Source organism: Shewanella sp. DW31, from assembly GCF_015767295.1.
Taxonomy (GTDB): domain Bacteria; phylum Pseudomonadota; class Gammaproteobacteria; order Enterobacterales; family Shewanellaceae; genus Shewanella; species Shewanella oncorhynchi.
The window spans coordinates 1-57671 of record NZ_JADWMP020000001.1 but is presented as its reverse complement, the minus strand read 5'-3'; the positions used below and the strand labels follow the sequence as shown (position 1 = coordinate 57671).

The 57671-nt window shown below is 45.9% G+C and carries 54 protein-coding genes and 1 tRNA gene (1 of these 55 running past the window's edge); 35 read left to right on the top strand and 20 right to left on the bottom strand.

Going from position 1 to position 57671, the window contains the following annotated elements:
• Positions 1-895: the 5' portion of a hypothetical protein gene (locus tag GWI56_RS00275; RefSeq protein ID WP_198571800.1), read on the bottom strand. 152 nt of this gene lie to the left of the window's left edge; the window shows 895 of its 1047 coding nt (coding positions 1-895); its start codon is at positions 893-895; its stop codon lies beyond the left edge, outside the window.
• A 131-nt stretch (positions 896-1026) separates the two neighbouring features.
• A complete protein-coding gene (gene pyrC / locus GWI56_RS00270; protein ID WP_198571799.1) occupies positions 1027-2058 on the bottom strand; it encodes a dihydroorotase in 1032 nt (343 codons plus the stop codon).
• A gap of 375 nt (positions 2059-2433) precedes the next feature.
• Here pyrC and GWI56_RS00265 point away from each other — a divergent pair, with 375 nt between their 5' ends.
• From GWI56_RS00265 to GWI56_RS00220, 10 genes are all read left to right on the top strand, one after another.
• Positions 2434-3696 (top strand): HlyD family efflux transporter periplasmic adaptor subunit, encoded by a 1263-nt coding sequence (locus GWI56_RS00265; protein ID WP_198571798.1) that lies wholly within the window; start codon positions 2434-2436, stop codon positions 3694-3696.
• 109 nt (positions 3697-3805) lie between these two features.
• Positions 3806-4069 (top strand): hypothetical protein, encoded by a 264-nt coding sequence (locus GWI56_RS00260; RefSeq protein WP_028761690.1) that lies wholly within the window; start codon positions 3806-3808, stop codon positions 4067-4069.
• Positions 4070-4168: 99 nt separating this feature from the next.
• The gene (locus tag GWI56_RS00255) at positions 4169-4918 is read left to right on the top strand and encodes an ABC transporter ATP-binding protein (protein WP_028761691.1); all 750 of its coding nucleotides are present in this window, start codon (positions 4169-4171) and stop codon (positions 4916-4918) included.
• Between the two features lie 11 nt (positions 4919-4929).
• Positions 4930-6240: an ABC transporter permease gene (locus GWI56_RS00250; RefSeq protein ID WP_198571797.1), complete on the top strand. Its 1311-nt coding sequence runs from the start codon at positions 4930-4932 to the stop codon at positions 6238-6240.
• Positions 6241-6250: 10 nt separating this feature from the next.
• Positions 6251-7450 (top strand): FtsX-like permease family protein, encoded by a 1200-nt coding sequence (locus GWI56_RS00245; protein WP_028761693.1) that lies wholly within the window; start codon positions 6251-6253, stop codon positions 7448-7450.
• Positions 7451-7573: 123 nt separating this feature from the next.
• Positions 7574-9052, top strand: coding sequence for a sigma-54 dependent transcriptional regulator (locus GWI56_RS00240; RefSeq protein ID WP_198571796.1), 1479 nt, complete (start codon positions 7574-7576; stop codon positions 9050-9052).
• A 46-nt stretch (positions 9053-9098) separates the two neighbouring features.
• Positions 9099-10787, top strand: coding sequence for an ATP-binding protein (locus GWI56_RS00235; RefSeq protein WP_198571795.1), 1689 nt, complete (start codon positions 9099-9101; stop codon positions 10785-10787).
• Positions 10788-11085: 298 nt separating this feature from the next.
• Positions 11086-11496: a curli production assembly/transport protein CsgE gene (locus tag GWI56_RS00230; protein WP_131523186.1), complete on the top strand. Its 411-nt coding sequence runs from the start codon at positions 11086-11088 to the stop codon at positions 11494-11496.
• A gap of 10 nt (positions 11497-11506) precedes the next feature.
• The gene (locus tag GWI56_RS00225) at positions 11507-11902 is read left to right on the top strand and encodes a curli assembly protein CsgF (RefSeq protein WP_106649655.1); all 396 of its coding nucleotides are present in this window, start codon (positions 11507-11509) and stop codon (positions 11900-11902) included.
• A complete protein-coding gene (locus GWI56_RS00220; protein ID WP_105251644.1) occupies positions 11902-12708 on the top strand; it encodes a CsgG/HfaB family protein in 807 nt (268 codons plus the stop codon). Before GWI56_RS00225 ends, GWI56_RS00220 begins: the two co-directional genes overlap by 1 nt.
• A gap of 156 nt (positions 12709-12864) precedes the next feature.
• Here GWI56_RS00220 and GWI56_RS00215 read toward each other — a convergent pair whose 3' ends face one another.
• Positions 12865-13470, bottom strand: a complete 606-nt coding sequence (locus GWI56_RS00215; protein WP_198571794.1) for a TetR/AcrR family transcriptional regulator — start codon at positions 13468-13470, stop codon at positions 12865-12867.
• 17 nt (positions 13471-13487) lie between these two features.
• Positions 13488-14912 carry a coniferyl aldehyde dehydrogenase gene (locus tag GWI56_RS00210; RefSeq protein ID WP_198571793.1) on the bottom strand — a complete coding sequence of 475 codons (1425 nt, stop codon included), beginning with the start codon at positions 14910-14912 and terminating at the stop codon, positions 13488-13490.
• A gap of 226 nt (positions 14913-15138) precedes the next feature.
• On the opposite strand from GWI56_RS00210, the gene GWI56_RS00205 reads away from it, so the two are divergent.
• The 3 genes from GWI56_RS00205 to GWI56_RS00195 all read left to right on the top strand — a co-directional run bounded on the left by GWI56_RS00205 (position 15139) and on the right by GWI56_RS00195 (position 16671).
• Entirely contained in the window at positions 15139-15522 is a 384-nt protein-coding gene (locus tag GWI56_RS00205) for an STAS/SEC14 domain-containing protein (protein WP_028761699.1), read from the top strand.
• Positions 15523-15630: 108 nt separating this feature from the next.
• The gene (locus tag GWI56_RS00200) at positions 15631-16062 is read left to right on the top strand and encodes a universal stress protein (RefSeq protein ID WP_198571792.1); all 432 of its coding nucleotides are present in this window, start codon (positions 15631-15633) and stop codon (positions 16060-16062) included.
• 171 nt (positions 16063-16233) lie between these two features.
• Complete coding sequence (locus tag GWI56_RS00195; protein WP_198571791.1) at positions 16234-16671, top strand: universal stress protein; 438 nt, start codon at positions 16234-16236, stop codon at positions 16669-16671.
• Between the two features lie 15 nt (positions 16672-16686).
• Here GWI56_RS00195 and GWI56_RS00190 read toward each other — a convergent pair whose 3' ends face one another.
• Both GWI56_RS00190 and GWI56_RS00185 read right to left on the bottom strand, forming a co-directional pair.
• On the bottom strand, positions 16687-17544 hold the full coding sequence (locus GWI56_RS00190; RefSeq protein ID WP_173243155.1) for a transporter substrate-binding domain-containing protein: 858 nt from the start codon (positions 17542-17544) through the stop codon (positions 16687-16689).
• Positions 17545-17695: 151 nt separating this feature from the next.
• Positions 17696-18247, bottom strand: a complete 552-nt coding sequence (locus GWI56_RS00185) for a DUF924 family protein (protein ID WP_198571790.1) — start codon at positions 18245-18247, stop codon at positions 17696-17698.
• Between the two features lie 207 nt (positions 18248-18454).
• On the opposite strand from GWI56_RS00185, the gene GWI56_RS00180 reads away from it, so the two are divergent.
• The 5 genes from GWI56_RS00180 to GWI56_RS00160 all read left to right on the top strand — a co-directional run bounded on the left by GWI56_RS00180 (position 18455) and on the right by GWI56_RS00160 (position 23286).
• Positions 18455-18781, top strand: coding sequence for a winged helix-turn-helix domain-containing protein (locus tag GWI56_RS00180; RefSeq protein WP_198571789.1), 327 nt, complete (start codon positions 18455-18457; stop codon positions 18779-18781).
• A gap of 25 nt (positions 18782-18806) precedes the next feature.
• On the top strand, positions 18807-19145 hold the full coding sequence (locus tag GWI56_RS00175) for a carbon starvation protein CstA (RefSeq protein ID WP_198571788.1): 339 nt from the start codon (positions 18807-18809) through the stop codon (positions 19143-19145).
• Positions 19146-19386: 241 nt separating this feature from the next.
• On the top strand, positions 19387-20676 hold the full coding sequence (locus GWI56_RS00170) for an NCS2 family permease (RefSeq protein WP_131523194.1): 1290 nt from the start codon (positions 19387-19389) through the stop codon (positions 20674-20676).
• Between the two features lie 201 nt (positions 20677-20877).
• A complete protein-coding gene (gene proB, locus GWI56_RS00165) occupies positions 20878-21996 on the top strand; it encodes a glutamate 5-kinase (protein WP_105251651.1) in 1119 nt (372 codons plus the stop codon).
• A 12-nt stretch (positions 21997-22008) separates the two neighbouring features.
• The gene (locus GWI56_RS00160; protein WP_198571787.1) at positions 22009-23286 is read left to right on the top strand and encodes a glutamate-5-semialdehyde dehydrogenase; all 1278 of its coding nucleotides are present in this window, start codon (positions 22009-22011) and stop codon (positions 23284-23286) included.
• Positions 23287-23390: 104 nt separating this feature from the next.
• Here GWI56_RS00160 and GWI56_RS00155 read toward each other — a convergent pair whose 3' ends face one another.
• The 3 genes from GWI56_RS00155 to GWI56_RS00145 all read right to left on the bottom strand — a co-directional run bounded on the left by GWI56_RS00155 (position 23391) and on the right by GWI56_RS00145 (position 25430).
• Positions 23391-23699, bottom strand: coding sequence for a hypothetical protein (locus GWI56_RS00155; RefSeq protein WP_198571786.1), 309 nt, complete (start codon positions 23697-23699; stop codon positions 23391-23393).
• 214 nt (positions 23700-23913) lie between these two features.
• Positions 23914-24390, bottom strand: coding sequence for a Cys-tRNA(Pro) deacylase (ybaK, locus tag GWI56_RS00150; RefSeq protein WP_028759489.1), 477 nt, complete (start codon positions 24388-24390; stop codon positions 23914-23916).
• Between the two features lie 119 nt (positions 24391-24509).
• A complete protein-coding gene (locus GWI56_RS00145) occupies positions 24510-25430 on the bottom strand; it encodes a DMT family transporter (protein WP_198571785.1) in 921 nt (306 codons plus the stop codon).
• A 288-nt stretch (positions 25431-25718) separates the two neighbouring features.
• Here GWI56_RS00145 and dnaK point away from each other — a divergent pair, with 288 nt between their 5' ends.
• Positions 25719-27638, top strand: coding sequence for a molecular chaperone DnaK (gene dnaK, locus GWI56_RS00140; protein ID WP_105251655.1), 1920 nt, complete (start codon positions 25719-25721; stop codon positions 27636-27638).
• A 110-nt stretch (positions 27639-27748) separates the two neighbouring features.
• Positions 27749-28885 (top strand): molecular chaperone DnaJ, encoded by a 1137-nt coding sequence (gene dnaJ / locus GWI56_RS00135; protein ID WP_113941183.1) that lies wholly within the window; start codon positions 27749-27751, stop codon positions 28883-28885.
• A 387-nt stretch (positions 28886-29272) separates the two neighbouring features.
• Here the strand turns inward: dnaJ and GWI56_RS00130 are convergent, their stop codons facing one another.
• The 4 genes from GWI56_RS00130 to GWI56_RS00115 all read right to left on the bottom strand — a co-directional run bounded on the left by GWI56_RS00130 (position 29273) and on the right by GWI56_RS00115 (position 32815).
• Positions 29273-29941, bottom strand: coding sequence for a hypothetical protein (locus GWI56_RS00130; protein WP_063884080.1), 669 nt, complete (start codon positions 29939-29941; stop codon positions 29273-29275).
• A gap of 80 nt (positions 29942-30021) precedes the next feature.
• Positions 30022-30945: a RuvA C-terminal domain-containing protein gene (locus tag GWI56_RS00125; RefSeq protein WP_198571784.1), complete on the bottom strand. Its 924-nt coding sequence runs from the start codon at positions 30943-30945 to the stop codon at positions 30022-30024.
• 237 nt (positions 30946-31182) lie between these two features.
• The gene (locus tag GWI56_RS00120) at positions 31183-32193 is read right to left on the bottom strand and encodes a sugar-binding protein (RefSeq protein ID WP_198571783.1); all 1011 of its coding nucleotides are present in this window, start codon (positions 32191-32193) and stop codon (positions 31183-31185) included.
• 343 nt (positions 32194-32536) lie between these two features.
• Positions 32537-32815: a DNA polymerase III subunit epsilon gene (locus tag GWI56_RS00115; protein WP_198571782.1), complete on the bottom strand. Its 279-nt coding sequence runs from the start codon at positions 32813-32815 to the stop codon at positions 32537-32539.
• A gap of 542 nt (positions 32816-33357) precedes the next feature.
• Between GWI56_RS00115 and GWI56_RS00110 the strand changes: the two genes are divergently transcribed.
• From GWI56_RS00110 to GWI56_RS00075, 8 genes are all read left to right on the top strand, one after another.
• Positions 33358-34686 (top strand): DEAD/DEAH box helicase, encoded by a 1329-nt coding sequence (locus GWI56_RS00110; RefSeq protein ID WP_198571781.1) that lies wholly within the window; start codon positions 33358-33360, stop codon positions 34684-34686.
• A gap of 137 nt (positions 34687-34823) precedes the next feature.
• Entirely contained in the window at positions 34824-35408 is a 585-nt protein-coding gene (locus tag GWI56_RS00105) for a GNAT family protein (protein WP_198571780.1), read from the top strand.
• A 149-nt stretch (positions 35409-35557) separates the two neighbouring features.
• The gene (locus GWI56_RS00100) at positions 35558-36367 is read left to right on the top strand and encodes a M48 family metallopeptidase (RefSeq protein ID WP_198571779.1); all 810 of its coding nucleotides are present in this window, start codon (positions 35558-35560) and stop codon (positions 36365-36367) included.
• A gap of 219 nt (positions 36368-36586) precedes the next feature.
• Positions 36587-37204 carry an FKBP-type peptidyl-prolyl cis-trans isomerase gene (locus GWI56_RS00095; RefSeq protein WP_006083907.1) on the top strand — a complete coding sequence of 206 codons (618 nt, stop codon included), beginning with the start codon at positions 36587-36589 and terminating at the stop codon, positions 37202-37204.
• Between the two features lie 71 nt (positions 37205-37275).
• On the top strand, positions 37276-38088 hold the full coding sequence (gene dapB, locus GWI56_RS00090; RefSeq protein WP_198571778.1) for a 4-hydroxy-tetrahydrodipicolinate reductase: 813 nt from the start codon (positions 37276-37278) through the stop codon (positions 38086-38088).
• A gap of 168 nt (positions 38089-38256) precedes the next feature.
• The gene (gene carA / locus GWI56_RS00085) at positions 38257-39417 is read left to right on the top strand and encodes a glutamine-hydrolyzing carbamoyl-phosphate synthase small subunit (RefSeq protein ID WP_198571777.1); all 1161 of its coding nucleotides are present in this window, start codon (positions 38257-38259) and stop codon (positions 39415-39417) included.
• Between the two features lie 27 nt (positions 39418-39444).
• Entirely contained in the window at positions 39445-42669 is a 3225-nt protein-coding gene (gene carB, locus GWI56_RS00080; RefSeq protein WP_105251663.1) for a carbamoyl-phosphate synthase large subunit, read from the top strand.
• 120 nt (positions 42670-42789) lie between these two features.
• Positions 42790-43521, top strand: coding sequence for an RluA family pseudouridine synthase (locus GWI56_RS00075; protein WP_198571776.1), 732 nt, complete (start codon positions 42790-42792; stop codon positions 43519-43521).
• Between the two features lie 73 nt (positions 43522-43594).
• On the opposite strand, the gene GWI56_RS00070 is transcribed toward GWI56_RS00075, so the two are convergent.
• The 4 genes from GWI56_RS00070 to GWI56_RS00055 all read right to left on the bottom strand — a co-directional run bounded on the left by GWI56_RS00070 (position 43595) and on the right by GWI56_RS00055 (position 48032).
• On the bottom strand, positions 43595-44368 hold the full coding sequence (locus GWI56_RS00070) for an ABC transporter substrate-binding protein (protein WP_198571775.1): 774 nt from the start codon (positions 44366-44368) through the stop codon (positions 43595-43597).
• A gap of 216 nt (positions 44369-44584) precedes the next feature.
• Positions 44585-45673 carry a methyl-accepting chemotaxis protein gene (locus GWI56_RS00065; RefSeq protein WP_198571774.1) on the bottom strand — a complete coding sequence of 363 codons (1089 nt, stop codon included), beginning with the start codon at positions 45671-45673 and terminating at the stop codon, positions 44585-44587.
• Positions 45674-45931: 258 nt separating this feature from the next.
• Positions 45932-47305: a magnesium transporter gene (gene mgtE, locus GWI56_RS00060; protein WP_173243187.1), complete on the bottom strand. Its 1374-nt coding sequence runs from the start codon at positions 47303-47305 to the stop codon at positions 45932-45934.
• 19 nt (positions 47306-47324) lie between these two features.
• Positions 47325-48032 (bottom strand): hypothetical protein, encoded by a 708-nt coding sequence (locus tag GWI56_RS00055; RefSeq protein ID WP_198571773.1) that lies wholly within the window; start codon positions 48030-48032, stop codon positions 47325-47327.
• Positions 48033-48805: 773 nt separating this feature from the next.
• On the opposite strand from GWI56_RS00055, the gene GWI56_RS00050 reads away from it, so the two are divergent.
• Both GWI56_RS00050 and GWI56_RS00045 read left to right on the top strand, forming a co-directional pair.
• On the top strand, positions 48806-49996 hold the full coding sequence (locus GWI56_RS00050) for an endonuclease/exonuclease/phosphatase family protein (protein ID WP_198571772.1): 1191 nt from the start codon (positions 48806-48808) through the stop codon (positions 49994-49996).
• 301 nt (positions 49997-50297) lie between these two features.
• On the top strand, positions 50298-51488 hold the full coding sequence (locus tag GWI56_RS00045; RefSeq protein WP_011788387.1) for a class I SAM-dependent methyltransferase: 1191 nt from the start codon (positions 50298-50300) through the stop codon (positions 51486-51488).
• Positions 51489-51672: 184 nt separating this feature from the next.
• Here GWI56_RS00045 and rpiA read toward each other — a convergent pair whose 3' ends face one another.
• Positions 51673-52335 carry a ribose-5-phosphate isomerase RpiA gene (gene rpiA / locus GWI56_RS00040; RefSeq protein ID WP_028761507.1) on the bottom strand — a complete coding sequence of 221 codons (663 nt, stop codon included), beginning with the start codon at positions 52333-52335 and terminating at the stop codon, positions 51673-51675.
• 239 nt (positions 52336-52574) lie between these two features.
• On the opposite strand from rpiA, the gene GWI56_RS00035 reads away from it, so the two are divergent.
• Genes GWI56_RS00035 through GWI56_RS00020 form a run of 4 tightly spaced genes read left to right on the top strand, consistent with a single transcriptional unit; the run spans position 52575 to position 55615 of the window.
• Positions 52575-53507 carry a DUF808 domain-containing protein gene (locus GWI56_RS00035; RefSeq protein ID WP_198571771.1) on the top strand — a complete coding sequence of 311 codons (933 nt, stop codon included), beginning with the start codon at positions 52575-52577 and terminating at the stop codon, positions 53505-53507.
• Positions 53508-53542: 35 nt separating this feature from the next.
• A complete protein-coding gene (locus GWI56_RS00030; protein ID WP_198571770.1) occupies positions 53543-54475 on the top strand; it encodes a 3'-5' exonuclease in 933 nt (310 codons plus the stop codon).
• On the top strand, positions 54472-54630 hold the full coding sequence (locus tag GWI56_RS00025; RefSeq protein WP_168822757.1) for a hypothetical protein: 159 nt from the start codon (positions 54472-54474) through the stop codon (positions 54628-54630). Before GWI56_RS00030 ends, GWI56_RS00025 begins: the two co-directional genes overlap by 4 nt.
• Positions 54631-54670: 40 nt before the next feature.
• Positions 54671-55615: a hypothetical protein gene (locus GWI56_RS00020; RefSeq protein ID WP_198571769.1), complete on the top strand. Its 945-nt coding sequence runs from the start codon at positions 54671-54673 to the stop codon at positions 55613-55615.
• A 106-nt stretch (positions 55616-55721) separates the two neighbouring features.
• On the opposite strand, the gene GWI56_RS00015 is transcribed toward GWI56_RS00020, so the two are convergent.
• Positions 55722-56060 carry a PBPRA1643 family SWIM/SEC-C metal-binding motif protein gene (locus tag GWI56_RS00015; RefSeq protein WP_028761503.1) on the bottom strand — a complete coding sequence of 113 codons (339 nt, stop codon included), beginning with the start codon at positions 56058-56060 and terminating at the stop codon, positions 55722-55724.
• Between the two features lie 381 nt (positions 56061-56441).
• On the opposite strand from GWI56_RS00015, the gene GWI56_RS00010 reads away from it, so the two are divergent.
• Positions 56442-56518: transfer RNA gene (locus GWI56_RS00010), tRNA-Trp, on the top strand.
• Between the two features lie 92 nt (positions 56519-56610).
• Here GWI56_RS00010 and GWI56_RS00005 read toward each other — a convergent pair.
• Positions 56611-57597, bottom strand: a complete 987-nt coding sequence (locus GWI56_RS00005; RefSeq protein ID WP_242068321.1) for a tyrosine-type recombinase/integrase — start codon at positions 57595-57597, stop codon at positions 56611-56613.
• Between the last annotated feature and the right edge of the window lie 74 nt (positions 57598-57671).

Below are 57671 nucleotides of genomic sequence, written 5' to 3'. Positions count from 1 at the left end.
CTGAGCCGTCTGATGTGGGGCATTCTGCGTCCGGTGCTTTGCCAGCAAACAATTTGTCCCTTAATGCAGGGGGTAAAGGATGACTCATACCCACGAGCATACTTTGTGGTTGCGTATCGGCGAGAAACCACTGCCACGGGTGGAAAGGTTTGCCGTCGGTAAGGGAGAAACTCACAAATTCTTGGCTGATACCATTGGCGCCATAACCTGCCGCCCAGCGATATAGGCGCACACTGAGCCAATGCTGATTAATAAAAATCGGTTCGGCAAAGGTTTCGTCAGTTACAAAACTGCCCATTTGTGCCAGCATTCTGCGGCGAGTGTCAAAGGTTTGTGCTAGTTGGACTTCATCGGTGAGCTTATGTTCAAGCCATTGATTAATTGCCAATATACCCGTTTGTGGGCCTTTAAATTCGATACCCACATCTGTGCCAAAAGTCAGCGGGCGATACTCAATATTTTCGTAGCTTTGCCATTTACCTCGGCTGAGTTTTGGCGTGGTTTCTAGCGGTAGATTGTAAGCATCGGCACCACAATCCTCGACCTTATCTGGGCTGATTTCTCGCTCAAGTTGCACTGGTAAAGATTTACTCGCGGTATCTTTAAACCAATGGCCGCTCAGTTTTTGTGGCGTGACACTATCAAACAGCCAATTTCCGGTATTGCCTTCTTCTTTCCACAGTTCATCTTGTTGCTCGAGTCTTATCGGCGTTAAGTAGCGTTGATAGTAATAACTGCCTGTTCCATATTGATTAAAACAAATTCTGACCTTGCTTTTACCTAACTGTCCCTGCCAGATCCCTGTGAGTTCATTGGCCGCAAAGGTCGGCAAAGAGATCGTGGCGGTCAGCAACAGGCTTGAAGATAAAACGGAGAATAACATCCTTGTGGGCATACTGATTTTCTCTTAAAAGGTGATAAGTAAGGGCCGTATTCTAAGCGCAGGATACTGACCGATTGTGGATTAAAAATCAAAATCTGATAAAAAAGTCGCCCGTAGGCGACTTGATGTTAAAGACTTAAGGCTTACTCAACTTGCCAATCAATGGCTTCTCCAGCACGAATTGGCACTACGTTAGTATCGCCAAGCGGGTAAGTTGTAGGGACATCCCATGACTTTTTGACCAGCGTGATGGTATCGGTATTGCGTGGCAGATGGTAAAAGTCTGGGCCGTTAAAGCTTGCGAACGCTTCGAGTTTATCCAGCGCATTGACCGACTCAAATGCTTCGGCGTACAGCTCAATGGCGGCATGAGCCGTGTAGGAACCCGCGCAGCCACAGGCCGCTTCTTTCTTATCCTTGGCGTGTGGCGCTGAATCTGTACCGAGGAAAAACTTCTTGCTGCCGCTTGCCGCTGCACCTAACAACGCCTGCTGGTGGGTGTTGCGTTTTAAAATCGGCAGGCAGTAAAAATGCGGACGAATACCGCCAGCCAGCATGTGGTTACGGTTATACAGCAAATGGTGGGCCGTGATAGTCGCGGCCACATTGTCTGAGGCTTGAGTGACAAAATCGACTGCATCTTTGGTGGTGATATGCTCAAGCACGATTTTAAGCGCTGGGAAATCGGCGACAATTTTACTGAGGATATTTTCAATAAAGACACGCTCGCGGTCGAAAATATCAATAGCTGAATCTGTGACTTCACCGTGGACTAAAAACAGCATACCGACTTCTTGCATGGCTTGGAGTACGGGATAGATGTTTTTAACATCGGTCACGCCGGAATCTGAGTTAGTCGTCGCGCCCGCTGGATAGAGTTTAGCGGCGACAATTTTACCCGAGGCTTTGGCCTTGCGGATTTCATCTGGGCTGGTTTTGTCGGTTAAATACAACACCATCAAAGGTTCGAATTGTGAGCCCGCGGGCACTTGCGCTTTAATGCGATCGTAATAGGCCAGTGCGGTTTCGGTATCGATAGCGGGGGGCACTAAGTTTGGCATCACGATGGCGCGGCCCATATAGCGGCTGATGTCGCGCACTGTATCTTTCAGCTGGGCGCCGTCTCTTAAATGAATATGCCAGTCGTCTGGGCGAGTGATTGTTATTGTAGTCATAGGGTTTGGTCTTTTGATCGTTTTTGCTGCGAGGGTGGCGGGATCTTATGTGGCAAGGATTTTACTGTAAAGGGAAACTCGGCTGTTTCGGCCAATAAATCTGTTAGGACATGTAATTGAAGCGCTTAGCCGCATGGCCCGTACTATGTCACTGTTTTTAGCATCGGACACTTTTGATTAATCTGCTGCGGACACTTTTCGATTTAAACTCCAGTGTCCGCGGACACTTTCATCTGCGATTTTTTGTTAAGGTTATGAAAGTAAATAATTTTACTTGTTTGGCATAGGCTTTGCTAACTCTAGGGTAGAGATTTCCAATAGTGTCCGTTGATACGTTCCGGCACTGATGATTCCAACAGGGAAGCGAGTAAAGCCATGATTAAAGATACTAGCGGCCAAGATACAGTACTTGTGCCATCGACCTCTAAACGTCTTAAGTTACCGCTGATCATTGGCGGTTGCGCCTTATTAGTCAGCGCCTTAGTGTGGGCAAGTTTAGGCTCTGATAGTGTTAGCAAATCCTTAAGCCGCAGCGACATCACTACCGCAAAACTCTTCGTTGGAACGTTAACCCGCGATGTGGCGACCACAGGTAAAATCGTGGCGGCCAATGCGCCTATTTTGTATAGCACTGAGGAAGGCACTGTGACCCTGCTCAGCAATCCTGGCGATACTGTTAATAAGGGCGATGTGGTCGCCAAACTCGATAGTCCAAGACTCACTAATCAGCTAGCGCAAGCCAAGTCCCTATTAGCGGGCATGGAGAGTGCATTAGAGCGCGCTAAGTTGGATGCAAGACGCGATCAATTACAAGCTTATCAAACCTTAGATATCGCAACGGTCGATCTTGAAGCGGCGGATAGGGAAAGCCGACGCGGAGAGGAGCTGATTCAAAGTCAGCTTATTGGCCAGATTGATTATGAAAAGGGCAAAGATGATTTACACAAAGCCAAGCTGAAGTTTAAGCATGCAGAGCAAGAAGTGGCGTTAACGAAAGATACGTTAACCTTTGAAATTAAAAATAAAGCCCTAGAAGTTGAGCGTCAAACTCTCGCGGTGCGTGAATTAGAACGTCAAGTCGATGCCTTGAATATTGTTGCACCTGTTAACGGCATTATCGGTAACTGGATTACCGAGCAGAAAACCCGTCTTAGCGCTAACCAACCGATTTTAACCGTCGTGGATTTAAGCGCCTATGAGGCTGAGTTAGCCGTGCCTGAGTCCTATGCGGACGATCTGGGTTTAGGCATGGAAGTCGAGTTGAGTTTTGGCAGTATTAAGTTAATGGGCAAGTTATCGTCAATTTCCCCTGAAGTGCGTAACCGTGAAGTGACCGCTAGGGTGCAATTTGACCAAAGCGACAGCCTAACACTGCGCCAGAATCAACGCATCTCGGCCCGAGTGTTATTAGAGCACAGACCCAATGTTCTTATGGTAAAACGCGGCGCCTTTATGACCAGCGGTGGAGGTAATGTGGCTTATCAAATCGAGGGCGATTTAGCCAGTCGTCGTGAGGTTAAGCTCGGCAGTACTAGCCTGAGCCAAGTCGAAGTGCTTGATGGTGGCAAAGCCGGAGATGAGTGGGTTATTTCAAGTGTCGACCCCTTTAATCACGCCGAACAGGTCAGAATTCATTGATGACCGATATTCGTAAATTATTAAACAACCAATCTGATGAATTTAACAGCGCAGTGATCAAGGTGAATGACGAAACCTGCTGCGACATGGATAAGAATAGGAGCCGGATATGCGTGATAAACAATTTGATATCAGCGTGTTGATGTCATCCAAAATGTTTGGAGTACTAGCCTTATTATTACTGGTGGTTGCGGTGGAACTAAGTATCGGTGAGGCCAATAGCTGGTTTTTCCTCGGACTCAATTTGTTGGAATGGAGCAATCCTTTGGATGAGTTTCGCCAAGTGGGTGAGGTTTCTACCGAAACTGCCAACCTTATGCTGGGCGCTTTTATGTGGTTTTTAGAGTGTGTCGTTGAGCCATTCTTTGGCTGATAAAGGTGTGCTGATTACGGTCGTATATGAGTCGATGCCTAAGGTGTAGACGCAGAGTCTAGGCGCAAAAATAGATTTGATTATTTAAAGGAAATTAACATGTTATCAATGAAGAATGTGAGCAAGGTTTTTAAAACGGATTTAGTAGAAACCCACGCCCTGCGCGATTTTAACCTCGAGGTGAACGAAGGCGAATTTGTCGCAGTCACTGGTCCTTCTGGCTCGGGTAAAACCACCTTTTTAAATATTGCAGGTTTACTCGAAGGTTTTACTCACGGCGACTATTTTCTCGATGGGATTAACGTGTCTAACTTGAGCGATAACAAGAGCGCCACTATCCGAAATGAGAAAATTGGCTTTATTTTCCAAGGTTTTAACTTAATTCCCGATCTTAACTTAGCTGAGAATATTGAAGTGCCGCTGCGCTATCGTGGTTTTAATGCCAAGGAGCGTCAACGTCGTGTACAAGAGGCATTAGAGCAAGTGGGCTTAGCTTCACGGCTTAAACATTTACCTACTCAGTTGTCGGGTGGACAACAACAAAGGGTGGCGATTGCTCGTGCTTTGGCGGGGGAGCCACGCTTCCTACTCGCCGACGAACCTACGGGAAACCTCGACAGCCTAATGGCACGTCAAGTGATGGAACTACTCGAAAATATCAATCAAGCGGGCACAACCATTATCATGGTGACGCACGATCCTGAACTCGCTCGCCGCGCCCAACGCAACATTCAAATTGTTGATGGTCAAGTGTGTGACTTTACTATGTATCATCAAGGTCATCGCCATGTCAGTGACATCACTGCTGCGACTGATATCGACAAACTTGTCGCCAACGCCGACCGTTAAGGATATGCATTATGTTCTTTTATTATGTTGATTTAGCTTGGCGCAGCATTAAGAAAACCCCAGTGCTGTCGCTGTTGATGGTGTTGGCGATTTCGATTGGTATTGGTATCACGATTACTACGTTAAACGTGTACAAGATGATGTCATTTAATCCTGCGGGTGAACGCTCTGATGAGTTAAATGCGGTACAGCTTTGGAGCCAAGGCCCTGATTCTTGGGATGAGTTAAACTCGTTAGTGACTTATCAAGACGCGATGAATCTGCGCAACAATACCTTACCTAAACGCCAAGCTGCGATGTTTCGCACTGGGATGGCAGTGCAAACGGAGGATGCCAATTTTGCGCCTATTTTAGAAAGCATTCGGGTGACGGACAGTGACTTTTTTAAGCTGTTTGACGTGCCATTTTTGTACGGTAATGCGTGGGATAAATCCGTCGACACTGAACCTGCTTATCAAGTGGTGATTAACGATAAACTCAATCAAAAATTGTTTGCGGGTCAAAACAGTGTTGGCAAGGTTATCTATCTTAATCGTAAACCTTATCAAGTGGTTGGGGTGATTGATGCTTGGGATCCTAAGCCTAAATATTATGATCCCACTAACGGTGCCTTTAACGACACGGAACAAATTTTTGTGCCGTTTTCGCTGACGCCTATCGAAGAGTTTGATATATGGGGTAACACGTCAGGTTGGAAGTTTGAGACGATGAATAGTTACAGCGATCGCCTTAACTCTGAAAAAGTGTGGTTGCTGTATTGGGTTGAGTTGCCAAATAAAGACGCAGTAGCCAGTTACCGTTCTTGGCTCAGCAATTATGTGGCGGAGCAAAAAGCCCTGGGCCGTTTTACGGATAATAAATCAGCCGCTGACTCAGTCAAAGTATCCGATGTGGCAACTTGGCTTGAATACAATCATGTGGTGCCCGAAGACAATAAAATCTTGGTTGGCTTGAGTGCGCTGTTTTTAAGTGTTTGTTTAGTCAATATATTAGGTTTAATGCTGACAAAGTTCCTCAAGCGAGCCCCCGAGGTGGGTGTACGCCGCGCTATTGGTGCTAGCCGTGGTCAAATCTTCGCTCAATATATGGTGGAAGTGGGCATGATTGGCTTATTCGGTGGTTTGCTTGGACTGGCTTGGGCCTACGCTTCGCTTTATGGGTTATCGGCCCAGTTTGAGGTCGCGAAGGGCTTAACCCATTTATCGGCGAGTATGTGGATTATCACCCCAAGTATTGCGGTAGGCACAGCCTTGTTGGCTGGCTTGTATCCCGCATGGGTGGTGTGTCGCACTAAACCTAGCGTTTATCTTAAAAGCCAGTAAGGGACTCATTATGTTGCATATTAAACCTATTCTCAGCAGTTTATTGCGCAGTAAAAGCGGTCCAGTCTTACTGCTTATTCAGATTATCTTGTCTGTGGCGATTGTGGCGAATGCGAGCTTTATTATTCAAGAGCGTTTAGCCCTGATGCAGCGTGATTCGGGGATTAAAGAGTCAGAAGTCTTGACCTTTAGCTTGTTCAACTTCGATCCATTGATTGATAAAACCGCGCAAAACAAAATTGATCAGCAAATTTTGCGGGGGCTGCCCAATGTGATTGATGCGACCTCAACCAATATGTTGCCGTTAAGCGGTGGCGGCTGGTCGAGCACGTTAAATCTGGGCCCCGACCCAGATAGCGCTAAATCGACACCGCAATTTGCCATGTATTTAGGGACAGATCACACCATTGAGACCTTAGGAATTAAGCTGATTGAGGGGCGTAACTTTTACCCCCATGAACTTAAGGATAACCTCGATAGCCCTAGCCGATTAGCGATCATCTCCAGTGTGTTAGCCAAAGCCATTTGGCCTGATGAATCAGCACTTGGCAAAGTGTTGTACGAGGGCAAGGATGCACAGATCACTGTGATTGGCGTAGTCGAAAAACTACAAGGCGCGTGGATCGACAGTTCTAGCCTTGAAAATAGTGTGATTCAAAATGTGGATTATGGCAGCAGTTCTTACATGGTACGGGCCAAACCTGAGTTTCACGCCGAGCTTAAAGACGCGATAAAAAAAGCGCTGCTGGCCGAGAATCCAAACCGAGTGCTCGATGGCTTTAAGTCAATCGAGGCCTTAAAAGATAGTTCATATCGCGATCATAAATTGATGATTACTGTGTTAACTATGATGGTGGTGTTGTTATTGCTTATCACCTCGCTCGGTTTAACGGGCATGGTGATGTTTAATATCCAGCGCCGCACTAAGCAGATAGGTACCCGCCGCGCATTGGGTGCTAAAAAGCGCGATATTATCAGTTACTTCCTCGTGGAGAATTATTTGATTTGCTTAGCGGGAGGCGTGCTTGGCGGCTTGTTAGCGATACAGTTAGGCCAACAGTTAATGAAAATCTATAGCTTGCCTATGTTGGACTTAAGCTACCCACTAATTACTGTGGCAGGTTTGTTTATTGTCACCACGTTAGCGGTTTACTTACCAGCGCGTAAGGCGGCAAATATTTCGCCAGCAACCGCAACTCGCAGCGTATAGCGGAATATTTGATGTCACTCAAGGTACGATAAAAGCTCGACAAAAGTGCGATAACAATAGGATGTTATTGCACTTTTTGTTACTTTACGGTTAACAGTTTTACTTAGGACAACACTCACACTTATGGATACTATCCTTATCGTCGATGACAATCATGCCATCTGCCAAGCCCTAGGTTTGATGCTAGAACTCAATGATTATCGGGTGCTGATTTGTCACAGCCCAGAGGACGCCCTTGGGTTATTGACGACGCAAGATGTGGATTTAGTGATTCAAGATATGAACTTTACTCGGGATACCACGTCGGGCGAGGAAGGCAAGCAGCTGTTTTACGCCCTGCGTGAATGCCAAGGCGATCTGCCGATTATTTTGATGACGGCATGGACCCAACTCGAAACCGCAGTTGAATTAGTCAAAGCGGGCGCTGCCGATTATATGGGCAAACCTTGGGATGACGCTAAGCTACTCAATAGCATCACTAATCTGATTGCGCTTTATAAACTCTCCCGTGCTAACCACCGCTTGGAGCGGGTGAATCATCAACGCCAAGTGGCGATCGCCGATGCGGATCTCTGCGGTATTGTCTTTGGTAGCGGTGCTATGCAGCGTTGTATTGACTTAGCCTTGCAACTGGCGCGCTCCGATGTGTCGGTCTTGATCACTGGCCCCAATGGCGCTGGTAAAGACAAGCTTGCCGATATTCTCCACGCCAATTCACCCTTAAAAAACAAACCTTTTATTAAGGTTAATGTCGGCGCCTTGCCGATGGATTTATTAGAGGCCGAGCTGTTTGGTGCCGAGGCGGGCGCTTTTACTGGCGCGACTAAAGCGCGTATTGGCCGTTTCGAAGCGGCAGACGGCGGCACGCTGTTTTTAGATGAAATTGGCAATTTACCTTTGTCTGGGCAAGTGAAATTATTGCGGGTGCTACAAACCGGCGAATTTGAACGCTTAGGTAGCCATAAAACCCAGAAAGTAAAAGTGCGGGTGATCAGTGCGACCAATGCGGATCTGGCCCAAGATATCGCTGAAGGGCGATTCCGTGAGGATTTGTTTTACCGCTTAAACGTGATTGAACTGGCATTGCCACCGCTCAATCAACGCATCGATGATATTTTACCTTTAGTACAGCATTTTATCGGCAGCGATTTTAGCTTGAGTAAACCCGCGTTGCAGGCGTTATTACAGCACCGCTGGCCGGGAAATGTGCGCGAGCTTGAAAATGCCTGTAAGCGAGCGGTATTGTTGGCGCAAAGCCATGTGCTGGCTGAGGCTGACTTTGGTTTGGCACCTGTTGCGAGTGTCATCAAATCTGCTTCCAGTGTTTCGGCTGTATCTGAGTCGCGGCTATCTGGCTTGAGACACTCTGATCCTCTACCTGTTTATTCGCCCGCTTCCATCCCCGTAAATACCGCATTTTATCATGAGTCTGTTCGTGCCCAAGTGTCAGATACCAATGAGGCGATAGACGTGAGCCGAGAAGATATCGAAGCGGCGCTAAAACAGCATCATGGCGTAATTGCTCGGGTGGCAAAAGCGCTTGGACTCAGTCGCCAAGCGCTGTATCGGCGGATGGACAAGTTTGGTTTAGATAAGTCATAGGCTAAGTGCAGATGCTAGGGTAAAGGCTATCGATTAAGGAATCTGAGTGTTAATTCGAACTAAAATTATCATTTTTTCAATGGCTTGCTGCGCCTTTGGCGTCTTGCTGAGTTTTGCTTTGGTGAAGTATATCTCGCCCTATGCCTCGTCTGTTGCCACGTCTAACACGATTGAAATCCCTGATGTGAATGTGCAACTGGATTTTGCGGAGCTTGAGAAAACGGTCGCCTCCATCGAACTCGCCCTTAACAATAGTGAGCAATTGCAGGAGGCTGCGGCGATGCAAGCGCACCAGAGGGCCGAGCAGATTAAAGCCGAGCTGCAAAAGCTTGAACAACTTAAACAAGAGCAGTTACAAATAAAACTCTTCAAGTTAGAACAACTTAAAGAAGGGCTGTTTAATTCTATTCCTCATGTGGTTGAGCCTTTACGTATAGAACCGCTATCCATTTTACCGCCCAAAGCACCTGTATCTCCTGCGATATCCGCTGATATAGCTAAGGGAGAGCGTGTCTCGAGTTTGACCTTAGGTGAAGGTTTGATCGTGTTGCTTCTCGCTTGTGCTGTCTGTGGTTTAGGTATTGCTTGGTTGACTCGACATCTCGGCCGCAGTTTAGATTCCCTTGAAGTCGGCTTGCTAAATTTTAGTGATAATGACTTTAGTGTGAGTATTCCTGAACATGGCGAAGGTCAGCTCAAAACCTTAGCGCAGTTATTTAACCATTCGGCGGCAAAATTGCGCCAAGAAAGGCAGTACATTTACCAGCGGGAGTTATTACTGGATAAGGTGATTCAAAGTTCTCCCAATGTGATGTTGTTACTGGACGATCATCAGCGGCTCATTTACGCCAATGATGCGGCGCGTCACCTATTCCATAAAAAGGGCAGAATGGAAGGCTTGAGCTTAGATGAATTGCTGGTGGATTTGCCCGAAGTATTGGCCTTAGCGCTTAAACATGAAAAGAACGGACTCTTCGCCATGGGTGAAGATGATGTGGAAACTTGGTATTTAAGTCGTGGTCATTTTTTATTGAATAACCAACAGCATAACTTGATTTTGCTCAAGCAGATGACCCGCGAGCTCAATCGTCAAGAGGTGGCAGTATGGAAAAAAGTCATCCGCATTATTAGCCATGAACTCAATAACTCAGTCGCGCCCATCGCCTCTATGGTGAACTCCGGCCGACTGCTCACCAAAGATATTGATAATCCGAAGTTAACTTTGATTTTCGATACTATCGAGAATCGCACCAGTCATCTAAGCCAGTTTATCTTCAACTATGCCCGTTTTGCTAAGTTGCCGCTCCCGCAACGGCGTCAGGTGAATTGGACGCAATTTACTGCCCAGTTAACTCAGCATTATCCCTTTAAACTTACTCATGAGTTACCTGAGGTCGATGGCTATTTCGACCAAGGACAGATGGAGCAAGTGCTCCTCAATTTACTTAAAAACGCCCATGAATCTGGCTCAAACCCCGAGGATGTCACTCTATCGATTCGGTATCAAACCTTAGTGGATGGTGGAGGTTTTAGTATTGTGATTGAGGATCGCGGCGCAGGTATGTCTGGTGAAGTATTAGAGCAGGCGCTACTGCCGTTTTACTCAACAAAACAATCGGGTACAGGCTTAGGTTTACCTTTGTGCCGTGAAATTATCGAAGCCCATGATGGCAGTATTAGCATGCATAATCGCAGTGACGGTGGCCTGTTGGTTCGACTATGGTTGCCACAATAATGCTAGCGTTTTGAATCAACACCGTAATGCGACTCTTAAGTCGCATTTTTATTGCTTATCTTATCCGCTTGTTTAAAGCATAACTCCTATCCTCAACTGCCTCTTGGCGTATTAGCCAAATGGGCTATTTTTGCCTTTTTACCTTAGCTCTTCGGGCTAATTTGCCCCCCAGCGTAATGACGGGAGATCTTTAACCCTGTTAACCTGTTTTATCGAAAATTTGCGTTAAAACTCACCTTGTTCTAACAGAGGTTAGCGCGGTTTTTAAGGTTCGATTAAAAAGGTTAAGGAGGGATAAGTGAAACAGTTAAAACAGCGTCTGCTTACTTACGTTTTATGTCCATTCCTGCTGCTGGCTTCCCCTATCACTATTGCCGATAACGACATTGAAATTAGTGGCTTAGTAATAGATAGAACCTTGACTCGGTTTGGTAAGGACTTTGGCTTTTACTACTCAAGCTATTGGCGCGAACTGCCCTTTACCCAAGGCTTTAACGTCACTCTGTATGAGACAGTGTTTCCACAGGCTGGAACCGTTTTAACCTTAGAGGTAAACGGGACTCGGATTTACACCACCCATTTTGGTCGTCGTGCAAATCCGATTAAAGAGAGCGCAGAGCAGGCGATTTTGCTTACGATTGATTATTTAGCGCAAGTCAGAGCCAATGCAATAACAGGTGATTTTTCAGGAACATCGGACGACTTTTAGGATAATAATAATGACATACAGGACGTTACTTGCTCTTGTCACGCTATGTGTGGCAAGCAGTGGCCAAGCCACTGAATTGATTTATACGCCAGTGAATCCCAGTTTTGGCGGCAATCCACAAAATGGGGCTTTTCTATTAAATAAAGCCCAAGCCCAGAATGACAATAAATCTACCTCGACCGAGAAGGACTTTGTCACCCGTTTTAAAGAATCCCTAGAACGTAATATCATTAACTCAATCACCCGCGGTGTTGCTGATGGTGAAATTACCGATGGTGTTTACGATACCGGTGATTTTCGGATTGAAGTGGCTTCTACGGGAAATGGCGTGATGCTAACTATTACTAATACTGAAACCGGTGAAGTCACTGTGATTGAAATGCCGACATTCGGAGGAGTCAACTAATGGCCCGTCTAGTGTTAGTGAGTTTATTACTGCTAAGTGTGTCGGCCTGTAGCCTGATCTCCAAACCCGATTTAAATATCACGGCTGCCGAGGTGAACCCCTTGAGTGAGGTGATGCGTGGGCTGCAAACTCAACCAGGACCTAAGTTTCCTATCCCTGTGGCCGTGTATTCCTTTCGAGATCAAACTGGCCAATATAAGCCGCAGGCTAACGTGAGTTCGTTTTCGACCGCGGTAACTCAGGGCGCAACATCGATGTTGATGCAGACTTTGCTCGACTCTAAATGGTTTACACCCGTTGAGCGTGAAGGGCTACAAAATTTGCTTACCGAGCGTAAGATCAGCAACAAGCAGAGCGGTACTAAGGGCGATGAAGTGCCCGTATTATCCACCGCCAGATTGTTACTCGAAGGTGGGGTGATTAGTTATGAGACCAACACTAGCACAGGCGGTAGCGGTGTCGAATACTACGGCATTGGCGCCTCTGAAATGTACCGTGAAGATCTGGTGACCATTTATCTACGCGCCGTGGATGTACACACAGGTAAGGTCATGATGTCGGTCTCAACCAGCAAACGTGTTTTATCCCAAGAAATGCGTGCGGGCTTATTCCGTTACACGAGTTTAAATCGACTCGCTGAGGCTGAAGTCGGTTTTACTACCAATGAGCCAGTGCAATTTTGCGTATTACAAGCCATTGAATTGGCGGTCGCTGAGCTGATTGATAAGGGTATCAAACAAGGTTACTGGAGCCCAACTCAAGTGGCGCAGCCAGCAGAAAAAGCCCAGGAGTTGAGTCAGGGCTAGGTGCCTGAAAGCCGGTATTAGATGCTAGAGCAAAGCAGACTTCTGCTTTAGCACTTAGTCGCGATAGCAAAAAAGAAAACCGAGCCAGTTAAGCTGACTCGGTTTTTTATTGCAGTTATTGCAGTTATTGCAGCAGTCAGTTGATATTTGGCTATTTTAGTCCGCTTGCATGGCCTTCCAAAACAGTTCAAAACTGGCATCGCGGTATGTTCTATCAGTCCCCAAGTGCGGATTATCGATAAAGAATCGGGTTGCTGCTAGATATTGGCCGTGGCAGTTTTCTAGCATCAATTCCACTGGATAATGGGCGATTAGCCCCATCATTTGTCCCTGCTTAATGAGTTCGCTAATAAAGCCTAAGATGCTATTCATGGCTTGATCGCGCACCTTAGCAGCAATCATGGGCGACATTGAATATTGCTGAAAAAACAGTTGTTTGACAGGGTTATCCAGCGACCAATCTATCGCACTTTGCCATAGTTGTAGGGCATTGTGTTTAAGATCGCTGCCCTTATGGGTGTTTAATAGTAAGGCATCGGCAAATTCTTGTTTTATGGTAAGAAACAAAGATTCCATCAAGGCTTCCTTAGAAGGAAAGTGATGGAACAAGGTGCCCGTTGCTACGCCTGCTTGTTTTGCAATCGAGGCGGTAGACGTGCCATGAAATCCTTGGCTGACAAAGAGCGCTAAGGCAGTATCGAGAATAGCTTGGCGTTTATCTGTCATGGTTTTAATGGGTTGTGTTGTTGATGGTTTATTCAAGATTTATCCCCCAATGACTAGCGCAAAAATAGCTTCATTAAGATGCGCTGGATAAAAGTGCCGTAGGGCGGGTGAACAAATTTGCCTGTGTTGAATCGGCCACGGCTGAGTACCGTTTTAGCGTGGCTGAAGGTCAAAAAGCCTTCCTTGCCATGGTAATGCCCCATGCCCGACGGGCCTATTCCGCCAAAGGGCGCATCGTCGGCGGCGACATGAAACACGGTTTCATTGATACAAACACCGCCAGAATGGGTCTGCTGGAGGATCTTTTGCTGAGTTGGCTCATCGAAACTCATCATATAAAGCGCTAAGGGTCTGGCTCTGTGGTTGATGTACTGAATCGCTTCATCTAAGGTGTCGTAGCTAATAATCGGTAACAATGGGCCAAAAATCTCCTCTTGCATCAATAGCATGTCTTCACTGGTGTGAGTTATCAACTGAGTTGCGAGTTTACGATGTTGGCTATCTATGGCTTCGTCAGTTGCTGAAATAACACGGGCACCTTTTGCTTTGGCGTCTTCGAGCACTGTCATCAAGCGGTCAAACTGACGTGTATTAATGATGCTGCCATAGTCCTTATTGTGGTTAATGGTGCCGTACATGGCCTTAAACTTAGCTTGGTAGGCGGCGATAAAGTCATCCACCTTGGCTTTAGGGCAAAGCACATAATCAGGTGCGACGCAGATTTGTCCGGCATTCAAACACTTACCGTAAATCATTCGTTCTACTGCTATCTCAAGCGGCATATCGGGGGCGATAATCACAGGCGATTTCCCGCCTAATTCGAGTGTTACTGGGGTGAGATTATTCGCTGCGGCGCGCATCACATGGCGGCCGACTGTGGTCGAGCCTGTAAAGAGTAAATGATCGAATGGCAGGGCAGAAAATTGGGCAGCAATGTCCGCTTCACCTTCAACAACCGCCACGTGGGATTCATCGAAGACTTGTGCCAATAACCGTTTGATCACTTGGTTGGTCGCTGGGGTAAATTCAGACATTTTGAGCATGGCATGATTACCCGCGGCAATGGCAGTCACTAGCGGGCCAATTGACAGCATGATGGGGAAATTCCACGGCACGATAATGCCGATCACCCCCAAAGGTTGATAATGCACTGTGACTTTGGCGGGTGCGAGTAAGATGCCCGCATGGCGAGCGCTGGGCTTGAGCCATTTTTTGAGGTTTTTCAAGCTGTAATTGATGTTGTTGATGACAGGCATAATGTCTGAGATCAGGCTGTCATCAATCGATCTATGGCCGTAGTCTTGGCTTAGGGCTTCGACTAAGGGTGTTTGAAATTGCAGTATGGCCGCCTTAAGTCGAGTTAATTGCTCCACTCGCGTAGCGTAATTAGGATTCGGCGCCGCTAGATAACTGCTGCGTTGGCGTTGGAGCAACTGAGTCAGTGGCGAAGTATTAAGGTATTCGGTGGCCATATTCATAGTGGTTGCTCCAAGGGAAATGGTAGGCTGAGTCTTATTCGGTACTTTATTTAAGTAATCGTCTCGATTGAGTCTTTTATTAAATCAGTACCGACTGATTAGTCGGTTTATCCTAGCTTGCTTAGTGAGATGGTGCAAGGTATCTGGTGTATTTTTGAGCAAGATCACGGCTTGTTGTGGCGTTAGCTTTTACACTAAATCAAGGGTTGTTACATAAGGAGTATGTATGGCATTGTTAAAGCACGGAATTTCGATTGGTATTGAGCGTTATGGTGATGATGATTTTTTCGTTACCTTTAAAGCTATCGGTACCTTAACTCATCAAGACTACGAAATGATGGTGCCTGTGTTGGAGTCTGCATTAGCTGGGGTGAAAGATCCTGATATATTCGCCTTGGTAGATGTCACCGAGTTGGAAGGCTTGGAACTACAGGCTGCTTGGGACGATCTCAAACTTGGGGTGAAGCATATTCGTCATTTCGAGAAAATAGCCATCGTCGGTAAGACGACTTTGCAGGAAGTATTGGCTAAATTGGCAAACTGGTTTACGCCTGCTGAGGTAAGGTTTTTTGTTGATAATGGCGATGCTGTTGCTTGGCTGAGAGACTAAGGTTGTGAGATGAAGTTTGTGGTCTGCCAATGCGCTAAATCGGGCGTTATAGCAGCACAGTAAAGATTCACCCAGCAATCCATTCGCGCCATAGAAGGAGTACAAATTATGCGTACAGGTCAAATACTCTGGCCCACAGATTTTTCGGAAACTGCGGCCCATGCACTGAGTTATGCCATTGAAATGGCTAATCTATACCATGTAGGGCTAAAAATCTTACATGTGGTTGAACAGCCGAACGGTGATGAAAACTTTATGATTCTATCTATTACCCCTGAAGAGCTTGCTAAAAGCATGGAGGAAGCGGCGGCAACTAAAATGCGAGCACTATTGGATGGATTGAATACTGAGCTTCCTATTACTACCTTGATCCGCCGTGGCGATCCTGTCTATCAAATTTTAGAAGAGGCCAACAGTAAAGACATTGGCATGGTAGTAATTGCTAGCCATGGCCGAACTGGGATTTCGCATTTTTTACACACCAATGTCTCAGAAGCGGTGGCGAATGGTGCAGCTTGTCCTGTGCTTGTGGTTAAGTAACTGGCTTTGACTCTATAAATCCAAAGGGCGCTTATAGCGTCCTTTCTTTTTGATTGATAAAGAATAATTAATTGAAATGGGTACGCAAGAAGCATAGCAAACTGCTATAAAATAGTGGTATTTTGGCCTTAATAATTAGCTTAATTAAAAACTCAAATGATGGATAAGCTTATGCGTACTCAAGAAGTGTTATGCCCTACGGATTTTTCATCCACTGCGGCCCATGCGTTAAAATATGCGGTTGAAATGGCAAATGTTTATCAAGTCGATATTCGGTTGTTGCATGTGACTAGCCCTGCCCGTGGCGCCCATTGTTATGGTATTGCGGTCGATATTCCCGCTACATTGGAAAATGAACTTAAAGCTTTCGTTGATGCAAAAATGTACAGTTTGCAGCAGGAAATGCAGCAGAACCTTACCGAAGGGCTCAATATTAAGTTAGTCGTGCGCCATGGTGATGCTATTGATGAGATTTTAGCGGAAGCCGTCGATGTGGGCATGGTGGTTATCGCTAGTCATGGTAGCAGCGGTTTAGCTGACTTTTTAAAACCCCACGTTACACAGGATATTGTTAAGTATGCTAAGTGCCCTGTGTTGGTGGTGAAATAACACTATGGGATAAGTTTAGTAGGAATCATTTTTGATCATTTTAGGTTCTGTTAACTTAGTCGACGCCTCGGCTTCATTGTCAAATGACATCAGGCGTCGATACTTTTCCTGCAGAGCCACTAAGCTACCATCTTGGGTAATTTGTTTGAGTCCCGCATTAAAATCATCCCGAATTTGTTCACTGAGAAACGCGAACTTGTATTCTGTAGGTGGGAATATTTGGTGGCAAATCGCCTGTTGTTTTAAGTCTTTCTCAGTGAGTTTGCCCTCAAGATAGGCCTGCTTTAAGTAGTATTTGAAAATATTTTTATCCATCACAACGACATCGGCCCTGCGTTTCATCAGCATATAAACCTGCTGCACTTGCCTCGCTTGTTCTTGGTAGCCACTATTGGTCTTAACCATGTTGGCAAACTCTTCCCCCAGTAACGATGATGCACGTTGAAAGGCGACGACTTGTTTGTTGTTTAAATCGTTTATGCTATTGATGTTAAATTGATTACTCTCGAGGCTGATGGCGCAGTTTTGGTAGGTTATCGCAACGTTGGAATAAAAAACGTTGTTAATCATTCCTTCTTTGATGTTGATGATGCCATCGAGTTTACCCTCCCTGAGTTCATGGAAAGTGCGCGCCAGTGGTAAGTAGTGGATAGAAGCTGTATGGCCTTTAACGGCGAGGGCTTGGTTAAGTAATTCGAGTTCGATCCCGCTATTGGTTGCTTGGATGACATAGGGCGGGATAGACAGGCTGACGCCTATCTTAATTTCAGCCGCTTGGCCGAGCTGAGCGCCGCATAGGATGAGTAACCCCATTAATTTATAGCGGTTACGACGAGCCACTGAGCTATTTGGCTTATTGAGTTTATGCGCCATAAGTTACCAACACCTCCGCGGTATACACTTGCAACTGTGTTTGATACTCGCCAAGTCATTCCATGACTTTCTTGAGTAAGTGTAGTGTGTCTGTGAACTCAGCACGGCTTTATTTATCAAATACACATTAACGCTTTAACCTATGACAGGCTCAAAAGGATGAGCCCGGCTCAGTCAGAAAAGCAATTTCTTCCGCCGTAGACTCCCTACCTAAGATAATATTTCTATGTGGATAGCGGCCAAACCTGTCGATAATCGCTTTATGGCGCAGTTCAAACGTTAGGTTTGTTATCGCAGCTTCGCGATTAAACAGTTTTACTGCTACTTGGTGAATGGTTGCCGATTCGCTGTGCATATAGGGCATAAATAGAAAAGGGACTTGTTTGGATTTTAGTGCTGTATCTACCCGTTGGGCAACTGCCTCTTGGGCGAGCACTAGGGCTATCGCATCGGCTTCGAATGCGGCAGGCGTATCGCGGTAAATATTACGGGAGAATTGATCGAGCACTATGATTTCAGCCAATCGACCTTGAGGCGTGATTCGCCAATGTGAAAGTTCTCCCCGTTTAGCTTGAAGTAGTACACCTTCGAAGCGCTGTTTGATCTGGGTATCAAATTCAACATCTTTAATCCACCAGAGCTTTGGGTCAATATCTTCAAACCAAAATGTCAGTATTTGGTCTGCTGTGATTGTCTGGCTCATTTTAGCCTTTCTTCATAGGTGCTGAGTGATATTAGAAATAACAGTTGTTGGGGGAGGATGACAAGTCGTTTTGTTTGATTTAAGTGCAGATTTGTTATCTGATGATCTTGTCGCGAACCGTAAGTATTTAGTATTGGCTATTGCCTTATTGACTGAATATAAAGTAGTTTTGATGATAATTACTTTTGTTTCCAGACAGGTCATCCTATGTCACTTTCAATGCCAGCATCCCAACAGGTTTCAAAGCAAAATAAGGCGTTTCTGCGTAAGTTATATTTGGCGCATTTAATGGATGATGACCGCCATAATCTATTATCACTCAATAAGTTAACCGGAATGCCTCGCCGAACTTTACAGGATGCTATCGCAGCTTTTGAGGATATAGGTATTCGAGTCGAGTTTATGCAGGAAGGCAGCCGTAACAATTCAGGTTATTACCGCATAGTCACCTGGGGGCCGATTAGCAGCGCTTGGGTCGATACCCATCTAAGCGAAATCGCTGAGCTGATAGGATTTTACGATAAGTCAATTTAAACGCTGTTTGTTACCAAGGACGAATTTGAGAACTCTTCAACTGTTAGGTTTTATTCTTGCCATCGCAGGCGTCATTTTGGGATATATAACGCTAGCATCTATTGACGGTCAAACATCTGAAGCTTCTGCTGGGGCTGCGGGTTTAGGCATGATTTTTATGGTATTACCAACCTTTGGCTGTTCTGCGTTAATGTTGGTACCTTCTTCTTTAACATTATGCAAATCAGAAGTCAGGCTACGTACCTATTTTAAAGGGAGTTTTTGGTTGAGTCTGTGGAAATTGAATTTAGTTATTTCTGCTGTATATATTCTTGTTACTCTTTATGTAGGCTGTTTATGGCTACAAATCAGCATTGGTCGCTAACGAGAGAATCATCTTGTTCATAATATGTTCATTTTTTAGGCTTAACCTTCAACGCGAATCTCACCCGAGGATATTGCATTCGTTTGCATAGATATTTGAGCATTTTCTCTTCGTTACTCCTTTGCCAATTTTCTGGCCTGACCAGCCTAAACTCCCTATAATCGGCTGCAAATGTCATCACGTTACATAGTGTTCACATCTAAATACCCTACATACTTAAAATAAAAAGGAACCTTGTTCCATGTTAGAAAAACTGTTCAAACTGAAACAAAATCAAACGAGCCTCAAGCAGGAAGCGGTCGCAGGTTTGACAACATTTATGACGATGGCCTACATCATTTTTGTGAACCCAATGATGTTAGCCGATGCGGGCATGGACCATGGAGCTGTATTTGTGGCGACCTGTTTGGCGGCGGCTGTCGGCTGTTTGGTTATGGGGTTGATGGCGAATTATCCCATTGCGCTTGCTCCAGGTATGGGACTTAATGCCTTTTTTACCTACACAGTCGTGGGTGAAATGGGTTACAGCTGGGAGACTGCGTTAGGCGCGGTATTCCTGTCGGGAATTTGCTTTTTAATCTTGTCCTTAGTGCGTATTCGAGAATGGATTGTAAATAGTATTCCCATGTCGTTACGTATCGGTATTGCTGCAGGTATTGGTTTGTTCCTTGCTCTGATTGGCCTTAAGAGTGCCGGTATTGTGGTGGCAAGTCCTGCTACGCTAGTGACTCTGGGCGATATCACGGCATTTCCGGCGGTTATGGCTGTGCTGGGCTTTTTCCTCATTATTGCTATGGTGCAGCGGGGAATGAAGTCGGCGGTGATTGCCAGCATTCTGATTATCACTGGCCTAGGATTAGTGTTTGGTGATGTGCAGTATCAGGGCATTGTATCAATGCCCCCTTCAATCGCACCTACATTTATGAAGATGGATTTATCTCAAGTATTTGAAGTAACTATGCTATCAGTCGTTTTTGCCTTCTTATTTGTGGATCTCTTCGATACCTCTGGCACCTTAGTGGCGGTTGCACAGCGCGGTGGTTTTCTCGATGATAAAGGCCGTTTACCACGTCTGAATCGTGCCTTGACCGCTGACAGTTTAGCAACGATTGCGGGGGCGGCTTTTGGCACTTCCACCACGACAAGTTATATCGAAAGCACCGCGGGTGTGAGCGCAGGTGGTCGTACTGGTTTAACGGCCGTTGTGGTGGGATTACTCTTCATTGCTGCGTTATTTTTATCGCCATTGGCGGGGATGATCCCGGCTTATGCGACTGCGGGTACACTGTTTTATGTAGCGATTTTGATGATGTCGGGACTGGTGCATGTTGAATGGGAAGATTTGACTGAAGCCGCGCCTGTGGTGGTTGTGTGTATATTAATGCCGCTAACGTTTTCTATTGCGACGGGCATTGCCTTTGGGATCATCTCATATGCAGCAATCAAATTACTCACAGGTCGCTTTAGCGATCTTAATGTGGGCATTTTAGTATTAGCCGCATTGTTTGTAGCTAAGTTTGTCTATGGTTGATGCTGTCGATTAATTCACCTGCACAGTAAAAACTCGCAACGTAGATTGTTTACATTTTTGAGGGCCATCTAATCGATGGCCCTTTTTAATGCGCGATTCTAAGCAAAAACGAAAATTTATCTCGAGTTAATAACTCCTTGCTACCAATTACTCAGCGGATTAGGTATAAGGATTGTTCGGTTATTTTGTTACAAATGAATAATGAACTTAAGTGAGATTGCGTATCGCCGCGTGGTAGTGAAGTTAGGGACGAGTGTGCTGACCTCTGGCAGTAAACAGCTAGATAAAGCCCACATGGTTGAGCTTGCTCGTCAAATGGCCGCACTGATGAAGTCAGGGGTCGAAGTCGTATTATGCACCTCAGGGGCAATTGCCGCTGGGCGTGAACATCTCCAATACCCGACGCTGCCCGACACTATGGCCAATAAGCAATTGTTAGCCGCTGTCGGGCAAAGTCAGTTGATCCTCGCTTGGGCACAACTCTTTAGTATTTATGGGCTGCATGTGGGCCAATTGCTGCTGACCCGTGCCGACTTGCAGGATAGGGAGCGTTACCTTAACGCCCGCGACACGCTCAATGCCTTGTTGGCGAATAATATTGTGCCGATCATCAATGAAAACGATGCCGTTGCCACCAATGAGATCAAAGTGGGCGATAACGACAATTTATCGGCGCGCGCAGCACTCTTATGCGATGCTGACTTATTGATTTTACTGACGGATCAAAAGGGCTTATTCGATGCTGATCCGCGCACTAACCCGAACGCTAAGTTGATTTCACAGGTGGTGAAGATTGACGATAGTCTGCGTATGCTGGCGGGCGGTTCTGTATCGGGTTTAGGCACAGGTGGTATGTCGACTAAATTGGAAGCGGCGGATATTGCTCGCCGTGCTGGCATCGAAGTGGTTATCGCCTCTGGTCATCACCCTGATGTGATCAAAAAAGTGGTCGCCAAAGAGTCCGTCGGTACTCACTTTAGTGCCATCGAAAACCCGCTTGAAAGCCGCAAACAGTGGATTCTAGCAGGACCTGCGACTCAAGGTTCTTTAGTGCTTGATGCGGGCGCGGTCAAAGCCGTGACTGACAAGGGCCGCAGTCTATTGTCTAAAGGTATCGTAGGTGTTAAAGGTCAGTTTGAACGTGGTGCAACGCTACAATTAGTTGATCAACAGGGTAAAGTGATTGCTAAAGGGATGACACGATACTGTGGCCAAGCCCTGAGTTTGATTGCGGGTAAGCATTCCGACGAGATCGAGTCTGTACTCGGTTACGATTATGGTGACGCAATAGTGCACCGCAACGACATGGTTGTCTTATAAGCGAGGTCTGTTTTGAGTCAAATGAATCAAGATCAGTATTTACAGCAACTTGGCCAAAATGCCAAACAGGCCAGTTATGCTTTAGCCAACTTAACGGCGAGCCAAAAGGTTGACTTACTCGAAGCTATTGCCGATGCGCTGACGGCAAACTCCGCCGCCATTTTAGCGGCTAATGCTAAAGACGTTGCCGCCGCTAAGAACGATGGATTAACTGAGGCGATGATCGACAGACTGTTGCTCGATGATGCGCGTTTAGCGGGCATTATCGGTGATATCAGCGATGTGATCCGCCTTGCCGATCCCGTGGGCGAAGAGTTTGGCAGCAAGTTATTAGATAACGGTTTAAGGCTGACTCGTCGCCGCGTACCGCTGGGCGTGATTGGGGTTATCTACGAGGCGCGCCCGAATGTGACTGTCGATATCGCGGTACTTGCCCTTAAAACGGGTAATGCGGTGATCCTCCGTGGCGGAAAAGAAACCCTTGAATCGAATAAGCTTATCAGCGAAGTGATCCGCGGCGCGATTGTCGCCCAAGGTTTGCCCATAGATGTGGTGCAATTTATTGATTCTTCAGACAGAGCCCTAGTGACAGGTTTACTTAAGCTCGATCAATATGTCGACATGATAGTGCCGCGTGGCGGTCAAGCATTGCAGCGCTTATGTGCCGAGCAAGCGACGATTCCAGTGATTTTAGGCGGCATTGGTATTTGCCACTTGTATGTCGATAAAAATGCCGACCTACAACGTGCCCTTGCTGTCATTGCTAATGCCAAAGTGCAGCGTCCAACTGTGTGCAATGCCCTTGATACCTTGCTGGTGGATGAGCGCGTGGCGAGCACCTTTGTACCGCAAATTGCCGAATATCTGCATCGTCTAGGCGTGCGCTTTTCAGTTTGTGACACAAGTTTTAGTCTGCTGGATGGTTTAGGGTTCGATGTGACGCTTGCTAAGTCTGAGGATTTTGGCATTGAATGGCTGTCATTAACTTTAGGCATTAAAGTTGTGAGCGATATCGATGCCGCCGTTAGCCATATTCGCCAGTATTCTAGCGGCCATTCGGAGGCCATTTTGACCGATGATATTCATGCAGCGGCACACTTTATGAATGAAGTGAACTCAGCAGCCGTGTATGTGAATGCCAGTACTCGTTTTACCGATGGCGGTCAGTTTGGTCTTGGCGCTGAAGTGGCGGTGAGCACGCAAAAACTGCACGCCCGCGGTCCAATGGGGCTTGAGGCATTAACCACATATAAGTGGTTAGCTTGGGGTGATTACACTAGTCGTGTTTAGCGGTAAATACCGATAAACCCAAAGCCGTTAACTTACTGCGTTGACGGTTTTTTTGTTTGCGGTATCTAACTGAATAGCGACATCAATGTATTTGGCTAACGAGTTTAGCTGCTTATGGTGAGCGGGGTATAAGTAGCAAGTAACCAGATACAGAAAAATATCGTCGACATAACGACAGTGAATTTACGAAAGGCCTTGATGTATTCCAAGGTATAAATAAAGTACTTTTCTTGTACTCTGCGAGTGAGTAAAACCGAAGGCAGCATAAAACTGCAATAGAGCATGACTACCATAGTGGTAAAACTGTTTCCCCAGAAATGCTCATAAATAAATAAGGCGATGCAGAGTAGCATGGCGCACCAACTGATAGGGCTGATGCTATTTTCTGGATCCCATTGGGTTGATTTTTCCATCTGACTATCCTTAGTCGATTTGTACCTCAGTACAATTTATAGACGGATATCTCGGCTTTATCAAACGCTTTCCACCGTTAGACTCAGTACGCTGGCAGTTTGTTGCCGTTTGAGCCTTGTTTACCATTTATCCAACATGAGCGCGTACAACTTAAAGTGGAGTGAATTGCTTACTTAACGTCGAATGACTTGTGCTTAATGTGGCCTGGATAGCTTAAAGTGTCTTGATATCGGCAAATTCGCCTTTGCAAAGCAGGGCTAAGTCTGTGGCCGCTAAGCTTATCTCTAAACCGCGTCTGCCCGCGCTGACATAAATCCTGTCGAAGCCTTGAGCGCTTGCATCAATCAAGGTTGGTAATTGTTTTTTTTGCGCTAAGGGACTAATTCCGCCAACCAGATAGCCTGAGGATTTTTGTGCTAGGTCGGCATCGGCCATTTGTAGTTTCTTTTGTCTTAAGCATTTAGCTACGGCTTTTAGATTAAGCTGATGATCGACGGGCACGAGCGCAACGGCAATCGGCGCATGGGCTTTGTCGATGGCAACTAAAAGGGTTTTAAATACTTGCGCGGGTTCAAGCCCTAAGGTGTTAGCGGCTTCTTCGCCGTAGGCGGCGCAGTGTGGATCGTGGCTGTACTCTAAGATATCAAACGCGATCTTGGCTTTTTTCGCCAATCGGACGGCCGGGGTCATTTTATACTCCTTCACAAAATGGGAGATATTAGCGCTTAATCTTGGCTTAAAATGTTAGCCAGCTCTTTTAATTGGCTCATTGCCGTGAGCTAACATTATTTAAGGCTGCTATCCAACGATTATTCCGCTAGCTTTGTGCTTATCTTGTTTTTACGCTCTAAATAACGGGGCAGAAGTTGCTGTAACATCATCCCCGATAAAATAAAGGCTAGGCCGAGATAGGTTGCCATCGCAATCGTTTCCTGCAAAATCCACGCAATAAAACCAATCGACATCACAGGGGATAAAAACACCATAGTGCTGATGTTCGCGGTGCGAGTGGCGGTTTTCAGCGCCATTAACCAGAGCACAAAGGTAATGCCCATCTCAAACAAGCCCACATACATACCTGCAAATATCGCCTTAATACTAAAACTGGGCAGGGTATCTGTCAGCACTAAGGTGACGGCAATAAAAGGTAAGCCGATAAGAAAACTCAATAATAAACTTACCACAGGATCGCCTTGATCTTTAGTGTTGACGATCCAATATAGGCACCAGAGTAAGGTGCTGGTCAGCGCCAATCCGATACCGAGCGGGCTATCAAAACTAAAGCCGCTGATATCGCCGCCGGTAGCAATGATAAACACGCCTGTATAGGCAATCAGCGCGGCAGCAATGTCGCTCTTACGTAAATGTTGCTTTAACAAAGGCGCGGCCAGTAACGGCAGTAATACCGCCCAAGTGTAATTAAGTGACAACGCTTGCTGCGCTGGCAGTAAGGAATACGCTTTAAATAGCACGACATAGTAGAGGAAGGGATTGATGAGTCCAGTCACCAGATAAAACATGGGGCGGCGTAAAAACTGTTGCTTGAGTAAGGAAAGCTTTTTTTGCCAAGCTAGGATACCGCCAAGGGCAACAATCGACGTGAGCACGGCAACAAACACCAGTTGCAGCGGTGTGTAGTAACTTAAGGCAATCTTAAAGGCAGTGGCCACTGTCGACCAGAGAAAGACCGCCGCCATGCCATACACGTACGCTAAATTCGAAGACTTCACTCTGCTACCTTACGAGGATAAACATCCGCCAAATGTGGGCAGATTGAATAACAGCTTTGGTTGATAAGCAAGACTATTTTATGTGATTGGATATTTTATCCCGCTGTAGATGCGAGAAAGATAAATCAGAAAATTTTTTTGTTCGCCCTTGTAATTAAATTCCCTGTCCCAATATAGGTATCAAGGCAGAGAAGGTGGCCAACGATGGACTTGATATTTAAACCGTCTAGCCCCATATCAAAACCAACTAAACAAATTTAGATTGAATGAAATTTTTCGGAGGACCTCATGGGTAAAATTATTGGTATCGACTTAGGCACAACAAACTCTTGTGTAGCTGTCCTCGATGGTGGCAAAGCACGTGTGTTAGAAAACGCTGAAGGCGATCGCACAACCCCGTCAATCATCGCTTATACAGATGATGAAACCATTGTCGGTTCGCCAGCAAAACGTCAAGCTGTGACTAACCCGACTAACACATTCTTCGCGATTAAGCGTTTGATTGGTCGTCGCTTTAAAGATGACGAAGTCCAACGTGACGTGAACATCATGCCATTTAAAATCATTGCAGCCGACAACGGTGATGCATGGGTTGAATCGCGTGGCAACAAGATGGCTCCACCACAAGTTTCTGCAGAAATCTTGAAAAAGATGAAGAAAACCGCAGAAGACTTTTTAGGTGAAGAAGTAACAGAAGCGGTTATTACTGTTCCTGCTTACTTTAACGATTCACAACGTCAAGCGACTAAAGATGCGGGTCGTATCGCAGGTCTTGATGTTAAACGTATTATCAACGAACCAACGGCTGCAGCATTAGCCTACGGTATCGATAAGAAACAAGGCGACAACATTGTTGCAGTATACGATTTAGGTGGTGGTACATTCGATATCTCTATCATCGAAATCGACAGCAACGATGGCGACCAAACATTTGAAGTGTTGGCAACCAACGGTGACACCCACTTAGGTGGTGAAGACTTTGACAACCGTTTGATCAACTACTTAGCTGACGAATTCAAGAAAGAGCAAGGCTTAGATCTGCGTAAAGATCCATTAGCAATGCAACGTCTGAAAGAAGCAGCAGAAAAAGCGAAAATTGAACTTTCAAGCACCAACCACACTGAAGTGAACCTGCCATACATCACGGCAGACGCAACAGGTCCTAAGCATTTAGTGATTAAAATCACTCGTGCTAAATTGGAATCACTGGTTGAAGACTTGATTATCCGTACATTAGAGCCACTAAAAGTTGCCCTGGCTGATGCAGATTTATCTGTAACAGACATCAACGAAGTGATTCTAGTGGGTGGTCAAACACGTATGCCTAAGGTTCAAGAAGCAGTGACAAACTTCTTCGGCAAAGAACCTCGTAAAGACGTGAACCCAGACGAAGCGGTAGCCGTAGGTGCTGCAATTCAAGCGGGCGTACTGTCAGGCGACGTGAAAGACGTATTACTGTTAGACGTAACACCACTGTCTCTGGGTATCGAAACCATGGGCAGCGTGATGACTAAGTTGATTGAAAAGAACACTACTATTCCTACTAAGGCGCAGCAAGTGTTCTCAACAGCCGATGATAATCAAAACGCAGTGACGATTCACGTACTGCAAGGTGAGCGTAAGCAAGCGAGCGCGAACAAGTCATTAGGCCAGTTCAACTTAGACGGTATTGAGCCAGCTCCACGTGGCCAGCCACAAATTGAAGTGATGTTCGACATCGATGCCGACGGTATTCTGCATGTGTCTGCGACAGACAAGAAAACCGGCAAGAAACAAAACATCACCATCAAAGCCTCTTCTGGCTTAAGCGAAGAAGAAGTGGCACAAATGGTACGTGATGCCGAAGCTCACGCAGATGAAGACAAGAAGTTTGAAGAGTTAGTGCAAGCACGCAACCAAGCTGACGGCTTAGTCCACGCGACTAAGAAACAAGTGGAAGAAGCGGGTGATGCATTGCCAAGCGAAGATAAAGAGAAAATCCAAGCTGCTATGGCCGCTGTTGACACTGCCAGCAAAGGCAATGACAAAGAAGCCATTGAAAAGGCAACTCAAAACTTGATCGAAGCATCTGCTAAGCTGATGGAAATCGCTCAAGCTAAGTCTCAAGCTCAAGGCGGCGACAATGCCGACGCGGGCAAACAGGCTAACGCTGCTGCCGATGACGTTGTCGATGCTGAATTCGAAGAAGTGAAAGACGACAAGAAATAATGACTTGTTTTCAATCAAATAGATTGATTTCAAAGCGTTAATTTCTAGGCGGGCGTTACGGGGCAACCCTAACGCCCGTTTGTTCAACACCAGCTGAGAAGCATGAGATTATGTCAAAGCGAGATTATTACGAAGTATTAGGTGTCAGTCGTGACACCAGCGAACGTGAAATTAAAAAGGCCTACAAACGTCTGGCCATGAAATTTCACCCAGATCGCAACCCAGGCGACAAAACCGCAGAAGCTAACTTTAAAGAAATTAAAGAAGCCTACGAGATCCTAACCGACGCCGACAAAAAAGCGGCCTATGACCAATTTGGTCATGCGGGTGTGGATCCTAATCGCGGTGGCGGTGGTTACGGTGGTGGTCAAGGCGATTTCGGTGATATTTTCGGTGATGTCTTTGGCGATATTTTCGGCGGTGGACGTCGTGGTGGTGGTCAACGCCAAGCGGCCCGCGGCTCAGATTTACGTTACAACCTAGAGTTATCACTGGAAGAAGCCGTTAAAGGCTTAACCAAAGAACTGCGTATTCCAACGCTGGCGACTTGCGATCTATGTGAAGGCAGCGGCGCTAAAAAAGGCACCTCTGCAACCACTTGTGGCACCTGTCATGGTCAAGGCCAAGTCCAAATGCGCCAAGGTTTCTTTGCGGTGCAACAGCCTTGTCCAACCTGTCATGGCCGCGGCAAGATCATCAAAGATCCTTGCACTAAGTGTCATGGCGATGGCCGTGTTGAAAAGAGCAAAACCTTATCGGTTAAGATCCCAGCCGGCGTTGATACGGGCGACCGTATTCGTTTAGCGGGTGAAGGCGAAGCGGGTGAGTTTGGCGCGCCTCCAGGGGATTTATACGTTCAGGTCAGCGTGCGTGAGCATGCGATTTTCGTCCGTGATGGCAACAACCTTTACTGCGAAGTGCCGATATCCTTCAGTAAAGCGGCCCTAGGCGGTGAGATTGAAGTGCCAACACTGGATGGTAAAGTCAGCCTGAAGATCCCTGCCGAAACGCAAACGGGCCGTATGTTCCGTTTACGTGGCAAAGGCGTCAAGTCGGTTCGCAGCCATGCGGTAGGCGACTTGCTCTGCAAAGTGGTTATGGAAACACCAGTTAACTTAAACGATCGTCAAAAAGAACTGTTACGCGAATTTGAAGCCACCTTAACTGGTGAGTCGAAAAAACACAGCCCAAAGGCTGAGGGCTTTTTCGATGGCGTGAAAAAGTTCTTTCAAGATCTGAATAGCTAACTTGGTTTCGCTGCTAATGATATTAGTAGCGCGCTAGATGAATAAAGCCCTGCAATGGTTAACCTTGCAGGGCTTTTTTATATTCGAATTTTGAATTTTTAAAATCTAAATCAAAGTCGTGGGGCTTCACCCCACACCCGACCAAGGAGGACTGCTCGTCCTATCCTCCTTGGATGCTCCATGACGCCCCTAACGGAGTTGAAAGCTCCTTGTGCTCATTGCCAAATTTGCTATCGCTTCCGAAGGATGCGTCCCTGCACCTGCGAAAGCTAGCTTGCCATCCATGGCAAGACTCACGCAATTTGCCTATTCGCCCTGCGGCAACTCCGAGGGGATGGTGTATTCCTTAGATTCTGGTGTTATTGGTAAATCATTAAGGCATAAAAGTTATAGATTTTTAATTTTTTCGGTATTGCTCCCTATTCGTTGTTGATACTCTGTATCAGCATCCACTTTATCTTGTTCTGCTTGCTGTAAACGTTTAACTGCACTCTTACTGCCATAATACGAGCGGTCTTTATATTGTTTTTTTGCGATAGTCCTAGCATCTTTGTCTTGTTGCAAATCGCAAGAAAAGTGACTCTCATCAAGCCAATATAAAGCTTGCCTCTTACCGTTATATTCACTTTGCTCTGAGTGTATAAACCAGTACTGGTAACACTCTCCTGTTAGTTTTTGTAGATAGCCTCTAAAGCCACCACCAAGCAAATTACAAAGATGATCTCTAGCATGCTTGTTGCCATCAGATAGAATTAAAAGTAATTCATAAACCGGACTTCCGGTATTTGGTAGTGCGGCTTCAGGAGCGGTAAATAGTAAATTATTCATACTATTACCGAGAGGGAGTGAGCAGAGTAACATGCTGTTTGATTCGTTTTGTTGTTTTAGGAACTCAGATTCAAATTCACGATCTGCACAGGTATCCGTGTGCTGCTTAATTGAATTTTGAGAGTAAAGCTGCCTACTTTTTCTTCCTATCTTGAGAGTGGACTCAGATCTGGTTATTGAGGTCGGATGCATTGTTTTGCGTGTTATTGGGTGTTTTTTATTAGCCATGTCAGTTCCTCTTTGGTTCACTGACCTCTTATTATTCACATATAGCTTTTTTGTTCAAAAACAAATAAACGGCTTATTTGTTATTCTAATAAAGAAATAATGGCTTTTTTTATGATTTCTTCTGCAGTGAGCCTTTGGTTAGATTGCTTTAAAACGACCTCCTTAGCTTTTGAGCTGGGGTATCCAAGTGAGATTAGGGCATGAATGGCATCATTTTGAGTTTCTTTAAAATCGATTATCGATTTTGACTCATTTAAGTATTGCTTCTTCCACCTATAATAAGAGGTAATAAAGCTTTCTATATTAGCTTCAGTAAAATCAACTATCGGGCAGTCAGTTTCATTTTGTTCACATTTTCGTAGATAATCCAGAGCAAAATCCTGAAGATTAAATGAGGTACTAGATTTTATTGCGAACTGTTTATTGTGCTCTACTTGATAGTGAAACTCTTTAAAGTTTGAGCTACGGGCTTTTCTCATCGAATAATTACCCGCTCTTTTAACATGTCGCCCAAAAAACACCTCCTCTAACGATAATTTTCCCTCAGCTATCAAGTATAAGCTAAAGCATTTTGCTAGCATCATCATTACTTCTGGAGGAGGGTAGTTGCCATAGCTAATATCTTGAAGAAATATTTCTAAAGGATTGTATTGTCTAAAGTGTTTTTTATATGGAATTCTCCATTCTTCACGTTCTGCTATTTTATTGTATTGTTTTTCAAGAGTTTCAATTTCATTTAGCCCGATGGTTCTATCACTAGTATCAAAATCTTTCCCTCTATATTCTGGAGTAACTGCTGATAAATTAGCTAGTTTTTCGGAAAGTAACTCTGTAGTTGGCTCTTGAATTCTTTCATACATATTATTTAACCAATCAAATGTATTGAATAAATTAGGCTTAACTTCTGAATCATTTATCAATTGGAGTATTGTCGATTCTTCAATTAAATTTTCACTTTCAGCCCAATCTAAGTCTTCATAACGTGAATTATCTATATCATTCATTATTTAACCTATATGCTTTTGATTGTATAAAATCAACCTACTTAATGGTATGGCTAAGATAGAACGCCTGTTGTGAATATTAAGTGGAAATTTTAAAAATAAATTTCGGACACAGAAATACTTTAAATATTTATAGTCATAGACTCTGTTTATAAAGATAGATAATTGAGCGTGAGCCATCAATTATGAGCAATGGCTCTTTTGATAGGTGTACTGGCCTAATCCATCATTTTTGCGTCACATTCCGGTACGCTTGTCACAGGTGTCAACGTTTTGAGGAGTACAAAACGTAACAGGTGTGTAGATTGTTTCTTCATACTTTTGTTTTGTGACAATTTTATAAAGCGTCAAAATTGCCTGTCTTCCCATTTCATATGGATTTTGACCCACATTGACATGAGCAAGACCATCTTTCAGCATAGTTAACTGCTCTGGAGATGTATCGGTAATAATAATGACGATTTCTTTGTTATTAATTTTTTCTTGGTATGGAGCAATCATTTCACGATAGAGCGCATCATTATTTTGCGCCCAACCACCCACTGCGATAAAAGAGTCTGCCTTCACAGGCTTACCTTTCATTACTGACTCCATTTGTTTAACGGCTTGACTAAGTTGATCAAAATTAAACAAAGGTTCTCTAACTTCTGTCCAGCCTAAATCGCCATTAAGTAATTCACCAGGAGGAGCATCGTATTTTTTTCCTGATAAGGCGGAGCGTACACCCATAAGTCTTAAATTCAGATTGGGAGAATCTGGCCGCCCAGAATGCATTATTAACGTTCCGCCATTTGGCCGTAGTTTTTTTAACTGTTCACCCAATGACTTACCCAGTTCAAAATTGTCTGTGCCTATATAAGCTAGGCGTAAATTCTTAGGTTCTTCTTTGATAGAAGCATCAAAATCAGAGTCATAGGTAACAACCGGAATTCCGGCTTCTTTGGCTCTTTTTAGGCTATTTTCAACGAGGTATTTAGATTGTGTAACAGCGACAGCGATACCATCGATGCCTTCATCAATCAGTTGATTTATTACCTGATCTTGCAATCTAACACTGCTAATTTCAGGTCCTCGATATACACATTCTACGCCTTCTATTTGTGCAGCAGCATCTATACAGCCCGTTTTGCTTTGATCAAAAAAAACACTATAAAATTTTGGCACTACGGCAAATTTCAGTTCTTTTCCATAGACTGATGTTATTAGTAATTGGCTTAATGCAATGAACAACAAAAATAATCTGATCACACTTCCTCCTAAAAAATAATCAGACAGCAACTTAACGCTTTACAATCGAATGTAGCAAAGGAATAGATTTAAAGATATGAGATACCCCTGTGTTATTGAACATTATTGTTCTGAATCAATAATTCACAATACAATGGCGAACAGGCAGTTAGACATGAACGTTGTTCGGCAAGTGAGATCCAAGAAAGATATAATGAGCAGTCCTCCTTGGTCGATTTCTTAATAAAAAATCAGGGGAGAAGTCCCACGACGTTGATTTTGATTTGGATTTAAAAATCCAAACGAAGTTTGGAGATAGGGTATGCGTGAGCCATCAATTGTGATCAATGGCTCTTTTGAGAGGTTACTCTTTAGTATCAGTAAATGCGGCTTCGACTTTCTCTAACTCTTGCTCGGTTTTAAGCTGAAACGCTTGCTGCTTTTTAAGCCTAGCTTCTTCTTCAAGTGCGGCTTCTCTTTGTTTAAATTCGTGTCTTTCTGGTTTAGTCAGAAACTTAAACGCGAGCTTGTTGCCTAGTACGTAGGCGACGACGTCTTCACCTTTTGTGCGGCGTTCATCGACGCGTTGTGAAAAACGGGCGTTATCGCGGGCTTTACGTTCTTCGGCATTTAACTTACTCATAATCTGTTCTCCTCATTTAGTTAATCACGGTAGTGTTCCACTACGCTCAGTTAAACAAATGAGTTGTGTTGCACATTCATAAAGCTGATTGGGCGGGATTCTACCATAAGCGCTCACGAAAGCTGTGGGATTAAAATCTACCATCCCATCACCTGCGTTAACTTTGCGCACATAAGAAAGATGCGGCTAGAGTCTCTTTTAAGATAAACCATGAACACCGAAGTGACAGGCATTCACCTATTCCTGCGAACTGGCCGTTAGACATGAACCTTGTCGGCAGGGGAGATCCAAGAGGAGATTGCAGTTGATTCTCTTTAGGTCGGCTATTGATTTGACCTTTGGTTTAGAAATTCAAACGAAGTTTCAAACTAGACTTTCTTAGTGGCGTAACGCAAATGCCGTAACTGTATTGTTGCAAACCGTACCGTTACAAACCGTACCGTTGCAAACTGGTCAAGGCTTGCGTAAAAGCCGAAACAACATTGGTATTCAAAGGCAACTCTCAGTAAACTTTCGCTCCCATGTTTTGATCCGGTGCTGTGATGACCTTTCCCGAGCTTTCTTCTTCCCCTGAGTCGTTAACTTTTGCTGAGCTTGGCTTAAATTCGGCGTTACTTAAGGCCTTGCCTGCAAGTCTTAAACATCCGACAAAGGTGCAGCAACTCACGATTCCGGCCATTCTTGCAGGACGGGATTTGTTAGCCTTAGCACAAACTGGTAGCGGGAAAACCTTAGCTTTTGGTTTGCCACTCCTACAACAACTGTTGCAACAGCAAACACAGTTGCAGGGCACTAAGTCTGTGCAGGCCCCAAATGCGCAAGCCTTAGTGCTGGTGCCTACACGGGAATTAGCGCTGCAAGTGACTGAAGCGTTGCAAGCGGTGGCGAGTCAGTTATCGACTTCGTTGAACATTCAGCTTCTGTGTGGTGGGGTCGCGCTGGAAGACCAATTAGCCGAACTTGCAGCCAAGCCGCAGGTTTTAGTGGCAACCCCTGGACGTTTACTGGATTTATGCAAACAGGCCCACGTCAGCCTCGATTCGATAAAACATCTTGTGCTGGATGAAGCTGACCGCCTGCTGGAAATGGGGTTTTGGCCCGATGTGCAAAAGCTGATGGCGTTTATGCCTAAGCTTAAGCAAACCTCGTTGTTTTCTGCCACGCTGCCCGAGGCTTTGGATACATTGGCGGGCAAGCTGCTGGTGAATCAGCCGCTACGGGTCGAAGCTCACAAGGTGAATTCAGTGGCTGGTGAAATCGAAGAGCAGCTCTATTTAGTCAACAAGGGCAGCAAAGCACAGGCATTGATTGCGCTGTTAAAACAGTATCAATGGCCGCAGGTGTTGGTGTTTATCAGCGCCCGCGATGATGCCGATGCCGTCGCTAAACGGCTCGCTAAAGCGGGGATGAAAGTTGCCGCGCTGCACGGTGAAAAAGAGCAAACCGTTCGCAGCCAAACCTTGGCCGACTTTAAAGCCAATCGTATCCAAGTATTAGTGGCGACAGATTTGATGGCGCGTGGCATTCATGTTGATGCCTTGCCTGTCGTCATCAATTTGGATTTGCCCATGAGTGCGCCTGTATACGTGCACCGCATTGGCCGCACCGCGCGCGCTGGCGAAAAAGGGCTGGCGATTTCCCTCGTGTGCCACGGTGAAATGGCAACTTTAACGGCGATCCGCACTTTAACCGCGCGGGAGTTACCGCTGGCATTATTGGCTGAGTTTCCGGTAACGGATAAGCCGAGTGAAAAAATCACTGATGGCGCCACTGAGATCAAAGTTGAGCGTAAGCGACCACCGCGTGATAAACAGGCGAATCGCCGTAGCATCAATAAGCACAGCGCCAAAGAGTTTAAAGGTAAGCGCTGAGTTTGAAGCTATTCATAGCGTTCAAGCTTGGCGTGCCTCAATCACTAAACTGATAACAGAATAAAGCGCATTGGCCGCTGTTATCACTTTCGCTCTGGGTGTAACTTAGTGACTTATTTACATTAAGGAACTAAGTCATGGGATCGACATTGGCGTTAAGCAAAGCACTTCATAAAGTGGTGAATAACGGTTTAACGACCGAGCACTTTGTACTTAGGCCATTCCAGCGAGCGGATCTTGAGGCTTTTACCGCCTATCGAGCCGACCCTAAGGTCGCTAAATATCAAAGCTGGACGGATTACAGCTATAGCGATGCAGTCGCGCTGTTCGACAATATGGATTACGCACAATTTGGTGCGGCGGATACGTGGTTTCAACTTGCGATTGTCAGTGGCGCTTCGGGAACTACACCAACCCAATTAGTTGGCGATCTGGCGCTGCACTTTATTGATGAGCAGCAGGTGGAAATTGGCTTTACGATTGCGCCTGAACATCAAGGTAAACATGTGGCTTTTGAGGCCGTCAGCGCATTGCTGGATTACCTCTTTATTGAATTGCATCAGCATAGAGTCATTGCTATCACCGATGCACAAAATCTTGCCTGCTGTCGCTTACTCGAAAAACTCCGCTTTAGGTGCGAAGCCCATTATGTGAAAAACATCTTCTTTAAAGGCGCGTGGGGCGATGAGTTCCTTTATGCCTTGTTAAAGGAGGAGTATTAATTCCCTTTAGGTGCAAAGTATCGCTAACGCGCGCCGCCAGTGTTTCTCTATTTGGCTTATCTTGTCTATCTCAGTAAAATCTTTCCATTAGTTGAGCCCGTGTTGGCTCAAAGATCTTCACGCCCGTCATGGGATTTAAGGAGTGCCACATGAAATCAATGCGTTTAGGCTTAGTGGGGATGGCGGTCGTGCTCGGATTATCGGCCTGTGCGACCACGCAATCGCCAACGGGGCGAGGGCAGACCTTGTTGTATTCAGCGGCGCAAATGCAGCAGATGGGCGATTCCTCCTTCGAGGAAATGAAAAAACAGCAAAAAGTGAGTAGTGATAAAAAGCTGACACAATACGTCAATTGTGTCGCTAATCGTATTACTGCAGTGCTGCCGGACCAAACCCTGCGCTGGGATGTGGTTTTGTTTGACTCTGAACAAGTTAACGCTTTTGCTCTGCCGGGTGGGCATATTGGGGTTTATACCGGATTGCTTAAGGTCGCTAAGGGACCTGATCAGCTTGCTACTGTGCTCGGTCACGAAGTCGCGCATGTGTTGGCGCAACATGGTAACGAGCAGGTTTCCCGTGGACAGTTAACGGGCGTTGGAATGCAGATTGCCGATGCAGCGCTAGGGGCGAGTGGTGTGTCGAATCGCGACTTATATATGTCGGCATTGGGACTCGGTGCTCAGGTGGGGGTTATTCTGCCTTTTGGTCGCGCCCAAGAGAGCGAAGCCGATATTATGGGCGTAGAGCTAATGGCTCGAGCGGGTTTCAATCCGGCTCAGAGTGTTGAGTTATGGCAGAATATGTCGAAGGTGGGCGGTAGCCAAGGGCCGGAGTTATTATCGACCCATCCATCGAACAGTAATCGCATTGCTCAGCTACAACAATTGCAAGCACAGATGCAGCCACTTTATGCCAGTGCTAAAGCGCAGGTGAAGAATCAATGTGTGGCGCCGAAATAAGCTGAAATCTATTTAAGATCTAAGTGCCCGTTTGGTGAGTGTTCGCTGTCGTTTGCGCAGAGATACGTGTCCTTACCCTATTTATGCTTTTGGATAAATACGCAATAAGTGTGTAAAAAAGCCTCCTTAGTTAAATAAGCAGTCAGTTTATCAGCATAGCTCGCTGAACTATGGTAAACTGGCGCGCAAAATTCCACTGATAATTGAGAGTCGTTAATTATGTCTGATAAATTCAGTACTGTTGAACAGCAAGCAAGCTACGGTGTAGGCCGTCAAATGGGTGAGCAACTGGCCGCCAATTCTTTTGATGGTGTGGATATTCCAGCCGTTCAAGCGGGTTTAGCCGATGCGTTTGCCGGTTTAGAAAGTGCTGTGTCTATGCAAGATCTGCAAGTTGCTTTCACTGAAATTAGCGGTCGTATTCAAGCTGCTCAAGAGCAAGCTGCTGCTGCTGCGTCTGCTGAAGGCGATGCTTTCTTAGCTGAAAATGCTAAGCGTGATGGCGTGACTGTGACTGACTCTGGTCTGCAGTTCGAAGTATTAGTCCAAGGTGACGGTGCTACTCCAACTTACGAAGATACTGTTCGTACTCACTACCATGGTTCTTTCATCAATGGTGATGTGTTTGACAGCTCTGTAGTTCGTGGCCAACCTGCTGAGTTCCCAGTTTCTGGCGTTATCGCTGGCTGGACTGAAGCACTGCAACTGATGCCAGTAGGCACTAAGTTGAAATTATTTGTGCCACATCACTTAGCTTACGGTGAGCGCGGCGCGGGGGCATCGATTCCTCCTTATTCAACTTTGGTATTCGAAGTTGAATTATTAGATATCATCTAATATTGAAAAAACGCCTAAGCCTGTCTTAGGCGTTTTCTTATGGAATACAAAGAAAGATTGAGGAGATTGAAATGAGTGGACAAGTGAGAGTGGCAATCGTCGGTGCCGGTGGTCGTATGGGACGCACTCTTATTGAAGCGGCCTACAATCACGACCATATTTTACTGGGTGCCGCCATTGAGCGTGCAGGCTCAAGTTTAGTGGGTGTGGATGCGGGTGAGTTAGCTGGTGTGGGTAAATTAAGCGTCATGATCATGGATTCGCTCGATTATGCGACCGATGATTTTGATGTGTTGATAGATTTCACCGCGCCAGACGCCAGTATTGTCCATTTAGATTGGTGTGTTCGCCATAAGAAAGCCATGGTGATTGGCACAACGGGTTTCAATCATGCTCAAAAAGAACAGATCAATGCCTTTGCCGAGCAAACGCCGGTCGTGATGGCGCCGAATATGTCTGTGGGTGTCAATTTGATGTGGAAATTACTCGAACTGGCTGCCGAAGTCATGGGTGATTACACGGATATCGAAATTATCGAAGGTCACCACAGACACAAAAAAGATGCGCCGTCGGGCACAGCCCTGAAAATGGGTGAAGTGATTGCTAAGACTTTAGGTCGCGATCTTGAGAAATGTGCCGTATATGGCCGCGAAGGGATCACGGGTGAACGTGACCGTGAAACTATCGGTTTTGCGACTATTCGTGCCGGTGATTTAGTTGGTGAACATACGGCTATGTTTGCCGATATCGGTGAGCGTTTAGAGATCACCCATAAAGCTTCGAGTCGTATGACCTTTGCTAATGGTGCTATGCGTGCCGCGCACTGGCTCGTGGAGCAAAAGCCGGGCTTGTATGATATGCAGCAGGTTTTAGGTTTGCATTAATATTAAAAACGCCGATATGGCGTTTTTTTTTGCACCCAGTTACCAGTGGGTGGACGGTTTCGCGTTTTTACTGTAAACTCGCTGGAATTTGTCAAAATTTCGTAAATTAGCGGAAATTGGTATCTTAACATAACATAAAAACATTATATTTCAGTGGCTTGGCTCTTTATGGAGGTCGCGTTGACAAAGTCTGCCTTACTCGTACTCGAAGATGGAACTGTATTCTCTGGCACAGCAATTGGTGCCGATGGTCTCTCTGTTGGTGAAGTTGTTTTTAACACTTCCATGACAGGATACCAAGAAATTTTAACTGATCCATCCTACTCACGCCAGATTGTAACATTAACCTACCCACACATAGGCAACACTGGTACCAATGATGAAGATATTGAATCCGATGGGGTTCACGCTTGTGGTCTTATCATTCGTGATCTTCCGCTCATCGCAAGTAGTTTCCGTAATCAACAAAGCTTAAGTGATTATCTCAAAGCGAACAATGTCGTTGGCATAGCAGATATCGATACCCGCAAGTTAACTCGTATTCTCCGTGAAAAAGGTGCTCAAGCCGGTTGTATTATGGCAGGTGCAGACTTAGACGAAACAAAAGCGCTCGCCGCTGCCAAAGCTTTCCCCGGTTTAAAAGGCATGGATCTCGCTAAAGAAGTCACGACTAAAACTGCCTATCCATGGCGTAAAGGTAGCTGGCGTTTAGTGGGCGGCTTACCAGAAGATACGCCAGCAAATGAGCTTAAATACAAAGTAGTAGCCTACGACTACGGCGTTAAGCAAAACATTCTGCGTATGTTAGTGGACCGCGGTTGCGACGTCACAGTTGTGCCAGCTAAAACTTCGGCCGCCGAAGTGTTAGCGATGAATCCCGATGGTGTGTTCCTTTCGAACGGCCCTGGGGATCCAGAGCCATGCGATTACGCGATTGAAGCGATTCAACAAATTCTGAAAACCAACACGCCGATTTTCGGTATTTGTTTAGGTCATCAGCTACTCGCGCTGGCCTCAGGTGCAAAAACCTTGAAGATGAAGTTTGGTCACCACGGTGCAAACCACCCAGTGAGCAATATCGAGAAAGGTAACGTGATGATCACCAGCCAAAACCACGGTTTTGCTGCCGATGAAACGACCTTACCCGCCAACATTAAAGTGACGCATAAGTCGCTGTTTGATGGTTCACTCCAAGGTATCCATCTCACGGACAAGCCCGCGTTCAGCTTCCAAGGTCACCCTGAAGCGAGCCCTGGCCCGAACGATGCCGCCCCGCTGTTCGATCACTTTATCGAGCTAATCGACATATACCGTCAGAACGCCAAGTAGTACGCTAGCTAGGAGAAGAGAGAAGCAATGCCAAAACGTACAGATATAAAGAGTATTCTTATCCTAGGCGCCGGCCCAATCGTGATTGGTCAGGCATGTGAATTTGACTATTCTGGCGCACAAGCGTGTAAAGCGCTGCGTGAAGAAGGCTACCGTGTCATTCTGGTGAACTCTAACCCTGCCACCATTATGACTGATCCAGAAATGGCCGATGCCACTTATATCGAGCCGATTCACTGGGAAGTGGTCCGTAACATTATTGCTAAAGAACGCCCAGATGCGATTCTGCCAACCATGGGCGGCCAAACCGCACTGAACTGCGCATTAGAACTTGAAGCCAAAGGCGTACTGAAAGAATTTAACGTCGAGATGATTGGCGCGACTGCCGATGCTATCGATAAAGCTGAAGACCGTAGCCGCTTTGATAAAGCGATGAAAAGTATTGGTCTTGATTGTCCACGCGCGGGCATTGCCCACAATATGGACGAAGCTTATGGCGTACTTGATCAAGTGGGTTTCCCTTGCATTATCCGCCCATCCTTTACTATGGGTGGCTCAGGCGGCGGTATCGCTTACAACAGGGAAGAGTTCGAAGAGATCTGTTCACAGGGCTTAGAGTTATCGCCAACGAGTGAACTGCTGATCGACGAATCACTGATCGGTTGGAAAGAATACGAGATGGAAGTGGTCCGCGATCGCAACGATAACTGCATTATCGTCTGCGCCATCGAAAACTTCGATCCTATGGGCGTGCACACGGGCGACTCTATCACAGTTGCGCCAGCACAAACCCTGACTGATAAAGAATACCAAATCATGCGTAACGCCTCTATGGCCGTACTGCGTGAGATTGGTGTTGAGACCGGCGGTTCGAACGTACAGTTTGGTATCAACCCGAAAGATGGCCGTATGGTTATCATCGAGATGAACCCACGTGTATCGCGCTCTTCAGCATTAGCATCAAAAGCAACGGGTTTCCCGATTGCCAAAATCGCTGCTAAGTTAGCGGTTGGTTTCACCCTTGATGAGCTGATGAACGACATCACTGGAGGTCGCACGCCTGCGTCATTCGAGCCTGCTATCGATTACGTTGTGACTAAAGTGCCACGCTTTAACTTTGAAAAGTTTGCTGGCGCCAATGATCGCTTAACTACACAGATGAAGTCTGTGGGTGAAGTGATGGCGATTGGCCGTACTTTCCAAGAGTCACTGCAAAAAGCCTTACGTGGTTTAGAGGTTAGCCGTAACGGTCTAGATCCTGTCACAGATATGTCTAAACCTGAGGCGATGTCACGAATTCGCCACGAGCTGAAAGAGCCTGGTTGCGACCGTATTTGGTACATAGCCGATGCGATGCGTGCGGGGCTGAGCTTAGATGAAATCTTTAAACTGACCAATATCGACCCTTGGTTCCTCGTGCAAATCGAAGAGCTGGTTCAGCTCGAAGGTGTTGTTGCTGAAGCGGGTCTGGCGGGTCTGGATATCGACTTACTGCGTAAGCTGAAACGTAAAGGCTTTGCCGATGCGCGTCTGGCCGATGTATTAGGCGTGAACGAAGCCGAAGTGCGTAAGCTGCGTGATAAGTTCGACCTGCACCCAGTCTATAAGCGTGTGGATACCTGTGCGGCTGAGTTTGCAACAGACACGGCTTACATGTACTCAACGTATGAAGAAGAATGTGAAGCTAACCCATCGACCCGTGACAAAATCATGGTGTTAGGTGGCGGGCCAAACCGTATCGGTCAAGGTATTGAGTTCGATTATTGCTGTGTGCACGCGGCGTTAGCGCTACGTGAAGACGGCTATGAAACCATCATGGTGAACTGTAACCCTGAAACCGTTTCAACCGACTACGACACTTCAGACCGTCTGTACTTCGAACCCGTCACACTGGAAGACGTATTAGAAATCGTCCGTATCGAGAAGCCAAAGGGCGTTATCGTGCAGTACGGTGGTCAAACGCCATTGAAATTGGCCCGTGCCTTAGAAGCCGCTGGCGTACCTGTAATTGGTACTAGCCCAGATGCCATCGACCGCGCCGAAGACCGTGAGCGTTTCCAGCAAGCTATTCAACGCTTAGAGATGAAGCAGCCTGAAAATGATACTGTGACTACGGTTGAAGGTGCTGTGATTGCCGCTGAGCGTATCGGTTATCCGCTAGTTGTGCGCCCATCCTATGTACTGGGCGGCCGCGCGATGGAAATCGTTTACGACAAGCAAGATTTGCTGCGTTACTTCAACGAAGCCGTGAGCGTATCGAACGCGTCGCCAGTACTGCTCGATCGCTTCTTAGATGATGCGATTGAAGTGGATATCGACGCAGTATGTGACGGTGAAATCGTGGTGATTGGCGCGATTATGGAGCATATCGAACAAGCGGGTGTTCACTCAGGTGACTCAGGTTGTTCGCTGCCGCCATACACGCTAAGCCAAGAAATCCAAGATCGTATGCGCGTTCAAGTCGGCAAGTTGGCGATGGAACTCGGTGTTGTCGGCCTGATGAACGTACAGTTCGCCGTGAAAGATAACGAAATCTATATGATTGAAGTTAACCCACGTGCTGCCCGTACTGTGCCATTCGTGTCCAAAGCGACCGGTGTGCCTTTAGCTAAGATCGCCGCGCGTGTGATGGCGGGCCAAAGCTTAACGTCGCAAAACTTCACTAAAGAAGTGATCCCACCTTTCTACTCAGTGAAAGAAGTGGTGTTGCCCTTTAATAAGTTCCCAGGTGTTGACCCACTGTTAGGCCCTGAAATGCGCTCTACCGGTGAAGTCATGGGCGTGGGCGATACGTTCGCCGAAGCCTATGCTAAGGCGCAGTTAGGTGCGACTTCTGAGGTGCCTAAGTCGGGTCGTGCATTATTGTCTGTGCGTAACAGCGATAAGAAACGCGTTGCCGATTTAGCGGCTAAGTTAATTGAGCTCGGTTACCAAATCGATGCGACTCATGGTACTGCGGTTATCCTAGGCGAAGCGGGTATCAACCCACGTTTAGTGAACAAGGTACACGAAGGACGTCCACACATTCTCGATCGCATCAAGAATGGTGAATACACTTATATCGTGAACACTACCGAAGGTCGCCAAGCGATTGAAGATTCTCGTCAATTGCGCCGCGGTGCACTGCGTTACAAAGTTAACTACACGACGACCATGAATGCTGCATTCGCCACTTGTATGGCCCATGCCGCCGATGACCGTACTAACGTGACGTCAGTACAAGAACTGCATCTGCGCGTACTGGCTAAATAAGCTATAGCGTTAATGTTGTTAATTAGAGGGCCGCATAACTTAGGTTATGCGGCCTTATTATTTCGTCAATTTTGAGCGCTTCGTTCATTTTATCTTCTACTTATGTTGCCTGAGAAAATTATGTCAGCGCCAGCCGATAGCCTTGCCAAAGTCGATACTTTTATTGCGCCGCCTTGCCTCGGGCAAATACGCGTGCTCTATCAAGATAGCGATATTCTACTGATTGATAAGCCGAGCGGATTATTGAGTTTGTCGGGAAAGAATCCGCTGAATCTCGACTCGGTGCATTATCGTTTAGTGCAGGATTTTCCGACGGCCACTTTGCTGCACAGGCTCGATTTTGGCACTTCCGGTATCATGCTGGTGGCGCTGAATAAAAGCGTGAATGGTTTGCTGACAAAACAGTTTCAGGCGCGCACGGTTGAAAAGTGTTATACCGCCTTGCTGCACGGGCATTTAGCCGCTGACAGCGGGGTGATTAATCTGCCGATCGCTAAAGATGTTGAGCATTTCCCACTGCAGAAGATCTGCCATAGCACAGGCAAAGTTGCGATCAGTGAATATCAGGTGCTGGAACGATTAACCGAACCTTTCGCCACGCGGGTCGAATTTATCCCTGTTTCTGGCCGAACCCATCAACTGCGGATCCACAGTCAGCAATTGGGTCACTCAATACTGGGGTGCGATCTCTACGGCGGCGTGGGTGAGTGCGTGACTGATAAGGCTGATGCAGATGAAGCTGATATCACTAATACGATGAGCAGCAGATTAATGCTGCATGCGACCCGCTTAGCGTTTAATCATCCTATCACGGGTGAGCGTATCGACTGGGTTTGTGAGTGTCCTTTTTAAGCGCTTTTAAAAGAGCAATAGAGTTTAGCTCTCAGCATTCAGCACTTAGCACGTAGAATTTAGAGCAATGGGTTTAGTTGCTAAACCCGATACGTTCGGTTTGCATGGGCGGCGCATCGTTGGGGAGCCAAGTACGGTAAATCGTTGCGAAGGTGCCATCTGCTTTTATCGCTTCTAGGCTGTTTTTCCACTGTTCGATCACATCATTGGGCGTGCCTTGTGAGAAGGCAATGTAAAGATGATTAGCACTAATCGTGAAGAGCGACTCTACATCATCAATGCTCGCGCCCGCATCCGACAGAATACTCGGCGCGGTGAGATTGGCATTACACCAAAGATCGACACGTTGCTTCATTAATTGTTTGGCACTCAATAAGGGCTCGGATGAGGCCGCAACATTCGTAAATCCCAGTTCGAGCAATAGGCGTTCTTCCACCGAGGCACGATAGACACCAATTGCCTTAGCCGTCTTTGCATCATTTATAGTGGTTATTTTTATACCGCTATTTTTTAAGGCATAAAAATTAGTCGTGCCGACAGCAACAGGCCCAATCATAGTAAACATTTGCTCCCTTTCTGCTGTGCGCGTCATAGTAAACAACACAGTATTTGGTTGCTCGGTCAGCATTTTCCAGCCGCGAGCCCAAGGTACGACCTTGATTGGATCTGGGTTGTTTATGCGCTTTTGAATTTCTTGTACTACCTGTACAGCTAAACCATCGGGTTTGCCATCGACAGAAAAGCTGATTGGTGACCATTCTTCGGTATAGATGTTGAGCGGCTGCGCGCGAAGAGAAACTGCGCTGCTAAGGGTGAGTGATAACAATAAACTTGTGACTAATTTCATTAATAACCCTAAAAATTAGAATGTTATAATTGAGTCTCACTGCTTGCTCTTGAAACGATTAAAGATGAAGGCTGTGCTTAAATCAAGTATAGCTAGGGGTTCATTTTCTAAGATTAAATTTACTATACCGTTTTGAACGATAAAAAAAGAGCGCTTGTATGGCGCTCTTAGGTAGGCTTATTTATGGGTGATAGCTTATCTTTCTGTGCTTATATATCACGCTCGATATACATCTCGCATAAGGTTATCAATGCAATGTACAACACGCATACTGGCGTCTTCCATTGAGTGCAGTTGTTTGACCATCTCAGGCAAATTACCTTTTTGTCTCGCATTGAGCGCCGCTTTTCCTGCCTCGTGTACCGCTTTATGTGGTGCATCTAATGCTTTGAAGTTACTTAAATGCTGATAATTCTCGGCACCAAATCCTTTGAAATACCATTGCCCTAGGCGGCACTCAGTGTGTGAGTTCACATTGTGGTTATGCTGTGGTTTTTCAATTAATTGATAAACGCTACTTTTCCAGACTGCGTGGTCGAGCTTAGTGGTATTCAAGAATGACGCTGTGGCTGCGTTATGGATAACGTGCTGCATTTGTTTTGAGCGTTGCAGGACATCTTCAACGACTTGGCCAATTTGGGTTGAGGAGGTGGCTACATCAACGGCACTACTTTGATTATTATGAACAATTTCTTTAATCTCAGCCGCTTGCGCGACGATTTGTTTTACGAGTTTTTCAATATGGCTACTGGCTTCATGGGCTTTGCTTGCAAGCTGGCGCACTTCATCGGCCACCACGGCAAACCCCCGTCCCGCTTCGCCTGCACGGGCGGCTTCAATGGCGGCGTTCAATGCCAGCAAGTTTGTTTGTTCTGAAATTCCTTGAATTGCCGCAACAAATTGATTGATTGAAGAGGTCGTAGCATCGAGTTCTGTGACAGCTTTCATGCTGTTCGATGCTTGATCATTAATATAAGTTGCTCTAGTGCCTAAATTGGCAATGGCCACACGGGTTTGATCAAAAACGTGATTGAGTTCAGACAGTGATTCTTTTTCTGCTGAGAGTAATTCGGCACTGCTGGCTAAGCCTTCGCGTACGGCATTAAGCATATCTCCGCCTTGGTTTTGGCAGGCGATCACTTCAGTGTAGTGGTCTGCATTTTGGCGCGACTGTTGCTGCATGGTCTCATTTTCACGGATCATGCCACGCAGTTCATCTATTTCATTTTGGTGTTGGCGTTCTAGTTGGATGAGTCGCTCTTTAAGCGCCTGATTTTCAGCTTTGAGCTGGGAATTAAACCACATATAAAACCTCTCAAGTCGCTAGGACTATCACTATTGCTTATCGACTTACTGTGACTGGGCTCAGCGGTAAATACTGCAATGTTAATAAAAAGTAAAACGATTCAGGTATGGAAATATTAACTGATCTTTAAGCTTTATTCTTAATTTTTTTAAGGTTATTGAAGCTTTTATGCTTTGCCATAAATGGGTTAGCACTATCGAATGATAAGTGAACCACGCTAAGGTTAACTTAGCTTGGTTCACTTTGAGGTCTTAGGTTTATGGCATAGGTAAGTCGAGCACCACAGTGGCTATGCTGAAATACACGAGCACACCTATGATATCGGCGATGGAGGTGATGAGTGGCGCACTAGCGGCCGCAGGGTCCATCTTTAACTTGCTCAGTAAGAAAGGCAGAGACATACCAATCAAGCTGCCAATAATCACCACAATTTGCATTGTGAGTGCCACAACCAGCGCGATTTCAGGTCCGCCGCGCCAAAATCCGAGCAGGGACACTGCCGCTGCCATGCTGGCTCCTAATAATCCGGCGACAAATAACTCGCGCCCTAGCATAGATAACCAATCTTTGAGAACCACTTCCCCTGTGGCTAAGCCGCGTACCATTAAGGTCGACGATTGTGAGCCCGCATTGCCGCCGCTATCGATCAGCAGAGGTAGGAAGAAGACTAAAGAGACATAACTGGCAATAGTGTCTTCGAAGAAGGCGATCCCCGCTCCCGAGAAAATATTACCAAAAACCAAGATTACCAGCCAAACCACGCGCTTACGGTAAAGTAAGCCTATGCTGGCAGTCTTGAGGTTATGGTCAATATTGCCGATGGCCGCGGTTTTTGTGAACTCAAGATCCGCCTGTGAGCTGGCGATATCCATAGCATCATCATAGGTGACAATACCGACAAGCTGGCCTTTGCCATTGACTACAGGCAGCGCCATCAAGTCGTAATGGGCGATCATCTGCACCGCTTCTTCGCGAAAGGCATTGGCATCGAGCGCGACGGGATCGGGCTTCATAAAATCGACCACTCGCTCGTGCGGTTGCGCCAGCAATAGCTGTCTTAAAGACACAGTACCAATCAAGCGACCTAACATGTCCACCACATAGGTTTGATAAATGGTTTCCTTATCAGCGGCCTCAGTGCGTAGGGTATCAATGGCTTCTGCCGCCGTATGGCGGCTATTGAGCAAGGTGTAATCCGAGGTCATGACTGCGCCGACTTTAGCTTTATCATAGGCGGCGAGGGTGCGCATATCTTCCCGTTTGGCCAATGCTAGCGCAGGTAAAATCGCCGCTTGCTGGGTTTCATCGAGCAGATTATAGAGGTCGGCACGTTCATCTGCTGCCATGTGAACCAGCAGCGCAGATAGCGTAGTTTTATCTAATTGCTGTACTAAGCTGGCTTGCAATTCATCGGTCAGATAGCGAAACAAATTGGCGCAAACCTTAGGTGAGGCCAGTTGCAATAATAGGACTTGTTGAGCTTGATTAAAGACGTTAAATACGGCTGCAATATCGGCAGGGTGGCGTTTTTCGGCTAATTCAGCCATGGCGCTGGCACTGCGTTGCTCGATAATCATTTGCAGGTTATGGATGATTTTTTTAGTGTTGTTTGTGCTGTTATTCATGTTCATAGTTCATTCTCTCAACGATCTAGTGACCAAAGTAAAAGGTGATGTCTGCGCCAAGTTGCAGCGCGTTGCCACGAAGGGCATTGCCTAAGCTCAATTCCAGCTGTAGCTGTTGTTGTGATGTGTGTTGATAGGCGAACTGATAGGCAGTCTCGCTCAATTCTTTTTGATAAATCTCGGCTATCACGCGATGGTGACTACTGAGTTCATACGCTGCCGCGATACCCACAAGCAATTGGGTTGATTGATTAAATTCATGGGTAAAACCTAAATTGGCATAGAGACTGACATCAGAATCGCTTAAGGTTTTGCCAAAAATGCCGAAGACTTCGGTGGCTAATTCGTTACTGGCATCGAGGTTTTTCTGCAAGTTGATCACCAGTGCGCTGTGCCAATCATCCTGTTGCTGCTCTGAATCTGAGTGGGAGTTTACGTTGAGCGGCAGCTTAATGCCGACTTCAGCTTGCTCCTCACGAATATCGTCATTGGCATTGGACGCTAATCCTAAATGCCATTCCCATTGATTGCGGCTGCAAGTCGTGGCCGCGTTTAATTGTGGGCGAGCATGATCCGACCTAGGTTGTTGCCAGCCCATTTCTAATTCACAGCGCTCTGCGAGGGCAGGATCATCCACTTCGAGATGGGATGCCGCCGCACTCATGCTGTAGTACAAGCTGATACTTGCGCAAGATAAAGATCGCAAAATTGATGTGTTGTTTATGTAAGCCATATTTAGGCTCCTCAGATGTAAACCCATAGATGTAAATCCATAGGGAAAACGAAGTCCACTGAGGCAAAAAACTTGCTTTGAGATGCAATAAATACACATAACTGAACCCCAGCAAAATGCTGGAATTGCTAAAGCGCAGCCATAGGCTCAGGCTTATTGTCTGTGATTGATATTTTGGGGGAGGCTGAGTGAAGAATGGTTCACACTACTACCCTGCTTAGCAGGTAGCAGCAAATATTGCGGGCTAGTGCTAGGCGTTAAATCCTGTCTTTTGGACAGGGCATCTACTGTCGCTTATGTGTGTGCCCACAGTGGGTCTCCGCAATGATTAAAGTCGCCACATTCTAAGGGACTGAAATGTAAAGTCAACCGCACATGTTATTACATATGTTTTTGTTTGAATTTACACTTTGAGTAAAAGTTAATTTTATGATCATTCTTGGGCTTGCGTGATTTTGTTGGGAGTGCTGGTGGTTTTGTATACTAATCATTGTTGTGTGATTGTTTATTTTTTGGCTGGTAGCGGTTGATTTTTGTTGTCGGATTTAACTGTGATATTGAATTGTGTTTTTTAACGGTATGACTTATCTCAGTAAGCTGTATTTGAGTCGCCAGAGATGAGTTAACACTTTATCCATAATGGGGGATTTGGCATTAGTGCACTTCGGGTATACCCTTGTCGTGCCTGCGGTGAGTCATTGTGCTCACTCAGATTAAGTCAGATTAAGTCAGATTAAGAGAGTTTGCTGTATTCAGATTTGGGGGATTAAGCTGTGGCACACAATATCGATGAGTTGGAATCAATGGCTGCACCTATCGATCATAAGTGCACCGCGAATATCAAGATCGCCAGTATCAATCTGTTTAACTTTATTGAGCCGCCTTTGGCTTACTATGATTTTGAAAATATCTATAGCCATGGGCAATGGCAGAAAAAGTGTCAGTGGTTGAGTGAGTTTCTCGCACATCGCCAGCCCGATATTGTGGGATTTCAAGAAGTGTTTAGCCCTGAACCGCTCAAACGAATCGCTCGCGAGCAAGGTCTAGGGTATTTTGCGGTCGTTGATGAGCCAACTCTTATCAGTGATTACATTTATCGCAGCCCTGTGGTCGCGCTTGCCTCCCGGTATCCCATAGTGGAAATCAGCAGTGTCGAACCTGATACGCGTTTAGTGGCAGCCATGGGATTATCGAGTGAATTTGCCTTTAGCCGTAAGGTGCTGCGCGCAATCGTTGAAGTGCCACACATCGGCAAGTGTGACTATTATGTGGTGCACTTTAAATCAAAACGCGCCGGATTAGCACTTGAACCTAAGCTATTTGAACATCAACCTCTCGGACATCAGCCACTTAGTTTAGATAATTTAGCGCCCGCAGCGAGCATAAAACTGCATTCAGAAACCCAATTACTCACAGAGCAAGCCTTAGGTCGCTGGGCATCCACCATGCAGCGCGGCGCGGAAGCTGCGTTATTATTCAATGGCATATTGGTACGCAGGCAAGAATCTAAACATCCCGTTATCGTGATGGGGGACTTTAATGACAGTCTGTCGATGGGCGCCTTAGATGCGTTAACGATACAGGGCGAGAGCATTCACAGTAATGACATTAAAGCCGCGGGCCTTGGGCATTTATCGGATGCTGCGTTAGCGGCGGTGTTTGCTCAGTATCAACTTAAGGATGCCTATGAGTTATTTATTGAAGCGAACTTGAGGGACAGTTTGACGGGTAATACCGCTTACCATAGGGAACACAGAGCGGCGACCCATTACTATGGCCCTAAAGGTTCAGTGCTGGATTATATTTTGCTTTCGAGTGAGTTTGATGCGAGCCATGGCCGCAGTTTAGCGCAAGTCGTAGATTATCAGACCTGCGATAGACACTTAGTCAGACCTGAATATGAACGCGACGCCTACAGTACTGACCATGCGCCCGTCATTGTTGAGTTAGCGCTACGTAGCTAAGTTCTCGTGTTTGCTTATTAATTCGTCTTATTTCAAATCATGTCAGTTGTCTTTATCGCGCAGGCATCTTCTCGCTACGGTTTTGTTATCGTTGTTTCATTAACCATTCCAACATCATTTCGCATGAATATCATTCAGAATTAACTGTTAAAATAAGGTATGATCGGCCACCCGTGGATGAGGTAAATAAGCGCTACGGCGTGTTCGGTACTCGCACTTAGGTGGCATTGGGTATATCATCCGTTTCCCATTTTTAGACAGCAGCCCTTTTTTAGTGGCGGCCCTATTTTTAAAGGCAACTATGGCTATCAGAATCAAACTTAAACCCGGCCGCGAGAAGTCGCTCGAGCGTCGCCATCCTTGGGTATTTTCCAATGCTATTCATAACATTAAGGGAAAACCTGAAGCGGGTGAGACAGTCGATGTGGTCGCGCATGATGGTCATTGGTTAGGTCGTGGTGCTTGGTCGCCTGAGTCGCAAATTCAAGTGCGGATTTGGACTTTCGATCGCGAAGAAGAAATTGATCGCGCGTTTTTTGCCAGACGTTTACAGCGGGCGCAAATCGGCCGTAACGATTTAATCCGCGAGCAAGGCTTAACAGGTTACCGTTTAGTGGCTGCTGAGTCCGATGGTTTACCTGGAATTACCATCGACAGATATGCCAATGTGCTGGTGTGCCAGTTACTGAGCACAGGTGCTGATTTATGGCGCGATACCTTAGTTGAGCTATTGGCTGAGCAATATCCTGATTGCGCTATTTATGAGCGTTCCGATGTGGATTCCCGTAAGAAAGAAGGCCTGCTGCCAGTTACCGGTTTACTGCACGGCACTCTGCCTGAAATGCCGGTGATTATCGAAGAGAACGGCATCAAGATCGCTGTCGATGTGATTAAAGGCCATAAAACAGGTTTCTATCTCGATCAACGTGATAACCGCGCCATTGCCGCCCGTTTTGTCAAAGATAAATCGGTATTGAACTGTTTCTGCTACACAGGCACCTTTGGTTTGTACGCCGCGAAAGCAGGTGCTGCCAGTATTGAAAACGTCGATGTCTCTTCTCTAGCCTTGGCGACAGCGCGCCTCAATATGCAAGTGAACGGTTTGAGTGATGACAATGTGCATTACAACGAAGCCGATGTGTTCAAGTTGTTGCGCCAGTACCGTGATGAAGGCAAAACCTTTGATGTGATTGTGCTCGACCCACCTAAGTTTGCCGATAACAAAGCGCAGTTAAACGGGGCTTGCCGTGGTTATAAAGACATCAACATGATTGCATTGCAGTTATTGAATCCGGGCGGCGTTTTATTGACCTTCTCTTGCTCAGGATTAATGCCTGCGGATCTGTTCCAAAAAATCGTGGCCGATGCCGCGCTCGATGCGAAACGTGAAATCCAGTTTATCGAACGCTTAAGCCAAGCGAGCGATCACCCTATCGGTAGCGCCTTCCCAGAAGGATTCTACTTAAAAGGTCTAGTTGCCAGAGCTTGGTAAGCCAAGCGTTTGATATAAGCCATCTGCGATGGGCAGCTGAGTCAGATAACATTGAACTATAAAAAAGAGCTATAAAAAGAACCATAAAAAATGCCTGCCACTTTGAATAAAGTGGCAGGCATTTTTACAGCGTATTTTGACATCAGCAGCCGTATGACTGCGATGGGTTCTTTAAACGCAGAACTTATTTGGCGGTAAAGGTTTTTACGCCATCAGGGGTGCCAACGAGTAACACATCCGCACCGCGTTTGGCAAACAGACCGTTAGTCACTACACCGACTATCTCATTGATCTGACTTTCTAATTCTTTTGGATTAAGGATCTTAAGATTGTACACATCGAGGATCACGTTGCCGTTATCGGTCACAACGCCTTCACGGTACACAGGATCGCCGCCAAGTTTAACGAGTTGACGCGCCACATAAGAGCGTGCCATCGGAATGACTTCTACGGGTAGTGGAAATTCGCCTAGTATGTCGACTTGCTTAGTGTTATCCACGATACAGATAAACTTCTCAGCCACAGCCGCGACAATTTTCTCGCGAGTTAATGCCGCGCCGCCACCTTTAATCATATCCATGCGGTCGTTGATTTCATCGGCACCGTCCACATAGACAGATAAACGATCGACGCTGTTTAAGTCATAAACGGGAATACCCAGCGCTTTCATTTTCTGAGTTGATGCCTCAGAGCTAGAGACTGCGCCTTCGATATCGGCTTTCATGGTCGCCAGTGCATCGATAAAGTGATTCACAGTCGAACCCGTACCAACACCAACAATGCTGTCTTTTTCAACGTACTTAAGTGCGGCCCAACCGGCAGCTTTTTTCATTTCATCTTGAGTCATGTAGACATCCTGTAACGGCAAATGAGTAAAAAATTCTGGGCTTAGTATACTCTTTTCCGATAAATAATGTGGCGCAATTCCACCGTGGGTGTGATCTAGATTGCTGGCATTTTCACATTAGCAAGCAGTCCCAATAACGTAAGTAACTTAAGCAGTTAAGTTGGAAAGCATTTCGCTATACGCAACTAATCTAACTAAGCTACTATGGCAAAAGTAGAATGATTTATTGAGGATTTAGCATGGCAGGAGCGAGTTTATTAACCTTACTCGACGATATCGCATCGATTTTGGATGACGTAGCGCTAATGAGTAAAGTAGCGGCAAAGAAAACCGCGGGTGTACTGGGGGATGATTTAGCCCTCAATGCCCAGCAAGTGACGGGCGTAAGCGCCGATCGTGAATTACCTGTAGTGTGGGCAGTGGCCAAGGGATCATTCCGTAATAAGTTGATTTTAGTGCCAGCAGCAATGCTTATCAGCGCTTTTATTCCCTGGGCTGTCACCCCTTTATTAATGTTTGGTGGACTGTTTTTATGCTACGAAGGGTTTGAAAAACTGCATCACAGCTATAGCCATAGAAAAGGCCAGCAACAACACGAAACCCAAGTAGAGAATGAGTTACCTGAGATTAAAGATTTCGCCGCCTACGAGGCCGAAAAAGTCAAAGGGGCGATTCGTACCGACTTTGTGTTATCGGCGGAAATTATTGCCATTACCCTTGGTATCGTGGCGGACAAATCCCTATCGACACAGTTTTTTACGTTAGCTGTCATTGGGATAGTCATGACCATAGGCGTGTATGGCTTAGTGGCGGCAATTGTGAAAATGGATGATGCGGGTTTGTACTTAAGCCAACGTGAAGGCGCCTCTGTATTAACTCAAATGAACCGTAAATTAGGTTTTGGTTTATTGAGTGCAGCTCCCGTATTAATGAAAAGTTTAACGATTATTGGCACGGCAGCCATGTTTATGGTGGGCGGTGGGATTTTAACTCATGGCCTACACCTAGTCGGCGAGCAAATCCACCATGCTGAACAAGCGGTTGCTGCCATAGGTGTTGTTGGACCTGTGTTTGCTGTGCTCACGCCAAGTATTCTTAATGGCTTATTTGGTGTCGTTGCTGGCGCTGTTGCACTTATTGCGATGACTGGAATACAGAAATTGCGTAGTTAACTAGCTGCGCGCATCAACCATCAAGGATGAGCACGATGAAGTTAATGAAGTACTGTGTCTCCCCGAGTAAGTTGGCTTGGTTACGTAAAGTGTTTGGCAAAGATGCCGATGGGTTAATGGCGGCAATGGATGCTGCTGGCACGGCTTATCTTGATAGCCTCAATGCCTCGACTGAGCCGCTGAAAAGTGAGCGGGTATCGGCCGAGGCTGAAAATGCGATTAAAGCTAAAACTCAACTTCAAGCGCAGCGTCAGTGGGCATATTTGTGGCTGCAGCAACGTATCGCTTTGACTACACGTATTGATGATATTGAACTTGCAGCGTTAGCAGCTTTTGAATTTCAACATGTCCGCATCGAGGTAGTTGAGCCGTCGGAGTTTAATACAGTATTAGCACTATTACAGGCTGAGCAAGTCTTAGGTTTTGATACTGAAACCCGTGCAAGCTTTGAGCGCGGCGTGCAACATCCCTTGAGTCTTATTCAAATCGCGACAGTGGATACCTGTTATTTATTTCAGCATGCCATTTTGGGTGAGCAATTCACCCAGTTAAAAGCCTTATTAGAAGATGAAACCATACTCAAAGTCGGGGTTGGTTTACGCAGTGATACACAAGCCCTCAGGCGGCAATGGGGCATTAATGTCGCCTCAACTTTAGATTTAAATTGGGCACTGGCGCAACTTGGAGCGGAGAAGGAAATGGGGACGCGCCAGTTAGTTGCGGCGCTTTTGGGTGTTCGTATCGACAAACCTAAAAAAGTCACCTTATCGAATTGGCAGCTCGTGCCTTTATCCAGTGCGCAAATTCATTATGCTGCCGCCGATGCCCTGGCCGCACTCAAATGCTTCAACGCGCTAATCACTCAACTGACACCCTTTTATCATGCATCAAGTGCCGCAAAAGCCGCATTATTAATTCCTTCAAGTTTGATAGTGGCATTGGCGAAATATTTTAAGGATGCAGAATGAAACACAAAACCCAAGATGCCGCAAAAGTTAAAATCATGTCATTACATTCGGATGCGAGCTCGCAAGGCACCAGTACTTTAGGTTTGATTTACCGCGTACTTGGCATCTTGCTTCTGTTAAGTGTTATCACTTTTGGGATTAATGCTTGGGCATAGATAGCGGTATTGCCAGCAGTCGAAAATAAAGGAGAACACTATGTTAGATGCTATTTGTGAACTCGAAACAGAGGAGCATTTAATTGCGAGAACGGCTTATAGTGTTTTTAAGTTTCAACAATTACCCGATGAGGATATCGAGCGTTTGCGGCAATGGTTAATTTGCCCCGCCTGCGGTGGTAAAGCATATTTCCGTAAAGCCTCAAAAGACGGTAAAACCGCTTGTTTTGGCTCGCGATATCATCAAGCCGATTGCATTGAATTTAAACCTTCGGCACAAAAGTCCCGTGAGGAGCAAGATGCCATTGAAGTGCAGCAACAGCTGGTGGACGCCGATGCCTTAATGATCGATTTTAGCCGTAAACCTCGTCGCCATACGCCTGCAAACAAAGTTTCGACTGCACAGGTATTAAGTAGCAAGACTGAGCCAACGCCTAAATTGTCCTCTATGCCTGAGTCATCTAAAGTGTCTATTGCATCCTCAGTGGATGCTCGAATACAAGAGTCGAAAACAGGCTACCAAGTTAACACCGCTGAACATAACACTGAAAAACGAGTGCCTAGCCAAGGGCTCGAAAAGTTACTCCACAGTTTATTGCGCGGTACAGATTTAGCAAAATCGGATCTCTGGGTATACACAGACGCTGAGCGAAAATACCGTTGGCGGGCGAAGAACCTGTTTGTCAATTTTGCTGATGCGGACCCAAGCGACAATAAACCCCACATGTATTGGGGCACGATATCCCACACTGACCCGACGATGAGTTGGCTTAACCCCGCCGACAGCAAAGATATCGGCATTCCTATCGATGGGATAAAGCAACCATTATTAGTGCAATTTGAAATAGAAGATAAACGCTGCTTTGAAGGCGCTGGTTTGATTTTATTTGGTAAATGTTTTTGGAATAAAGAAAAGACCCGCAAAATTATTCAGCTATGGAATAACGATTTGCAGCGGATTTTTATCTCAAAGTTGGAAGATTAATTGGCTTTGGTGAGAGAAACTAAAAAGAGGGGAGAAAAGGGGCGATTCCCGACGCACAAAAGCGTTACAGCAAAAGTCCCTATCTATATCACGCTGATGAAAGCGCTTACTTGCCGCAGCACTTCTTGAATTTTTGACCGCTACCACAAACGCAAGGCTCGTTACGATTCGGTTTTTTCTCGAAAGTCGTGGTCTTAGGCTTATTTAATAAACCTTCTAATTCAACAATATCTTCAGCGACGTCGGCATTGACTTCGATATTGGCGAACAGCTGGTGTTCGGCAACAATCGCGGCAACTTCGAGTTTACGCGCTTCGTCGGCAACAATTAATTGTAATGGTAATGCTTCTGTACCCGGTTTAGCGGCACGCTTAGTGTTGTAGCCATAGCTTTCGTGCTTCGGCTTAGGGGTTTTACGACCCTTGAAGAAAAATTTGTCAGACATGAGTGGTTCCGTCGAGCTGTGTATGAAATTGACGATGCTTATACTATAAAATGCCGATTTTATAAATCGAACTCAGATCTTTTTTCGATAAATGCGCGTCTTTAACCCTTAAGCATCTCAAAATGGCCGAAACGGTACACTTATTCGACGTCATCAAACTGATTTGTTGTGGGAGCATTTAGTCGAGTTACTATTAACCTATGGGCTCTAAACTAAGTATCTATTACGTCATATCGCTAATATGCGATGGCTTTTTAATCTCAGTGGCAGTTAAATCAACAGTAATAGCCTAACTTGTTTGAAAAACCTTCAGTTAATGAGTTTTGCCATAAAAAGTACTTTACCTTTGGAAGTGCTTTTAGCATAATGCCCCACGTCAACAGGGGTGTAGTTCCAATTGGTAGAACAGCGGTCTCCAAAACCGATGGTTGCGGGTTCGAGTCCTGCCACCCCTGCCAAATAAAACAACGGCTTGCATAGAAATATGCGAGCCGTTTTATTTTGTTAGAAAAGTTGTTAGAAATGTCTAATCAGCTTTTTGAATAACGATTCACTTCTTAATACTGCCGATCGTTGGCACTATCTCAGTTCTGCGGTCATAAACGTTCACTTGGCCAACGGTTTTATGCCCACTAAATTGCTGCTTGTCGTGAATGTTCCCCTCAAAGTCAGAGATGCCTTTCGCTTTGATGTCGTGAAATGTGAACGTTCGTTCAATGTCTGGATATTGTAATGCTATTTTGTCTATCGCTCTGCGCCAACTGCTGCGCAGACCATCTGCTGTTAACCTGCCTCCACCTGTTTTGTTGATTACAAAGACGCTGGCAATACCTTTGCGTAATGTTTTCGCTTCATTAATGAGTTCATGCAAGCGTGGTGACCAAGCCTTGATCTGTTTCTTGCCAGTTTTACCCTGCTGAATAAAAATCCCTTCATCCATCACTTGTGACCACTTCAGTGATAGCACATCGGCTTGTCGCGCAGCACATAGATAACTGATCTCACAAGCAATTTTTAGCCGCTGTTCGCAGCACTCAAGCAGTGCGTTAAACTCATAGTCAGTGATGTACCGATCACGTGATTTATTCTTGAACTTCTTAACGCCTTTAGCAGGGTTTTCTTTGCAATGACCACGCTCGTATCCCCAGCCGAAGACTACACTACATGCTGATAATTCGTGATTTGTCTGAGTACGACTTGTGTTCCCTCTAATATCCATGTATCGACGAATGTGGTGTGGCTTAATTGTGTCTGGTTCCATTTCGCCAAAGACTTTATTAAACATCGCTAGCTCCCGTTCTCTATCCCGTTGCGAGCGAGGTGCTAGTTCTTTGAATGTTGCAGATGCCTGGTATTCGTCAGCCATGCGTTTGAATGTGTACTTGGTCAGTGATTTTTCAATAGCTGCTTCGTATGCAGTCCAAACTTCTGCACGTGTTGAAGATGCCGAGCACAAGGTAATTGTGCGCTTGCTGTTTTTCATGATGTAGCTGGTAGCTTTACCGCGAACTTTATGCAGGTATACGCCTTTTGGCATATATGGACCCATCCGGTTTGCAAGACATTCGATAGCGATTTTGAGAAGAGTTCATTGCACCCATATATCCGGCC

Bases quoted from the DNA above. Each gene is read 5' to 3' on its own strand.
- pyrC (WP_198571799.1), bottom strand. From the start codon at position 2,058: ATGACTACAATAACAATCACTCGCCCAGACGACTGGCATATTCATTTA.
- GWI56_RS00265 (WP_198571798.1), top strand. From the start codon at position 2,434: ATGATTAAAGATACTAGCGGCCAAGATACAGTACTTGTGCCATCGACC.
- GWI56_RS00260 (WP_028761690.1), top strand. From the start codon at position 3,806: ATGCGTGATAAACAATTTGATATCAGCGTGTTGATGTCATCCAAAATG.
- GWI56_RS00255 (WP_028761691.1), top strand. From the start codon at position 4,169: ATGTTATCAATGAAGAATGTGAGCAAGGTTTTTAAAACGGATTTAGTA.
- GWI56_RS00250 (WP_198571797.1), top strand. From the start codon at position 4,930: ATGTTCTTTTATTATGTTGATTTAGCTTGGCGCAGCATTAAGAAAACC.
- GWI56_RS00245 (WP_028761693.1), top strand. From the start codon at position 6,251: ATGTTGCATATTAAACCTATTCTCAGCAGTTTATTGCGCAGTAAAAGC.
- GWI56_RS00240 (WP_198571796.1), top strand. From the start codon at position 7,574: ATGGATACTATCCTTATCGTCGATGACAATCATGCCATCTGCCAAGCC.
- GWI56_RS00225 (WP_106649655.1), top strand. From the start codon at position 11,507: ATGACATACAGGACGTTACTTGCTCTTGTCACGCTATGTGTGGCAAGC.
- GWI56_RS00220 (WP_105251644.1), top strand. From the start codon at position 11,902: ATGGCCCGTCTAGTGTTAGTGAGTTTATTACTGCTAAGTGTGTCGGCC.
- GWI56_RS00210 (WP_198571793.1), bottom strand. From the start codon at position 14,912: ATGAATATGGCCACCGAATACCTTAATACTTCGCCACTGACTCAGTTG.
- GWI56_RS00205 (WP_028761699.1), top strand. From the start codon at position 15,139: ATGGCATTGTTAAAGCACGGAATTTCGATTGGTATTGAGCGTTATGGT.
- GWI56_RS00200 (WP_198571792.1), top strand. From the start codon at position 15,631: ATGCGTACAGGTCAAATACTCTGGCCCACAGATTTTTCGGAAACTGCG.
- GWI56_RS00195 (WP_198571791.1), top strand. From the start codon at position 16,234: ATGCGTACTCAAGAAGTGTTATGCCCTACGGATTTTTCATCCACTGCG.
- GWI56_RS00190 (WP_173243155.1), bottom strand. From the start codon at position 17,544: ATGGCGCATAAACTCAATAAGCCAAATAGCTCAGTGGCTCGTCGTAAC.
- GWI56_RS00185 (WP_198571790.1), bottom strand. From the start codon at position 18,247: ATGAGCCAGACAATCACAGCAGACCAAATACTGACATTTTGGTTTGAA.
- GWI56_RS00180 (WP_198571789.1), top strand. From the start codon at position 18,455: ATGTCACTTTCAATGCCAGCATCCCAACAGGTTTCAAAGCAAAATAAG.
- GWI56_RS00170 (WP_131523194.1), top strand. From the start codon at position 19,387: ATGTTAGAAAAACTGTTCAAACTGAAACAAAATCAAACGAGCCTCAAG.
- proB (WP_105251651.1), top strand. From the start codon at position 20,878: ATGAACTTAAGTGAGATTGCGTATCGCCGCGTGGTAGTGAAGTTAGGG.
- GWI56_RS00155 (WP_198571786.1), bottom strand. From the start codon at position 23,699: ATGGAAAAATCAACCCAATGGGATCCAGAAAATAGCATCAGCCCTATC.
- ybaK (WP_028759489.1), bottom strand. From the start codon at position 24,390: ATGACCCCGGCCGTCCGATTGGCGAAAAAAGCCAAGATCGCGTTTGAT.
- dnaK (WP_105251655.1), top strand. From the start codon at position 25,719: ATGGGTAAAATTATTGGTATCGACTTAGGCACAACAAACTCTTGTGTA.
- dnaJ (WP_113941183.1), top strand. From the start codon at position 27,749: ATGTCAAAGCGAGATTATTACGAAGTATTAGGTGTCAGTCGTGACACC.
- GWI56_RS00130 (WP_063884080.1), bottom strand. From the start codon at position 29,941: ATGGCTAATAAAAAACACCCAATAACACGCAAAACAATGCATCCGACC.
- GWI56_RS00125 (WP_198571784.1), bottom strand. From the start codon at position 30,945: ATGAATGATATAGATAATTCACGTTATGAAGACTTAGATTGGGCTGAA.
- GWI56_RS00115 (WP_198571782.1), bottom strand. From the start codon at position 32,815: ATGAGTAAGTTAAATGCCGAAGAACGTAAAGCCCGCGATAACGCCCGT.
- GWI56_RS00110 (WP_198571781.1), top strand. From the start codon at position 33,358: ATGACCTTTCCCGAGCTTTCTTCTTCCCCTGAGTCGTTAACTTTTGCT.
- GWI56_RS00105 (WP_198571780.1), top strand. From the start codon at position 34,824: ATGGGATCGACATTGGCGTTAAGCAAAGCACTTCATAAAGTGGTGAAT.
- GWI56_RS00100 (WP_198571779.1), top strand. From the start codon at position 35,558: ATGAAATCAATGCGTTTAGGCTTAGTGGGGATGGCGGTCGTGCTCGGA.
- GWI56_RS00095 (WP_006083907.1), top strand. From the start codon at position 36,587: ATGTCTGATAAATTCAGTACTGTTGAACAGCAAGCAAGCTACGGTGTA.
- dapB (WP_198571778.1), top strand. From the start codon at position 37,276: ATGAGTGGACAAGTGAGAGTGGCAATCGTCGGTGCCGGTGGTCGTATG.
- carA (WP_198571777.1), top strand. From the start codon at position 38,257: ATGGAGGTCGCGTTGACAAAGTCTGCCTTACTCGTACTCGAAGATGGA.
- carB (WP_105251663.1), top strand. From the start codon at position 39,445: ATGCCAAAACGTACAGATATAAAGAGTATTCTTATCCTAGGCGCCGGC.
- GWI56_RS00075 (WP_198571776.1), top strand. From the start codon at position 42,790: ATGTCAGCGCCAGCCGATAGCCTTGCCAAAGTCGATACTTTTATTGCG.
- GWI56_RS00070 (WP_198571775.1), bottom strand. From the start codon at position 44,368: ATGAAATTAGTCACAAGTTTATTGTTATCACTCACCCTTAGCAGCGCA.
- GWI56_RS00065 (WP_198571774.1), bottom strand. From the start codon at position 45,673: ATGTGGTTTAATTCCCAGCTCAAAGCTGAAAATCAGGCGCTTAAAGAG.
- mgtE (WP_173243187.1), bottom strand. From the start codon at position 47,305: ATGAACATGAATAACAGCACAAACAACACTAAAAAAATCATCCATAAC.
- GWI56_RS00055 (WP_198571773.1), bottom strand. From the start codon at position 48,032: ATGGCTTACATAAACAACACATCAATTTTGCGATCTTTATCTTGCGCA.
- GWI56_RS00045 (WP_011788387.1), top strand. From the start codon at position 50,298: ATGGCTATCAGAATCAAACTTAAACCCGGCCGCGAGAAGTCGCTCGAG.
- rpiA (WP_028761507.1), bottom strand. From the start codon at position 52,335: ATGACTCAAGATGAAATGAAAAAAGCTGCCGGTTGGGCCGCACTTAAG.
- GWI56_RS00035 (WP_198571771.1), top strand. From the start codon at position 52,575: ATGGCAGGAGCGAGTTTATTAACCTTACTCGACGATATCGCATCGATT.
- GWI56_RS00030 (WP_198571770.1), top strand. From the start codon at position 53,543: ATGAAGTTAATGAAGTACTGTGTCTCCCCGAGTAAGTTGGCTTGGTTA.
- GWI56_RS00025 (WP_168822757.1), top strand. From the start codon at position 54,472: ATGAAACACAAAACCCAAGATGCCGCAAAAGTTAAAATCATGTCATTA.
- GWI56_RS00020 (WP_198571769.1), top strand. From the start codon at position 54,671: ATGTTAGATGCTATTTGTGAACTCGAAACAGAGGAGCATTTAATTGCG.
- GWI56_RS00015 (WP_028761503.1), bottom strand. From the start codon at position 56,060: ATGTCTGACAAATTTTTCTTCAAGGGTCGTAAAACCCCTAAGCCGAAG.
- GWI56_RS00005 (WP_242068321.1), bottom strand. From the start codon at position 57,597: ATGCCAAAAGGCGTATACCTGCATAAAGTTCGCGGTAAAGCTACCAGC.